This is a genomic window from Hymenobacter citatus, assembly GCF_014333615.1.
GTDB lineage: Bacteria > Bacteroidota > Bacteroidia > Cytophagales > Hymenobacteraceae > Hymenobacter > Hymenobacter citatus.
Genome location: NZ_JACSCY010000003.1, coordinates 346029 through 403699 on the forward strand (window position 1 = coordinate 346029; position 57671 = coordinate 403699).

The following is a 57671-nucleotide window of genomic DNA, read 5'->3' on the forward strand; positions in this document are numbered from 1 at the left end:
AAATCAAGCAGAACCCGTACGGCTATCAGCACATCGGAAAGAATAAAACCGTAGGCCTGATTTTCTTTAATCCCAGCCTGCGCACCCGCCTCAGCAGCGTGAAAGCTGCCTATAACCTGGGCGCACAAGCTTGGGTGCTGAACGCCGGCGCTGATTCGTGGACGCTGGAAATGGCCGATGGGGCCGTAATGAACGGCGGCACGCAGGAGCACATCAAGGAAGCCATTGCCGTGATGAGCCAGTATTGCGACGTACTGGGTGTGCGCACCTTCCCTACCCTGAAGGACCGCGACGAAGACTACAATGAAGTGGTGTTTAAGAAGATCATGCAATACGCCACGGTGCCCGTAGTAAGCCTGGAAAGCGCCACGCTGCACCCGTTGCAGTCGTTTGCTGACCTGATTACGGTGGCCGAGCACAAGCAGAAAGAACGTGTGAAGGTAGTGCTCACCTGGGCGCCGCACGTGCGCGCCCTACCCCAGTGTGTACCCAATTCCTTCGCCGACTGGTTCTCAGAAGTGGATTGGGTAGACTTCGTGATTACTCACCCCGAGGGCTACGAGCTGGACCCCAAATTCACCAAAGGTGCCCGCATCGAATACGACCAGAAAAAAGCCCTGGAAGGTGCCGACTTCGTGCAGGCCAAAAACTGGAGCAGCTACCAGAACTACGGCCAGGTCCTCAGCAACGACCCTGCGTGGATGCTCACGCCCGAACACATGACCGGCACCAACAACGCCAAATTCCTGCACTGCCTACCCGTGCGCCGCAACGTGGAAGTATCCGACGCCATCCTCGACTCGCCCAATTCCCTGGTAATCCAGGAAGCCGGCAACCGCGTCTTCTCCATGCAAACCGTACTGCACGAGTTGTTGAAGTAGTGAAATGGTGAGATGGTGAAATAGTGAGTGGTGAGTTTGTGAAGTGGTGAATTGAAAACGCGTGTCATCCTTTATCTGGCTTCCGCTTGCGAAGGACCTTATCACGCTGGCACGAGTCGTTGTTACGATTATCGTTCTGACGTAATAAGGTCCTTCGCAAGCGGACGCCAGATAAAGGATGATACGCGTTTTCAATTCACCACTTCACCATCTCACCATCTCACCACTTACAGCGGGTCGGCGGTTACTTTGAAGCGGGAGTCGGCGCGGATGGTGATATCGCGGGTAATGGCCTTGGCAATAGTAGCCTTGGTGGTGAGCGTGTAGCTTTCGGCTTTTATGTAGCTGTCGAGCTTGGCCTTGGTGGGCGTGAGCGTGATGCTCTGCACACCGGTGGGGATATTGCTGAGTGAGGCCAGCAGAATCTGGTCGCTGCCGTTGCCGGTGCTGATATAGATTTCGATGCTACGCAGGAAATCGAAGTTTTCGCTGTTGGGGTCGGCAATGGTGAGGGCAAGCTTGTTGAGGCTTACATCTTTTACTAGGTCGGCGCGGGTATTATTGTTTTTGAACGTGGAGGCCGACTGCGTGGGCACTGCCACCGGCGACAACGGCGCTGCTATGCCTACCGGAAAGGAGGAAGCAATTTTAATGTTTTGGCTGTCTTCGATATAAAAGGTCAGGAGCTTGTCAATCTCCTTGCAGCCAACGATAAACAGCCCCAAAAACAGGGTAGCGAGTAGCAGGACTTTTTTCATATGAATTGAATTTTGTCCGGAACCTACGCAACCACTACGCCAAACGGATTGTCGTTTCGCTACTTCGTCAATTTATTTTGGGCACTCTTCCCGAGTCAGTTGCTCGTTGATGACGATGCCGGCCTTAGAGCCATCAGCGGCGGCCATAATAGCCTGCTGCTGACCGGGCGTGAGGTCACCGGCAGCGTAGAGTCCGGCCACAGATGTCTGCTGCTTTTTATCTACCCACACCGCGCCTTTGCTGGTGAAGCGGCAGCCTAGCTGCTCGGCAAACGGCGCGCGCTGGTGCTGGGGCGCGTGCAAAAACAGCGCGTGGCATTCCAGCGGCTCGCCCTTCTCAAACTGCACACAGCGCAGCATGCCATCGGGTTTTCCTACCAGGCGGCGTACGGGTTCTTCGCGCACGGCAATGCCCTGCTGGCGCAGGCGTCGCCGAGCGTTGTCGGTGAGGTGGCCCGGCCCGTCGGTGCACACCGTGAGCTGGCTCGACCACCGGCTGACGAGCAGGGCCAGGCCCGTCACAGTCTTACCGCGGCCATAGATAGCCAGCGGTTGGTTGCGCACTTCCCAGCCGTGGCAGTAGGGACAGTGCAGCACGCCCCTACCCCAAAACTCGCGCATACCGTCTAGGGGCGGCAGTTCATCCTCCACGCCCGTTGCCAGTATCACTTTGCGCGCAGTGGCCACGGTGGTTCGGTCGGCCTCGGTGTCGGCCTCTACCCGAAAGTGGCCGTTTTCCTTCGTAATAGCCGTTACGCGCAGCTCGCGCACTTCTACCGACTCGTAGGGCGTAAGCTGACTGCGACCAATACGCAACAGCTCCTCGGGCGCTGTACAATCGCGGGTGAAATAGCCCTGCACGGCAGGCGAGGTAGCGTTGCGCGGCGCACCGGCATCACACACCAGCACGCGGCGCATGCTACGGCCCAGCACCAGCGCGGCACTTAGGCCAGCGCTGCCAGCTCCCACAATAATAACATCGTAGTCGGTGGAGGCGAGCAGCTGGCGGGCGGGGCGTACGGTAGCAATGGTTGGCTTCATGAAACGAATAGAACAGCGGCGTAGCAATGCCTTATTTCCTGGAAAAACTCACGAAGAGCTACTCCCCGACAGCAAGAGCCTTGTACCGAAGTTCGGGGCAATTGGTTTTTTGAATCCATACGTGAACCCGAATCTTTATTTGCCGTTCCGGCACTTTCTCTCTACCCCAGACCATCGTCTACCACCCATAAACAAAAAGCCTCTCCAATTGGAGAGGCTTTTTGTTTATGGGTGCGAAGCGTTTGCCGCAGGGGCCTATTGCTTCACCAAGCGCAGCACATGGCGTTCGTTGGTGCCTTGCACCAGCACAACGTACGTACCTACTGGCAGTTGCTGCACGTCCAGCGACGACTCCAGGCCACCGCTTACCGAGTAGCTAGCCACCGTACGGCCGGCCATATCTACCACGCTTACCTGGTAGCTGCCAGCTGCCAGACCGCGCAGGTCCAGCGTGGTGCGCGTGGTGGTTGGGTTGGGATACAAGGTAGGAGCTTGCGCCACTGCCTCACCCGCAAACACCACCGTACGTACCGGCGACAGCGACTCCGTGCCGTCCTGATCTACCTGGCGCAGGCGGTAGTATACCGTACCGGTGTGCGGCACTTTGGCATCTACCAAGCCATACACATGTGCCTGGCTGGTGCTGCCCTGTCCGGCTACCCGGCCTACCGCCGTGAAGGCAAAGCCATCGAAGGAGCGCTCTACTACAAAGTAGGCGTTGTTTTTCTCCGAGGCCGTGCTCCAGCTCAGCACTGCATTCTGCTGCACTGCCTGCACCGTGAAGGCTACCAGCTCAACCGGCAGCGGGTTCGTACCAATCTCGATGCTTTCCCGAACAGTGTTTGTACCACCATTCACATCCGTCGTGGTGATCTCTACTGAGTACGAGCCCGACCGCAGCTTGGTACGGTCTGACACGAACAGCTGGCCTGTGGCTGGGTTCAGGCTGATACCTACAGCTGCTAATTGATCAGCAGTCAGTGATGAAGAACCAGCAATAACTGCATTGGTTCCCGTGGTAGCCAGGCCGTTGCTAGCATTTGCCAGCAGTGCGCCTGTCGTAGCGTCGTATACTGCGGTAGTAGTACCGGCTGTCACGTAACGCGCGCCGTTGGTGTCAACGATATACGTCAGCACATCGCCATTCTGGTAGGGGTTGCTAACACCACCTTTCTTTGGCGTGGCCAAGTAGGTTGAGTTGATATCGGACCCTACCTGAATCGTGTACTGCGCTACGTTTGAGGTAGCAGGTACCGTGGCATTGTCGATAGCCGTATAGCTGAAGGTAGCATTCCCCACAAACCCGGTAGGTCCGGTGAAAGGCAGGAAGCGCAACTGGCTAGCCTGAGCGGCGGTCAGTACAGTTGCTGTCGTTACCGGCGTCACGCCATCGGCTAGGTACAACGTACCAGCTGCCGTGGCAGGCAGTTCCGTTATCCGGTAGCTGAGCGTGGTGTTGCCATCTGCATCGGCAGCAACCAGGGGCGAGATAAACAGGGCTGAGGTAGCCGTGTTGCCTTCTGGCGACTGCAAGCTGTTCACTACGTTGTAGGCCACCGGAGCACGGTTGGCAATCGTCGTCACGCTAGCCGAGTTGTTGTTCGGATTTGTGTCAACGTTCGAGGTTACAGCGCCAGCTACCGTTACCGACGTGGCCGTGGCCGGCGTCGTGAACGATACATAGTTAGTTACGGCGGTTACCGTATTGGCCATGTCGGGCGCTAGTGAGGCAATAGCTGGGAAGGTAATGATGATGTTGTTACCCGACGTAGTAATAGTGCTACCGGCTGGGTACGTCAGATCTGTCACCGTGTTGGGTACCGTCACGGTCTGCACCACGTTGGTGGCAGGTGATGTACCCACATTAGAAGTCGTTACGGCATACGTCACCTTCGAGCCTGGAGCTGTCGAAACTGGACCGCTCACACTAGTGGTGGCATTCGCCTGCGACGTCACATTCACCGTAGCCGAAGCCGTGTTGTTTGCAAGCGCCCCGTCAGAAGTTGCGGAAGTAATAGCTGCTACGGCATTCACCTGACCCGAGGCCGGAGCCGTAAAGGTCACATTGTATGTACCAGGTACCGCAGCGCCACTAGCAACCGATGCCACAGTGGGGAAGGTTACAATACCCGTGGTGGTGTTATATGTACCTGCACCAGCGTTTACGTTGCTCAAGCCTGGTATCAGCACAATCTGGGGCACTACGTTGGTAGCCGTACCGGCACCATCATTTCTGAAGGTAGCTGTCAGCGTAGTGGGTGCACCAGCATTCCCCGTTGTAGTAGCTGGCGTGAACGATGCCACACGTAGGTCGGCGGCAGCAGTTGTGGCCGCCGCAGCCGTGGTTGCTACGCTGGCGTAATTGTTATCCAGGTTCGTGTCGTAGCTGGCTGTTGTCACGCGGGCTACTCCGTTCAGCTGGGCTGCATCTGGCATCACCACTACTACCTCGTTGGCAATAGCGCCGCCCTTGGGTAGCGTGCTTACCGTTGGGAAGGTTACCAGACCCGTCGTGTTATCATACGTACCCGTGCCGGAACCAGCCGGGAACGTTACGTTGGCTGCACCCAGCCCAGCCGGAAGTTGCAACGTAGGCGTTACTCCCGTAGCAGCGGCCGTACCGTTGTTGGTAGTACTCACTACGTAGAGTACCTGGTTGCCTACCACTGCCGAGGCCGGCGCTGTAGCGCTAACCACTACATCCGCAGCGGGCGTCACCGTTGTCGTTACCATTGCCGTGTTGTTGGCAATAGCCGTCTCGTTGGTGCTAGTGCTCACCGAGGCCACGGCGCTGAAGCTGCTCATGCTGCTCGGTGCCGAGAACGTAATGGTATTAGTCTGGCTGAAGCCCATCGACACTGCCTCGGTGTAGCTGATCGTCAGGATACCCGTGGTAGAATTGTACACCGTCGAAGTAGCCGGTGCATTGTTCAGCATTACGTCGGTCAGGCCGGCGGGTAGCTGCACCCGTTCTACCACATTGCTGGCCGGAGCCGGGCCGTTATTGGCCGTGGTTACGGTATAAGTCAGCTTCTGGCCAGGCAGTGCCGAGGTAGGGCCAGCCAGGGTAGTAGCCACGTCAGCCAGCGGCGTCACGGTTACTTTGGTCTGGGCCAGGTTGTCGGAAGCCGTCAGCTCGGGGCTGGTAGTGGTTACGGTAGCCGTAGCCAGCACTGTACCTTGCTGCGGCGCAATGAAAGTCACATTGTACGTCTGGCTGGTACCTACTGCCAGGTTACCCGTCAATGCCGGGAACGTCAGCACGCCGGTGTTCGGGTTATAGGTACCACCGCCCTGGTTGGTGAAGGTCAGGCCAGTGGGGAGCGACACCGTTTGCTGTACGCCGGCGGCAGCAGCGGGACCAGCATTGCTGGCTACAATGGTCAAGCCAATGCTACCACCGGGAGCTACGTTCGTGTTGTTTGCCGAAATGGTCGTGTACACGTTGGTAGCAGGGCCGGCACCAGCCGTTACGGCTACTGTTGGGCGAGCAGCTACACCGTTCAGCTGAGCAGTGTTGTTGTTCGTCCCTACCGTTGGTGAGTTTATATCACCAACGTTGCTGTTGCTGTTACCCGAGGTAACGGTAGCTATTGGTGCTGCAAAGCTGCTGCTAGGCGCCACAAAGCTAATCGTATTCACCTGAGACTGACCAGGCGTTAGGACATCAATAGCCGGAAATGTTACCGTCGTGGCGTTAGAAGCTGAACTGAAGCTCACCGTACCACCATTAGAAGCATAGATACCCGTTACGTTACCCGAAAGCGTCACCGTCTGCACCACATTAATTGCCGGCGACACGGAGTTGGGGTTTGTGCTGGTGGCTACGTTGCTCGTTACCACGGTATAAGTCACCTCGTTACCGGCCGTTACGCTGGTCGGACCGCTGATGGCCGTCGTCGCATCAGAGCGGGGCGTTATGTTCGTGGTTACTACTACCGTGTTATCCTCTGTAATCGTTTCCGTGCCGCCGTTGCCACTGATGTTGGCCGTCACGGTCAGTGGGTTGTTGCCGGGAGCCGGAAAAGCCACGGCCGTTGTCACTGAGCCGTTGTTGGCAGCCAGGTTACCGATATTCAGCGTCAGCAGACCCGTCGTCTGGTTATATGAGCCAGTTGGGAAGGTGATGGTGCCATTGTTGAGCGTACCCGCGCTACCCCCTACCGTGAAGCCGGTAGTGGTGAGGCCTGCGGGTAGTTGTACGGTTTCTACCACGTTGGTAGCCGCTACCGAGCCAGGGTTGTTTGATGCGATGCTATAGGACACTGGCTCGCCAGCATTGGCTGAAGCAGGACCCGTAATAGTCGTAGCCAGGTTAAAGGTCGTCCCTTTAACTTCTACCGATATGTATGCCGTGTTCGAGTTGACACCCGAAGTATTGTTCACAGTATACGGTACCGTAGCAATACCTGTGAAACCAGCGGCAGGCGTAAACCGCACCTGACCATTGCTCAGGAACTGGAACGTACCACCCGTCACCGTTACCGACGTCGTGCTGCCAGCGGCAAGACCGTTCAGGGCCACCGTGGTTGGATCGATGCTGTTCTGGTCATTGTTCGTCACCGTCAACGTCACGGCTGCGCCGGGCGTGGTGATGACGAAGTCGTTGACGGCAATTGGAGCGTTGATCAGCGGAGCATTACCCGAGAATTCAGACGTACCCTGGTTACCGTTGACGAGTGCCACTTGGGTGGCTGTAGCCGTCAGTCTAACTCCGTTAGCGGCTAGAGCAGTTTGCTGAGCAGCCGTCAGCGAGGAAAGTGGCACCGAGTAAGAGAAGCGGTTTTGGCCTGTTTCTGTGCCCTGGTAGAACCCGTTGATATTGGTGCTATAGGTGCCGGTAGTGGCATCCAGGTCGTTGGTACCTTCTGTGCGGGTAAATAAGTACGTCTGTCCCTGACCAAAATTGGTGTTACCAGCACCAGCCGATGTACCTACGTTGGCAATAAAGAATTCCAGGGTAGCACCGGGGCGTGAGAAACCTGTTAGGACCAGGTTGCCATTGCGAATAGTAGCCGTAGTGATTACCGGCATGTTGGTGAGGCCGTTGCCGCCCGTATCACCGTCGCCATTGTCGTTCAACGTTACGTTGGTGGTAGCGCCGGTAGCGCCATTGGATGCAGCATCAGTCCCATTCAGCAAATCAATACCCAAACGCGTATTGGCGAAAATTGAGTTTTGAGAAATGGTCACGTTGAGTGCAACCGATTCTACCAGCACCCCCGAGCCGTCGTTGCCGGTGATGATGTTATTGGAGATGACCGTTTGGTTGTTGCTGCTATACACGCGTAGACCCGAACCCTCCCCTGCTGTGGTGTTATTCAGTGCCGTACGGCTGCGGGCAATGCCTTGACCATTGTTGGAGATGGTATTGCCTGTAATGGTATTGCCACCCGTGTTGTCGTTAGCGAAAGAGTCGATACCATGGCCGCTATTGCCCGTAATCAGGTTGCCGGTTACATTGTTACCAGTGCTGGCTCCTTGCAGTTCCAGGCCGTCAAACACATATCCCTGGCCCCCGATAAACGTTTCAAGAGCATTGCCACGAATCTCGTTGTTGCTGATGGTATTGTTATTCGATCCGTTGCTGTTGTTACCCAACAGCCAGATACCCATACCACCGTTGTAGGCTATCAGGTTGTTTTGAATAGTACCATTGTCTGAGCCATTGCTGTTGATGCCCTGGTTGACGTTGCGCACGTTGTCGCCGGGGTCCGTAAAGCTTGTTGCCGATGCACCAATGATGTTCTGTTCAATCAGCATACCAGCAGTCGTAGCCGATGTGTTGATGCCGTTAGTGAAACCGTAGATGCTGAGGCCACGAACTGTTAGGTTGGCTGCATTAAGCTCCAGGCCGTTGAATGCCCGAGTGCCTACCAGTTGTACTTCAGGACCATTCACTTGGTCCAGCGCAGTGGCGGCCGTTCCTACCGTACCCCCTGTGCCCAGCACCGCCGTGTTGGTATTCCCAACGTTTGTGGTCTGTGTAGTGCCATCGATGCTAGTAGCAGCATCCGTAATAGTTGGTAGAACTGCCGTAGGCCGTATAACAGCTACGTTATTGGTTAAGCCCGATACTAGACCTGCCCGCAGACCAGGCGTAGCTGAGCTATTCGGAATCATGAAAATGCTAGTTTCTGTGCCAGCCGTTTGGCCATTTTGCGCCAGATTAGCATTCGTCAGAGCGTTGGAGTTCAGAATGAACTGCCGCAAAGAGCCCTGTCCTGCGTTGTTTGTGTTAGTCACCACGTCGAAGTTGAAGCCAAAATCCACGTTCGAGGTTCCCCCGTTGGGTACCGTGATGCTGGTGATAGACTGAGGCGTGAGCGTGCCGCTGGTTAGGCTAGCCAGTGTTTGGCTGCCGTTGTTAGCAGCTGCATCCTGCTTCTCGGGTGCCTCGCCGCCTACGCGGTCGGTAGCTGCGTTTACAAACGTCTGCACGGGCACTAAGCCAGCAACGCTACCAGGGCGCGATGAAGTTACTGTGGAGTTCACAACGCGCACGGTATACGTAGCCGGCGCTGTATTGAACGTGTACGCACCATTGGCGTCTGTAGTAGTTGTAGCCACTAGAGCACCGCTTGCGTTGTAGAGTTCAACCGTAGCGCCCGGACGACGAATACCACCGCTGGTGAAGCCCGATGCAGTAGCCGATGTATTGGCGGCAGCATATGCGCGGCCTACGCCACCACCATAGTTTACATCTTCGAAGATGGTACCGCTGATTACTGAGAATACCGGAATGGTATAGGTAGCAGCCGTTTGTCCCGTGCGCCCAGCGTTATCCGTAGCAGCATACGTGAAGGTAGCGTTGCCTGTGTAGCCGGCCGTAGGAGTGAAGGTCAGCTGGTTTAGCTGGCTTGGCGCAATGGCTTGACCAGCTACTACGGCCACACCGTTGAGTCGCAGGGTTCCGCTAGCGCTAGCAGGGAGGCTCAGAATATTGTAGTAGGCTATAGGACCATCTGTATCCGTGCCCGACAGGTTAGGCGACAGCACTGCCGCTGTTGAGTTCGGTGCTACCGTTGTGTTGGTAACGTTGTTGGCTACGGGAGGAGCATTAGTAGCAGCTGGCCCTGCGCATAATGCAGAGGCTGGCACTACTTGGCGAGCTAGGCCAGCGGCTGCACTTTCGTATTCTAATTTCAGAACGTTGTCACCGCCTTCTTCTGCATACAAAATCAGTATATCGTGTAAGCCTGCGGTTAAAGTAGTGGTATACGCAACTGTGCTTAGGCTATGTGGGCCACCATTGCTGATGACAGCATTTGCGGCGCTAGGAGCGGTAGCCAATGCGGCATTATCAAGCCACATGTAAGAGGCATCGTCCGAGCCAAGGTAGAAAGTATAGCTACCCGTTACCGGGATGTTGATGCTCCCCCGGTATCGTGCACTGAAGTTATCAGGGTTCGTTGCAGTACCACTAGAAAATACGGTCGTCGGGAACGTATTGGTCGTAAAATCTATCCTTTGATCATTGCGACGCTGTGGAGCCGTACGTTGGAAAAACGTAATAGCATTTGCGTTGAATCCGGCTTCCTGATAGAAAGTCGTGAAATAATACTCGGCCGTCAGGCCGTTGGAAGCGGTGCTATTATCCAGGAAAGAAGGCTGGCAGCTAGGAGTCGTTTGCACCGTCGTCACGTTAGCGTTAGCAGCCGTGCCGTTGTTGTTAGCGGGAGTGTTGTCTAGTGTGTTGGAGGTACTGGCAACCTTGCCCGTTACATTGCCTGAAGCCGGCATTGTAAATACTACCGTATTGGTCACGTTTGCACCTGAGGCCAAAGAAGCTGTGGCGGCAAATGTTACAACCCCACTAGTGGCATCGTAGCTGGCACCAGCTGGCAGCGTAACGTTAGCAGCTGGCAAACCCGGCGCTAGCGTTAGCGTAGGCACTACGTTTGTGGCTGGTTCAGGGCCGTTGTTAGTAGTAGTGGTAGTGTAGATAACACGGTTGCCGGCGCTGGCGAGAGCCGGGCCGGTGAGGGATGTTACAACGTCTGCTGCAGGAGTGAGGGAGGATACACTGATAATCCAGCCATCACCAGGGTGACCAGTGCCACTGCTATTGTAAATAACACCACCGGCAGTATTGGGACGCAGGTACACCCTGAACTGAATAGTAGTAATACCGGCAGCGGGAGTTGTAACTAATACAGATCCGCTTGCAGCTCCAGATCCAGTTGTTCCATCTGGATTAGCTACGTTATTCAGTATTTGATTTGAGGTGACCTGGAGTTCGGACGAACCTGATAGCCTAGAAAGAGAAACACCAGTAGAAAGCAGGTCTAGTTCCGCAGTGAAACCCATTCTAGGATTGCTACCGATGGTAGTAGAACCACCTAAACCAGTGACATGTATAACTGGATTGACAACTGCCCTATTGAAAGTGATAGTTAAGTCTACATACCGATACCGTTGGTTCGCTGGAATAGTAGGAGATGGTAGAGCTCGAGTTGAAAGGAAAACCTCGACGCCGTTGTTCGCATCCACATCAATACCACCATTAACCCCTGATGTTGAAGTGTAATGAGTGGCATTGGATGCGCCAATTAAACCTACGTTGGGAAAAAGTGCTAAGCCACCAGCAGAAGCGTTTGTCGTGTTACCAGTACCAACTCCAAAAGCTGCACCAGTCCCCGTGCTTAGCTGAGTAGTAGGCTGAGTATACTGCTGGTTGCTCAGCGAAAACGTAGCTGTGGTAGTCGGTGTGTACGCTGAGAATGTGTTGTTACTTGGGTTGTCCAGGTTGTTCTGAAACGTAATAACCTGGTTGGCCACTACCGGGCCATTCGTCGTGGGGTTGCCCGCCCCGGCGGCAAACTCTAGGGTAGGCGTCTGAGCCTGTACTACAGCGGGAAGTCCCAAGGGTACTAGTCCCAAGACCCACGCTAAGAATCGTAAGGTTGTTTTCATATAAGTGAATGTGTGGTGTGACTGTATGAAGAGTGGGCAGAAATGAATTTCATGCCGTTAGCGCTGGGCTAAACGCTATAACAAACCTACTTCCGACTTTAAAATTATTTGGAACATTTTCGATAAAAGCGCCTTTTCTCTCGGCAAACATTCGCTTTCATTTAGAGACTCCGTTTCTAATAATTGGAAATACACGATCTATGCCAAAAACCATCTTACAAGCTTATAGAGAGACTTTTGACTATACGAATTAAAAGCGAACCTGTATTTCACCTTTATAAAAAACACAAATTTCAGCCTACCTACCACTTGATCAATTTTATAATTATATCAATATCATATATAAATCACTTCATATAAAATTTACAAATTATACTTCCTGACACCGGTTATTACCCTACCCCATTCGTGGCGATAATTCTACCTATTGTCTTATTCTGCTGCCCAGGTTTAAGCACGTCTATTACCGCTCCACTCAGTTGCTTTTTTGCGTATACACAAAGGGCCCCTCTGTACCAGAGGGGCCCTTTGAATTCCAGAATGAGCTATGTTATTCTTTTATGAAGCGCAACTTGTAATGAGCTGCTTCACTCTGCACATCTACTAGGTAGGAGCCAGCTGGCAACTGGGTTACCGGCAGCGTAGCTACGACTCCCCCCTCTACAGAATAAGAAGCAACCGCACGACCCGTCATATCCAATACCCGCACTTGGTAGTTACCAGTAGTAAGGCCACGTAGATCCAGCTTCGTGCTAGTAGAAGCGGGATTCGGGTAGAGGGTAGGTGCTACTGTAGCCACTGCCGCAAACTGCACTGTACGCACTGGCGACAACGACTCTGTGCCATCCTGATCTACCTGCCGCAGGCGGTAGTGCAGTTGCCGGGCCACTTGAGCAGCGTCTCCATCCTTGAATTGGTAATCGTGCGCAGCAGAGGTAGAGCCATTGCCTTTCACGGAGCCCACAGGTACGAACGCCACGCCATCTACGGAGCGCTCTACTACAAAGTGGTCGTTGCTCTTTTCCGAAGCCGTACGCCAATTCAGTACGGCATTCTGCTGCACCGCCTTGGCCGTGAAGCTCACTAGCTCTACCGGCAGCGGATTCCCGCCAATGTCAAAACCCACCGCTTGCGAAGTGATACCACCGTAAGCATCCGTGGTAGTCACATCGACAGTATATGCACCCGACCGAAGTTTGTTACGGTCGGCCACAAGAAGCTGACCCGTTGTTGGGTCTAGCGTCAGCCCCAGGGCGTTGAGCTGCTCAGCACTCGTCTGGTTTGCTACCGTGGCTTGGCGAATACCATTGTCTGTCACAGCTTGCGGAGTAGCAGCATTATACGCCCCACCATTCACATCAAACGCTGTCGCAAGCACATCGTTATTTTGATAAGGGGTAGCGTTTCCCTTCACTGCGGTTTTCGTGTATCGCGTCGCGTTATCCTGCCCTACCGTTAGTGCATACAGTGCGGGAGCTGATACCGTGTTTTGGTTATCAGTTGCCACGTATGAAAAGAATACGTTGCCAGTATAAGTAGCCAACGGGTCGAAGGTAAGATTCCCAGCATCTGATGCCATTACCAGTTGCTCTGTTGCTACTGGGCTACCATTCAGATAAAGGGTTCCTTGGCTTGCAGTAGGCAATGATTTAATGGTGTAGTATACAATCGAGCCATCAGCATCACGACCTTTCAGAGGGGCAATTGCTAGCTGCCCAGCCGTGTTGCCCTGGGGAGTCTGCATGACATTGATGGTAGTATTAGCAACTGGGGCCTGGTTAGCCAACGCAGTGGTTTGCGTAGACGTATTGTCGCCCGGATTTACGTCGACTGTAGTTGCAGTCAGGTTGCTGGTTACGCTGAAACCGGGTGTGGGCGCGATGAAGGTTAGACTGTTCGTTACCACCCCGGCTACTCCAGCAGCCTGCGCAGCAATGGTTGCAAAGGTTACTTCGTTGCCGCTCTGCGTAGCTCCCACTGGTAGCGTCACTGCGGTTGCGCCAGCAGGCAACAGTACTTTCTGTGTCACATCTGTGGCCGGCGAAGGGCCGTTGTTGAGTGTTACAACATTATAGGTTACCAAAGCGCCAGGTAGCGTGGCCGCCGGACCGCTTACCTTCGTCATTACATCGGCGCGGGCTTCGATGGCTACGCTGGCGGTGTAGTAGTTATTGGCAGGCGTTGGATCGGGATTACCAGTTAATACGCTAGCACGAGCTACCAGCGGACCATTACCTGGTGCATTCACCGTAATGGTGCGAGTACGGGCGGTAGCAGCTGCTTGCGTACTCAGGGTAGCAAATGTCACAACGCCTGTTTGCGGGTCGTATGAGCCGTCTTCTACTAGTACACCTGTTAGGCCAGCAGGAAGGCTCACCAGTTGCACTACGTTGGTAGCAGCCGTGGTAGTGCTGGCATTTGTCGTTCTCACGGTGAATACTACTGCCTGTCCAGCCGCTTGGCTTACTACATTGGCTGCAATAATGGTTTGCTCATCCACTGGCTCTAGGGCTGTTGTAGACACCTGCGTACTGATAACTGCCGTATTGTTGCCCAGGCTAGGGTCGTTGGCACCAGAAGCCGTTGCCGTCGTAGCAAACAGCGTGAGCTGAGCTACATCAGGGGTCAGGAACGTGATGGTATTTGCTAGCGTACCGGCTGCCCCCACTGCCTGGTCCGTTACGATGGGGAAGGTTACGAGGCCCGTAGCAGCGTTGTAAGTGCCGCCGCCAGTAACTGCTACACTGCTTAAATCGGCGGGCAGTTGTACGGTCGTTGTCTGACCTGAGGAAAGCGACGGCCCGTTGTTAGTTGTTGTTACGATGTAGGTAACGGGGTTACCCACAACGGTGCTCGTCATGCCCGCCAAGAACACGGCCACATCAGCATTGCGCTGCGTAGCAGTAGTAGCCTTCGCTGTATTGTTGCTCGTGTTGGCATCTGCCGTAGAGGAGCTAACGTAGGCTGTAGCAACAAAGGAGCTGCTAGAAGGTGCCGTAAACGTGATGGTGCTCGTCATGGTGCTACCTACGGCCTGACTGGCCACAGCAGGGAACGTGATAACCCCAGACGTGGCATCGTACGTGCCTGTGCCTGCATTTACCCCCGTCAAACCAGCCGGAATCTGTACTGTCTGCACTACGTTGGAAGCTGCCGAAGGGCCATTATTCGAGGTAGTTACCGTATAGGTAACCGATTGCCCGGCTACCGTCGACTGCGGCCCTTGCAGAGCAGTAGCAACATCAGCCTGCGGCGCTATAACGACTGCCGTGGCAGCCAGGTTATTCCCAATCATAGGGTCGGAAGTAGCTGAGCTGGTGCTGGCCAGGGCCATTACCGTCCCAGCCTGCGGAGCGGCTAGGGTAATTGTGCGCATTTCGGCAGCTCCACTCACTGGGCTCATTGGCGGGAAGGTTACTGCGCCCGTTGTAGGGTCATAGACACCGTTACCAGTAGTCTGTACACCTGTCATACCGGGAGGGAGCAACACGCGCTGCACCACATTATTGGCAATAGCAGGGCCATTGTTGCCCGTCATCACCGAAAAGACCATCGGAGTCCCAGGTGCCACATTTGCGTCTGGTACCGATATACTGGTATAAACGTTTGCAAGCTCTGTAGTGGCAGGAGTTACACTGGTAGGAGGCGCTGTAGTGCTGTTGTTGTTCGTGAATAGGTCGCCGGCGGTAGGCGCCACATTGGCCGTTACGGTGAAGTTGCTACTAGGCGCCGCAAAGCTGATGCTATGGTTTACCGTTGTACCGTTCGCCAGCGTAGCCAATGGCGGGAATGTTACGATACCCGAGTTCTTATCGTATGTACCGTTGCTAGACACGAACACGCTGCTCAGGCCGGCCGGCAGCTGCACGTATTGTATTACGTTGCTAGCAGGCGAAGGTCCGGCGTTGGTAGTCATCACCATAAAGGTTGTGAGCGAACCCGCTACCGTAGTGGTCGGACCATTGAGGCTGGTGGCCAGGTCGAATGTTGGCGTAATGTTCAGCGTGCTGGTTGCTGCGTTGTTCGCTGTCTGCCCAGCTTCGTAGGTACTAGTACCCATAGTAGCTGTAGCCGTTACTGGCCCAATAGCCGGCGCGGTAAACTTGATAGACGAGCTGGCTGTGAACAAGCTAGCCAGGGCCGCATTGTTGTTCGGGAAGGTGTACGTCACAATACCCGTTGCACTGCTGTAGCTACCTGTTACACCGTTGCTGGCCATTACGATTACCTCCTGCAAACCGCTGGGCAGCTGTACTTGAGCGACGGGCGTCGCTGCCGCATTAGTGCCAATGTTAGCAAGGTTCACGTCAAACGTGCCTGTTTGCCCAGCCGTTACAGGGTTGGTAGGCGTGGTGATGGTGATGGCCACATCGGCTGTCACGTTTAGCGTGGCCGTAAGGCTAGCCTGGTTGGGAGCGACGCTCACGCCCTCGGCCGTTGTCGTGCTCACGTTGCTGAGGAGCGTCAGCGTTCCTGTTTGCCTGGGCGCCGTGAAGCTGAATTGATATGCGTTGCTGGCCCGCCCATTCAGGGTAGTGACATTGCTACCAAAGGTGATAATGCGGGTGTTTGGATCGTAGGTAGCCCCGTTCGGAGTCTGCACGCTGGTTACCCCTACGGGTAGCGTAACGGTCTGCGTCAGCCCCTCCGCCGTTCCCAGGCCCGTGTTTGTGAACGTAGCCGTATAGCTACCCGAGGGCTGCCCAGGATTTAGCAGCGCAGGTCCGGTTAGCGTTGTGGTTACATCTGCGGCGCAGGTAGTACCCACAGTACTGTTGGCAATGCTGCCACTGATTTGCGTGTTGCTCACACCCGACAGGCCAGGGGCAGCGCCAAAAGCACCACCGCCCACTGTAGTACCATTGGCACCAGCGGCCGTCGATACGGCAGCCACTGCTCCGTTGGCCAATACCACACCGCCACCGCCACCGCCACCGGGGCCGTGGTAACCAGCTGTGCCACTACCGGTATTTGCACCGCCGTTACCGCCATCTGCGGTCAGGGTCACTTTGGTCAACCCAGCTGTATTAACGGCAGTCAGCAGGATAGACCCGCCGGCACCGCCACCACCATTACCGTCGTCTTTCACGGCACTGCTGGCTGCTGCTCCATTGGCAACCAATGTGCCTGTGCCACTCACGGCACCCGTGCGCACCATAATAATACCACCACCATTGGCACCACTACTAACTGTACCATCGGTGGCGTTGGTGTTCCCGTTGTTGGTACCGGCTCCGCCGCCGCCGCCCAGCAGTAGCCGGCTGCTGCTCGCCTCTACTACAGCCGCACCCGGTTCACCCCCAATAGCTAGGTTGCTGGAGAAGTTGTTGCCGCCGCGGCCACCGGCCCCACCGTTGGCACCACCGCCACCACCGCTATTGTCCACGTTGTTGTTGCCGCCGCCACCAGCGTTGCCAGGCGCCCCGCGACTGTTACTACCATTAGGGTAGCCGTCTGCGGTGTTGGTTACTAGCGTAGCGCCGTTGAACACATATTGCGGCGTGCCGGCAATGCCTTCACCTTTTTGCGCGTTGTTGTTGGAAGCAGCCGTGGTAACGTACGACAGGTCGTTGCCATTAGCAGTGGTCTGCACACGGCCCGCCCCACCCCGGAAGCCTGCTCCCGTTGCGTTTATCGCGAAGCCATTCAGATTCAACGTACCAGCTACATCGAGGGCCAAGATACCGCCCGTGCTACCATTCCAGGGTAGGGCGCTGATGGTAGTGCCCAACGTTAGGTTGCCATACTGCGGCACCCGCACCACCTGAAAGCGGCGTTGCCCGGCAGTGCTGCTAGCAGGAGCGTTCTGGTATCCGTTCCTGAGCGGAGTGGCTAACTGAACGGTACCACCAGCGGCTGCCGTAACAGCAGTTTTTGCCACAACATACTCATACGTACCGGCCGTGAAGCTGGCATTGCTCAGGTAGCCGCTTGCAGGCCCACCCGCTACGCCGTCGCCGTAAGCATCGGTGTTGGTAGCGTTGATGTCGGCACCCTGCATCTGAATAACCAGCAGCAGGTCGCCGGCTGCAATATCAGTTTTGGTAGTACCTGTAGCAGCTTCTACGACAATAGAAGTCGCCCCTACCGTCAGCGTTTGAGCGGCGCGGCTGGGGTAGTACGTATCGGGGTTTACCAGCAGGCCAGCCACCGAGCCATCTTTGCCCGGAGTAGCGCAGGGTGCTGGTGCACCACTGGCTCCCGTTGGCGTTACAGGGATGGTATAAGTAGCCGGAGTGGCGTCCTGCACATCGGCATCATCAATAGCTGTGTAAGTGAAGCTCACTGGGCCGGTTGCCGTTACAGCCGGATCAAAGGTGAGTTGCGCAGCCTGCGCGGGCGTCAGGTTCTGGCCGGCAGCAGCGGCAGTGCCATTTACATATAGAATACCCTGCGTGGCCGGGGGTACTGTTACCAGCTTGTACGCCTTCAATGTGCCATCTACCGTGGCGCTTAGGGTGCTGATGGGTAGTGTGCTGGCGCCATTTGACATACCAGCCGTCGTCACATCATTTGCAACGGGCTCTATCCGGCACCACGAGATGCTCGGAATACTGATTACTTGCTGCTCACCGCTCGACAGCAAACCGGCGGCCGTCGTCGCGTTCCGATACACAATGGTAAACGATGTAACGGGGCTATTGAATGTCACATCAATGGATGCACCATCTATAGCCGAGTTACCATTACCGCTCGTTTTGCCGGCAGCGGTGTTGTTGGTGATAGTTACGTGCGTATTGCTTCCGCTATTTGCCAGCGCCAGGGTAGGCAGCACGGTAGCGCCGGAAGATGAAACGCCGGAAAACGTTACTTCATCGGTATAGCCCGAGCTTAGCGCAATCCCTACAACACCAGGATTAAATACCGCATCAATGTCCCGCACTCGCATCGACAGGCCCGATACAGCCCGGTTGAAGGTGTAGGTAAGGGTAGAGGAACCGTTGAGATACTGCGCAGACCAAGACAGCCCTTTTTGCCCATTCAGCGAGCTTATGGACAAGGTAGTAGCATTGTCATTTGTTGAGCTGTAGCTGGTGCCTACCCGCGTGAAGGAAGTGGTACTGGGCACCCCTTCAGCGGGGCGGTTTTTCCAGCTTTCACCGTTCGTGCGCGCAGTGTAGTCTAGCGTGACGGGGGCAGTCGTACACGTTTGTCCCAGGGCCGGCAACAGCCCCGAAGAAGCCAAGACTGCAACTAGACCCAGTAAGCGTAAGGTTGCTTTCATGTAGTGAAAAATTCCTGTGAAATGCGAACTAATGGAGGGATGCTTAGCGAATCACTCAATTGGATTTAATTCCAATGAAGTCAAAATGGGAAGGTTTACTGAAAGAACACCAGCAATTATTCAGTCTCGGCGAGGTTTACAGAATGAGTTGCCTAAACGCATTGCGGGTATCTACCAAATACAATTCATTAGATATCAACCAGAATAATTAAATACAACTTTTCTATTTTTGAATCATGCCGAATCATTTTAGGAATAGAGTAATAACCTACTTACTGTATTCTGTATAGCGACTCGTCAAAGCATTCTAAAATTTATTATAAAATGCTTTTTTTCAGCATTTTATAACCCATTATACAGCGCTCAACTTTACGAATATTAAGCCAACTTACTCCCGTAAATCAATCAAAAGCTATCAACTTGGCATAATCGCATTTTGTCACTATTCCGCTTCGTCAATAAGCTGCTAAAAGCTAGTTTTAATTACTACTGCCCGAGATATGCACTTTAAAAAATATAATATACTTTACTCTATATACTTATTTTAATGACACTAGTACGGTTCAGCTTAGTAGCACATTTTATAATTTTACCAATATATTGTATACAAAAAAAGCCCTACTCCACACACGGTGAAGCAGGGCTTTTCGCAGAATGTTACTGCGTTATTTTTGCGGGTAGGAAGGGAGTAGTGGCATTACAGCAGAGCCCGACCGCGCACGGCTATTAATGCCTGCAATTCGTGGTTGAAATCAGTGGCGCGGTTTAGCTCCTCCAGATCCAGATGTAAGCGATATTTCCAGAAGTGCTGCGGGTTGGCTGGCACGTTGATCTGCTCGTCTTGTGGGTTTTCGCGACGCAGCTCAGAGTTGAGAGCTAGCAGATCTTGTAGCGGGAAAATGGCCCACATGGCAGGTGAGTGCAGGTGTTGCGCCACAATCTCGCGGGCTACCCATGGCTCGCAGTAATACGGTGCCTGCTCGCCCCAGTGGCCCAGCGTATTCTCGAAGAAGTGTTGGGTTTTCTGGCGGTCTTCTTCCCACCAGCCGCGCAGCGTACTCATATCGTGCGAGCCGGGGCTGACGACGGAGAGATAGGGCGCCGCATCGGGGTGACCGAACTCTACATTGGGGTCGGAGGGCATGCGCTGGATGTTGAGACCCAGGATACCGAGCTGCTTCATTACGCCGGGCACCGAGGCGGGCACCATGCCCAGGTCTTCGCCGCAAATCAGCATGTTGGTGGCGTAGCGCACGGGCGGCAGCTTAATCAGGCCCTGCTCACGCCAGAACTCCTCGTTGCGGCCGTAGAAGAAATTGATGTAGATGTCATCGTACAAGCGGCGGCGGGCTTCGTCACCGTCCAACTCGCGGAAGGAGTAGGTTTTGTTGAGCGTGATGCGCGGGTGGTAGTAGTCGTTGCCGGCGGGTAGGAACAATACTTCGTTCACTAGCTGGTACAGGCCCGTGCGCAGCCACTTGTAGTGGTCGGCGCTGTGCGGCTCGCGGGTTATCTTCTCGTCGATATACGCCTCAATCTGCCGCTGCGAGGCCACGTGCGGCTTTAGCTGAATGGCGCCGTAGCCGGCATCGTCCATGTACTCGTCGTACACGGCCTGGGCCTGGTCGTGGAAGATGTCTTGCAGCATGTGCCACCGAATGTAGGGCATGCACAGGCGGCCATAATCGAACCAGCCCAGGCGGCGCTCAATCTCGTCGCGGTGCAGGGGTAGGGCCGGCGCAAAGTGCCCCAGCAGGCCCTCCACGGAGTTGCCGGGCATTTCCCAGATGCGGAAGAAACCCAGGATGTGGTCGATGCGCAGGGCGTCGAAGTAACGAGCTAGGTGGCCCATACGCTGCTTCCACCAGGCGTAGTCGTCCTCGGCCATGCGCTCCCAGTTGTAGGTAGGGAAGCGCCAGTTTTGGCCGGTGGTGGAAAAATCATCCGGTGGGGCGCCGGCCTGGCGGTCCATGTGGTAGAGCTCGGGCTGGGTCCAGGCATCCACGGAGTGGCGGTAGATGCCGATGGGTAGGTCGCCCTTGAGCACTACGCCCCGCTCGCGGCCGTAGTTCACGGCGTCGAGCAGCTGCTTGTCGAGGTGGAACTGGGTGAAGAAGTGCACGCCGAACTCGTCGAAGTCGGGCTGGGTCTGGGCCGTGAGGGCCTCCAAGTCGTGCGGGGCGCGGAACTCCTGGGGCCACTGCTGAAAATCGGCCGTGCCAAACCGGTCGCGCAGGGCAGAAAAGGCCGCGTACGGCACCAGCCAGCTATGCTGTTCCTGCAAGAAGGCTTTGAAGGCCGGATCGGCCAGGAATTTCTTTTTCTCCTGCTGGTAGAGCTTCTTGATGAACTTCCACTTGGCGTTCATCACCGGCTCGTAGTCCACAAAATCCTTGGCGTTCAGCTCCTCGCGCAGGCGGTCCAGCTCGGCGCGGTCGGCGGGGTCTTGCAGCTCAGCAATGGCATCGAGGTTGAGATACTGCGGGTGCAGGGCAAACACCGAAATGGCGGCGTAGGGGTAGCTGTCCACCCAGGTGTGGGTGGCGGTGGTATCGTTGATGGGCAGCACCTGCACCAGCTGCAGGTTGGTGCGCACGGCCCAATCCATCAGCAGCTTCAGATCAGGAAACTCCCCTACCCCCAGCCCCTGCTGGCTGCGCAGGGCAAACACCGGCAGCGCCACGCCGGCCCCGCGCCAGTGGCCGCTGGTGTAGCGGAAGTTTTCGTCGGCGCGCACGCGCAGGGTGTGCTCCTGCTCGGAAGGCGGCAGCACGCGGTCTTCGCCGGTTTCCAGCTGCACCATGGTTTGGGTGGCGGGGTCCCAGATGCCATACTTATATAAAGCAATGCGGTCGGGCTGGGCCAGGGTTACGTCGGCGTGCCAGGTAGGGTAGTCAGCATCCGATAGCACCAGCGCCTGTTTGGCGTCCCAGGCGCCTAGGGCCGCATCGGAGCCCAGCACGCACACCTGGCAACCCGAGGGCACGCGCGGCGCGGCCAGTTGGAAGCGTACCACGTTGCTGCTGGTCACGCCCTCCGTGGCAGCCTCGGCCGGCGCGGGGGTAGGGCGGCGCATCAGGGCCTCGGTAAAGGCAGCCGTAAACAGCTCATTCTCGGGCTCGGCGGGTGCTCGCCAAAAGTCGTGCAGCAAAATGCGCTGATACTGCCCCTGCTCGTACTTGAGGGTACGGTTGGGTCCCCACTCCCACTGTTGGCTGCCATCCTGCTGATTCAGCAATACATACTTATAGGTAACCGTGCCGCTAGCGGTATCGGGCACCGTGATTTCCTGACTCCAGGTGCCCACGGCGGGGTCGAAATGCAGGCTTAGGGCTTGGTCGAGGTTCCAATTGCCCAAACCGGGCTCAGAACCGCACACCACCAGGCGTTGCCCCCAGGCAGTGAAGTAGGGAATAGAAAAACGGAGAATCATACGCAGCGCGTGAGGTAGAAAAGAAAGCGAAGGGTTTGATAGGACGCACGGGTAGGGGCGCGTGGCACGCGCCCGCCGATGGGCTACAAAGGGTGTACGGTCAAATCGGCCGCGAAGCTACAGCATTTGTTAGCTGATGCCAACGCTAGGCGGGGCGGCTACGCCCTACCCAGCAAACAACGGTGGGCGCGTGCAACGCGCCTCTACAGGCAACGCCGGGTGGGGCAGCGCAACCTCGCAAAACCAGCAACGACGGGCGCGTGCAACGCGCCCCTACGCGCCCGCCTACGACGCTAGCCAACCTAAGGGGGTAGTTTTGCGTTGGTTATCTCGATTCAATCTCTATTTGCCTATTTCCCTTGCCTACTTTCGCCCGTCGCATCCTTTACGGTATCCTTGGTCTGCTAGCCTTTGTGCTACTCCTTATTATAGGAGTGGTCGTTGCTTTGCAATTCCCGGGAGTGCAGGATTTTGCCGCCAACAAAGCAGCGTCCTACCTGCAAAACAAGATTGGCACGGAGGTGCGCATCGCTAAGTTTCGCACCGATTTCAAGCACGCCATCAGCCTGGATGGGGTGTATCTGGAAGACCAGAAGGGCGATACGCTGGTGTCGGTGGGGCACTTGGGGGTAGACCTGGATTTGTGGGCCCTCACCAATTCGGAAATCAACCTTAGCTCGTTGGAGCTGAACGACGGAACCGTACACATCACCCGCACCGAGCCCGATAGCGCCTATAATTTCGACTACATCACGGCGGCTTTTGCTACCGGCGATACCACTACGACTACCCCTGCCGATACCACGGGCGGCTTCAAATACAACATTGGCGATGTGCGCCTCACCAACATTTTCCTGACCTACCAGGATCAGGTAGATGGCATGAACGTACGTAGCCGGGTAGGCGAGCTGGCGGTGAACATGGACGAGGTGGACGTGGACAAGTCTATTTACCGGGTTGGTGATGCTAAGCTAGCTCGCGCTGCCTTCAACATTCGGCAAACCAAAGTAACGCCGGACACACCCTCTGAACCGCTCACGCTCACATTCGACCTAAACAAGGTGAACCTGGATACCGTGAGCTTGGTGTATCAAGATGACCCTTCGGGGCAGTACATCAACACGAAAATCGGGCAGGCAGAAGTGACTGCCGACAATATCGACCTGATCAACAGCCGGGTAGCGCTGAACTCGCTGGTGCTGAAGAACAGCAGCTTTGCTTACGCCCAGAACAAAGACGTACCTACGGAGCAGCGCAACCTCAACCCGGCTGAGGCGGTGCGTGACCTGGATAGCGCCGTGACGCAGACCACCGGCGACTCGACCAGCTGGGCCGTGACGCTGAAGAAATCTGACATCAGCGGCTTGGACGTGAAGTTCGACAACTTCAACGAGCCCAAGCAGAAAACGCGCGTGCCAGCCATGGACTACAACCACCTGGATTTCACGGACCTGGCTTTGCAAACCAACAACTTGGTATACACCGAGAACAGCACCACCGGCCGCATCAACGAGCTGAAAGGCAAGGAGCAAAGCGGCTTCCAGATCAACCACGCCGAGGCCGACGTGATATTCGACTCGGTGCAGACGCGGTTGGATAACCTCGACCTCGTAACGCCGCACACCCGCATCCGGCGCACGCTGGCCATGGGCTACGAAAGCCTGGGCGGCATTGCCGACGACATTGCCAACCTCAAGATTGAGGGCGACCTGCGCGAAACCCGCATCGGCTTCCGCGACATTCTCTACCTCTACCCCGACATTGCCAGCACCCCACCCTTCACCACCGGCCCCGACCAGTCGGTGCTGATTAGCGGGCAGGTAGACGGCCGCGTAAGCGACATGCGCATTCGCAACCTCAACTTTGTGGGCTTCCGCAATACGCAGGTGGTAGGCAGTGGCCGCATTCAGGGCCTGCCCGAAACGGACCGCCGCCTCTACGCCGATTTTGACGTGCAGAAGTTCACGACTACGGCTGCCGATATCAAGAGCCTGGCCCCTGCCGGCACTATTCCGGCCGGCTACTCCCTGCCCCCTAATATTGCCGTGTCGGGCACCTTCAAGGGTAGGCCCACCGCCATGGTGTTTGATACCAATTTGAAGGTGCAAACCACCTACGGCAACGCTACCGCCGTGGTGAATATGGAAGCTGGCCCGGCTGGCCGGGAACCGATTACGGCCCGCTTTGCCGTGCAGAATTTCAACGTGGGCAAGGTGCTGCGCGACCCCACCATTGGTAGTGTAACAGCCACTGGGCGCTTCAACGGCCACGGCCTCGACCCCAATACCATGGTAGGCCGCCTAGTGGCCGACGTGCAACGGGCTGGTTACCAAGGCTACGTGTACCACGACATCAACGCGGTGGTAGACATCGACCGCAACAAATACGACATCACGGCCCGCAGCGAGAACGACGCCAACCTGGCGTTTACACTGGACGGGGTAGTAAACCTACGCGACGCCAACAACCCGGCGTACAGCTTCAACACTAACATCAAAGGCGCCAACCTCACCAAGCTGGGCTTCTACACCGGCGGTGATTTGCGGGTGCAGGGCAATCTGAATTTCGACCTGAGCGGGGCCAGCGCCAATACCATCAATGGCACGTTCTCGGGCCAGGATGTGGCCATTGTGCTCGACAACCAGCCCATCGTATTCGACCGGTTGCAGGGCAAAATTGTGCAGCAGCCCGGCAATACCTCGCTGAATCTGGATTCGAACGTACTGGCGGTAAACCTGCAAGGCAACACCCCCCTCGGCGACCTGGCCACGGTACTGCAAGAGCACATCGACCGGTATTTTGACTTGCCAGGCGTGCGCTACCGGCCGGGCGGCCCCGTGCGGCAGTTCACCTTCGATGCCAGCCTGCTGGATACGCGCATTGCCACCAACATGGTGGATGGCCTTACTACCCTGTCACCCTTCAAGCTGACGGGCAGCTTCGACAGCCGCGACGCTGACCTGACTATGAACGCCCGCGTGCCGGTGATTGTATACACAGGCTACCGCATGGACTCGCTGCGTCTGAACGTGTCGTCGGATCCACAAAAGCTGGACTACGCCGTGCGCCTGAATGCCATTACCCAAGACACTACACTGCGCCTCCCCTACCCCACCCTCACGGGTAGCATTGCCGATAACAAGGTAGGCACTCACTTACGCATGGCCGAAAAAGACAGCACCACCAAGCTGGACCTGGCCGGCGTGTTGCAAGTGTTAGAACAGGGCGATGCATACTCCTTCAGCTTCGACCCCAAGCTGGTGCTCAACGACCAGCAGTGGACTGTGGCACCCAATAACTCCATTGCCTACAATGTGAACAGCGGCGCCATCCGGGCCGAAAACGTGAACCTGAGCCAGGGTAACCAGTTAATTGCCCTGCAAACCCTACCCGGCGCCGACTATCCGCTGCAAGCCCGCCTCCAGAACCTCGACCTGAACATGCTGGCTACGGCTGGCGGCTTGCAGGACTCGATGGTGGGTGGTACGCTGAACGGCGAGGCCGTGGTGCGGGCCATCGGGCAGCCGCGCATGGCCTTCACAGCCGATGCGAACCTCAACCAATTTGCCTACAACAAATCGGTGGTTGGGGATGTGTCGCTGAAAGCCACCAATCCTACCGCCGACCGCTACGAAGTGGACGCCCGCCTGACCGGTGGCCCCAACAACAACGACGTGCGCGCTACCGGCGCCTACCTTGCCAGCGGCGCCCTGGACATGAACGTGAACGTAACCCGCCTGAACCTGGCTACCGCCGAGCCCTTTGCGGCCGGCGAGATTAAGGACATGAGCGGCTACCTCACGGGTCAGATGAGCATTGCGGGTACTACCAGCGCGCCCCAGATTCGGGGTAGCCTGAACACCAACGACGCGGGCTTCCGCATCACCCAGCTCGGCTCGCCCTTCACTTTGCCCAACGAAAGTCTGGTGTTCGACGACCGGGGCATTCGGTTCGACAACTTCACCATTCTGGACTCCTTGCGCAACAAGGCAGTAGTAAACGGTTACGTGCTCACGCAGAACTACATCGACGACTACCGCTTCCAGCTTCGGGCTACTACCAACGATTTTATTGCCGTGCAGAGCACCGCCAAAGACAACGAGCTATACTACGGTAAGCTGGTGGTGGATTCTGATACGCGCATCACCGGCGACCTGAATCTACCCCGTGTGCGGACTACCGCCACCGTAGTAGACCCCTCGGCCCTGACGGTGGTAGTGCCCAACGACGAAGCCGGCAAGGTAGAGAGTGAAGGCATCGTGCAGTTTATCGACAAGAGCGCGCCGCTGGATACCATGCTGGCCCGGCAGGTGCAGGTAGACTCAGCCCAGACGGCTGCGGGCTTCGACATTGCCGCCACCATCACCATCACCGACGACACGCCGTTTACCATCGTGATTGACCCCGTGACGGGCGACAACCTGCGCGTGCAGGCTGCTGGTACCTTGAATACTGCCATCGACCCAGCCGGCACCATCACGCTCAGCGGGGCGCTGGCCGTGAAGCAGGGCCAGTACCACATGTCGCTCTACGACTTGGTAGAGCGCGACTTTGAAATTGCGGAGGGAAGCACGATTGTATGGAGCGGCGACCCCTACAACGCCCAGCTGAACGTATCGGCCATCTACAACATCAAGGCGGCGCCCTCGGAGCTGCTGTCGTCGCAGGGCACCAACTCCGACACGGACAAAAACCTGGCCCGCAACACTATACCCTTCCGCGTATTCCTGAATGTGAAAGGCGAGATGCTGAAGCCTCTGATTGATTTCGATATTAAGCTACCGGAAAATAATAGTTCTCCGCTGCGCCCACAGATTGAAAACCGCTTGGCGCAACTGCGGCAGCCCAGCGAAACCAGCGAGCTAAACAAGCAGGTTTTCTCCCTGCTGGTGCTAGGCCGCTTCATGACCGACGACCCCTTCCAGTCTACCGGTGGCGGTAGCATTGTGGGCGACCAATTGCGCGGCTCGGCTAGCCAGGTGCTTACGCAGCAACTCAACAACCTGACGGGGAGCTACCTCTCCAACTTGGGGGTAGAGCTGGGCGTAGACTCGCAGAGCCAGTTTGATAAAGCCGGCAACCAAAGCACCCGCACCGATTTGAACGTAGCCGTGCGCCGCCAACTACTTAATAATCGCCTCACCGTTCGCCTGGGCACTGATGTACCGTTGGCCGGTGGCAACCCCGCCTCGCAGGGCAACCAGAGTGTCAGTAACTTTGGGGGCGATGTGAGCATCGAATACAACATCCTGGCCAACGGCCGCCTGCGCCTGCGCGCCTACCGCAACAACGCCTACGGCGACATCGACGGGCAGTACGTGCGCAACGGGGCCTCCTTGATTTTCCAGCGCGACTACCAGAACCTGGCCGACCTGTTTAAGGGCATCGACAAGGACGTGAAGCAGGAAACCAAGCAGCGCCGCCGCCAGGATAAAGAAGAAAAGAAAGCCGCTCAGGACTCTACTGCCACCCGCAATGCCGCGGCACCCGCCCGCCGCGACTCTACCCGCACAAGTGCGCGTCGTGACTCGGCCCGCACCCGTACCGTGGCCCGGCGCGACTCTACCCAGCGGTAGCGCACCGGTGCCCTGGCGCTATCTTCGCGCTTCATCTGCTCCTTGTTTTCGCCTCTTATTTCTGCCTTTTGATTCGTTTTTCTTCCCCGATAATGTCCCGCTTCTCGTTTCCGCTCTCGGTGCTGGCGGCCTCGCTGTGGCTGGCGGTGGCCGGGTGCAGCGGCACCAAATTCATTCCCGAGGGCTCTAAACTCTACACGGGCAGCACCGTGCAGGTGAAGTCGGACGCGCCCATTCCCAACGAAAGCGAACTAACTACCCAGCTAGAAGGCGTGATTGCGCCCAAGCCCAACAGCTCTATTCTGGGCCTGCGGCCCAAGCTGTATTTCTGGCACATGGGGGTAGGAAAAGAGAAAGGCCTGGGCCACTGGCTGGCAGATAAGTACGGCGAAAAGCCCGTGCTGCTAGCCGAAGTAGACACGCAACGCGTGCAGGACCTGATGCGAAACCGCCTCAACAACAACGGCTACTTCAAACCCACGGTCACCAGCAAAATCGTCACGAAGGACCAGACCGCTTCCGTGGACTACACGGCCAACGTGGGCAAGCCCTACCGCATCAAGGAAATCCACTTTCCCGACCGCGACACGCTGCTGGACGCCGCTATTCGGGCCACGCAGCCGGGCACCCTGCTAAAGGTAGGCGAGCCGTATAACCTACAAACGTTCATCAACGAGCGCACCCGCATCGACGCGGCCCTCAAAAACCAGGGCTACTACTACTTTACGCCTGATTACATTCTGTTTCAGGTAGATAGCACCCTTGACAACGAAGCCAACGTGTACGTGAAGGTGAAGGGCACGATACCGCCCAAGGCAGCGCGCCCCTACGTGCTAAACCGCGTGAGCCTGAACACAGACTTCAAGCTCTCCGACACTACCACCAACGTGCAGCCCATTATGTACCGGGGCTATCGGTACTACCCCGATGAGTCGATGTTTCGGGCCAAGGCCATTGCCAACGCCGTGTTTCTCTACCCCGACAGCATTTACCGCCGCCGCCGCTCCGACCAGACCCTGGCGCGCCTGATGAGCCTGGGTACGTTTAAGTACGTCGATATTCAGTACCGTCCGGCCCGCAACGTGCCCGACTCGGCCGAGTACGGCCAGCTGAACTCCCTGGTGCGCATGACGCAGGTGCCCAAGAAGTCGCTGCGGGCCGAGTTGCAAATGAACGTGTCGAACATCTTCACCGGGCCAGCCTTGGTGGTGGAGTACCGCAACCGCTCGGCCCTACGCGGCGCCGAGCAGTTGATTGTCAATGCTACGGCCTCGGTAGAGCAGGGGAAGGGCACCCTATCGGGCATCACCTCCACGCAGTATGGTTTGGATGCGAGGCTGCTGGTGCCGCGCCTGATTACGCCTCCGTTTGATATTCGGCTGCGCAACTCCGACTTTCAGCCGCGCACATTCTTCAACGCGGGCTACAAGCTGGTGTCGCGCACCAAGTATTTCCGGCAGGATGTGTTCAACCTGGGCTATGGCTACTCCTGGAAAACCAAAGCCACCAACGAGCAGCAGCTGCAACCCATTGATTTGCAGTACAACCGCCTGAGTAACACAGAAGCTGTCTTCGACTCCATTCTGCGTGAACGGCCTTTCTTGGCGCGCAGCTTCCGGCAGCAGTTTATCTTGGGTAGCAGCTACACTTACACCTACAACCAGCAGGTGCTGGACAACAAGCGCAACCAGATCTATTTCAGCGGTGGCATTGGCTTGTCGGGCAACCTGGCCTACCTATTCCAGAGTTTGGCCGGCGCCAACAAAACGCCCGTAGGTGAGACAAATCCACGCGATGCCTACACGCTGTTCGGCCAGCCGTACTCGCAATACACGCAGGTAAACCTGGAGTTCCGCGACTATTTCCGTGTGTCGCCCGACCCTACCAGCGGCAACAAGTTTGCTACCCGCCTGCTGATTGGGGTAGGGATGCCCTACAAAAACTCCGACGTGTTGCCCTACCTCAAGCAATACGGTATTGGCGGCCCTAATAGCATCCGGGCCTTCAACGCCCGCGGCCTGGGCCCCGGCACCTACCGCACCACCGATGCCGAGCAGGGCGGCTTCTACGACCAGGTAGGCGACATCAAGCTGGAAGCCAACGTAGAATACCGCCAGGACCTGTTTCCCTACGTGAAGGGCGCGCTGTTTGTAGACGCCGGCAACGTATGGCTGGTAAACGCCGACCCCAGCCGCGTGACCTACGACGAAAACGGCAACCCCGATGGCTTGAACGGTCAGTTCAAGTTCAACACCTTTATGAAGCAGCTGGCCGTGGGCGCTGGTGCTGGTATCCGCATCGACGTGCAATTCTTCGTGATTCGTCTGGATGCGGCTTATCCGTTGGTGTATCCCTACAAAAACGTGGATTTAAGCATACAGAACCCAGCTTATCCAAATGATCCTACCCGCAACTTTATATATTCTAAGCAGAAACCAGGACTCGATGCTGTTAAACTGAACATTGCCATCGGCTACCCCTTCTAGCATAGAGCAGATCTGTGGGAAGCTGATGCGCAGCAGTTCCTGCTTCCAGCCTACTTATCTCAACTAGCTTCGTGTTTTGCGAGCATCCAGCAAAGGCCAACTATTACGGTAGTTGGCCTTTGCCATTTATCAAAATATCATGGCGCAGCTAAGCATCCGTTTGACGGAAAATACGGCACGAGTAGCCTTTCAATTTATACCATGGAGCGCTCGGCCTGCCACCAGAGTGCTTTCCTGCCCCTTCAAGCCTACGTGTTGCCTAAATCGATATAAAATATAATTATTTCTACAATACGTCTTTTTTTTCAATCAAGTATTTATTCAGCATTCATCTTCTTAAAACAAGTTGTGCGGAAGTTGAACTACTACAATTACTCGACGGACTGCACATATTACTGGCTGGTTGATTTTCATCGATTACAAGCGCTTATTTGACTTGTAAGACACTCAATAACACACATCTATAAATTAATTCACAAAGTCCAGCAAGTTACAATGGGATAAAAATATTTATATTTATTATACAAATACTCCCTTTATATTCGCAGACTTCACTGCGCCCCCTTCCTTCCTTTCCAGTTACCATTGCCTGCTTGCCTGGCTTGGCACCGCCTTGCCTTTTTTGAACCTTATACCTACTTCACTCCCCCACCAACCCTCAATCTGCTTGTGTATGGATACACTCTTACTCTTTCGGAAAGGACTTCTACCACGCACAGTCCACAAAGGCTGGCTGGTATTGCTCCTGAGCTTATGCAGCGCCGTAAGTGCGTTTGCCCAAGCCGCTACCGTCTACACCGACAAGGCCGACTACCTACCCGGCGACGTGGTAACCATTGAAGGTAACGGCTGGCAGGCCGGCGAACAGGTGAAGCTGGAAATCGACCACTCTACCATTTCGCACGGCAACACCGTCCTGTCGGCCACGGCAGACGATAACGGGCACATTCTGAACACGGAGTACGTCATTCAGGATATTCACCTGGGCGAATCGTTTACGCTGGCTGCTACGGGGCTCAGTTCGGGGCTAACGGCGCAGACGGCGTTTACTGATGGGAATGTCATCAGCAGTGTTACGATTAGCTCTCAATCGCCTGCTTCTATAGAGCGTGGCAGCTATGCAACATACAATGTGACGGTGATTTCGACTGGAAGTACTCCAAACGGTACATCAGTTAAATTAACTACCCCTATTCTTCCAAAGAATGTTACTGCTAGTTTTTCTAGTCCGACCGTCAAGATCGGTAAGGGCAGCGATGCCACCTCAATACTTACTTTAACTTCAGGCTCATCCACCCCAATTGGAACAAATGACTTCACTGTAACGGCGACATCCGGCACTGATGTGGCAAGTGCTTCTTCAACTTTGGTAATTACATCGGTAAGTAATACGGCACTTACTGTAAGTGCAGCTTCAGGCACGTATGGAGGCACAACCACGCTGGTAGCTACGCTTACCGCGAACAATACAGGCGTAAGCGGAAAACAAATTTCCTTTAAACTCAACAACTCCTCTGTAGGCACGGCTACTACCGATGCGACTGGGGTGGCGACGCTACCAAACATCAGTATTGCTGGTATCAATGCTTCGTCAACTGCTTATACCGGCTATGTTGCAGCTAGCTTTGCCGCCGAATCAGGCTACGCCACCAGTTCGGGTACGGGTAATTTAACCGTTAGCAAGGCCAATCAAACAATTACCGTCGCTACTGCAGCGCCAGCCAGTGCCACGTACGGCAGCAGCTTTACCGTATCGGCTACCGCAAGTTCGGGGCTGCCTATTACTTATGCTAGCACCACGCCACTCAGTAATAGTGGGCCTGCTTATACAATGATCAGCGGCACTGGCACTGGAATCGTAAAGTTCATCCAACCCGGCAATGAAAATTACAACGCCGCTCACGAAGTAACAGCTACTGTAGCCGCTACTAAGGCTAACGCAAACGTAGCCGTTAAAGGATACAGTGGGGATTATGACGGACAGCCGCATGGCGCGACCGGCACCGCAACCGGCCTCAATAGCGTTAATCTGAGTAATCTGCTTTCATTCGGCGCTAGCTTCACTGATTATCCTGGTGGTAATGCTAATTGGTTGTTTGCAGGAGATGATAACTATAACAGCAAGCAAGGAACGGTAGTTATTGCCATCCATCAAGCTGTTCCAACGTTTACCTGGGCACCTCTTACCGCTATTTCCTATGGCACAACGCTAGCCAGTTCCCTCAATGCCGTAGCAGAGGTGAACGGTACTGCGGTAGCCGGCACCTACGTATATAAGCAGGGAACAACGGTTGTAACGGATGCTACCCTGCTCGACGCACAAAGTGCAGCCTACCCACTCTACGTCTACCTCACTCCTACCAGCAGCAACTACACGGCGGTCATTGGCATCAATTCTTTACTGGTGCAGCAGGCCGATCAGCTCATCACCTGGGCTCAGCCCGCCGCTATTCCGTACGGCACTGCCTTGACAGAAATCCAGCTGAATGCAAGCGTGGCGGGCGTAACGGGAGGGTCGGCGCCTGGCGCGCTGACCTACTCGCCCGTCGCTGGAGCAGTACTCGCGGCCGGCCCGCAGACCCTGCGCGTCACGGCGGCCGCAACGACCAACTATAAAGAGGCGACTAAATTGGTGACGCTGCAAGTCAACCAAGCAGCGCAGACGATTTCCTTTGCTTCGCTACCAGATAAGACGTTTAATGACGCTGATTTTGAGCTGAGTGCTACGGCCAGCTCTTCGCTACCTGTCAGCTTTACCGTCTCGGGTAGCGCCACGCTACTCCCCGACGGCCATACCGTGCACCTCACCGGCGCGGGGCCCGTAACGGTGACATCTACGCAGACCGGAGATAATAATTACTTAGCAGCTCCATCTGTAAGCCATGAGTTTACTGTTAAGAAGGCCACTACTACACTGTCGTTTAATAACTTATCGCAAGTCTACACTGGCTCTCCGCTGGCACCGTTAGCGTATACTTCTGACCCAGCCGGACTGGGCGGCATAAGCATTAGCTACAGCCAGAATGGCAGCGATGTACCTGCGGCCATTAACGCCGGCGACTATTCGGTGATGGCCACCCTCAACAACCCGAATTACGAGGCCATGCCAGTCATCACGGGGTTCACCATCCAAAAAGCCGCCGCTACGGTTACGCTGGACGCGCTGAGCCACATCTACACTGGCAAGGCACAACCTGCCACGGCCACTACGTCGGCTGCCGGCTCCAGCAGCTTCGCCATCACCTACAATGGAGCCACAACACCGCCCGTCAACGCTGGGCGATATACAGTGGTGGCTACGCTGCTGAACGACAACTATGAGGGCTCAGCCTCGGGCACGCTGGTGATTGAACCCAAAGAACTGACCGTAACGGCTGATAATCAGCAGAAAGAATACGGCGACCAAAACCCCGCGCTGACGGTACGCTACAATGGCTTTGTCGACACTGAAGACGCCACTGCTCTACCCACCGCACCCGTGGCTACTACCACAGCCACCCAGAACAGCGGCGTGGGCTCCTACCCCATCACCGTAGCCGGCGGCAGCGCCGTCAACTACCGTTTCACCTATGTAGCAGGAACGTTGGCTATTCGTCAGGCTGAGCTGACGGTGACGGCGAAGGCTGCCACTCGCGAATACGGCGACTTAAACCCCACCTTTGAGGCTACCCCAACGGGCGGGAAAAACGGCGAGAAGTTTACAACAGGTGGCACTACTACGGCTGACCCTACCTCGCCGGTGGGCAACGGCTACGTGATTACGCCAACGGTGAGCGGCAGCACGCTGGACAACTACACCGTGAAGCTGGTAACAGCTACCCTCACCATCACGCCGGCCACGCTGACGGTAACGGCGAACAATCAAACCAAAGTGTATGGTGAGGATAACCCTACCCTCACTGGCAGCATTAAGGGGCAAAAGAACAACGAGACGTTCGAGTTTGGCGCTTCCACTACGGCCACGGCTAGCAGCCCCGTTTCCGGGCCCGGCGTTAGCTACGGCATTGTGCCTACCGCCAAGGGCGCTACATTCAGCAACTACAATGTGCACACTGTTGAGGGAGTACTCACCATCACGGCCCGGCCTATCACTCTTACGGTTGACGCAGGCCAGACGAAGGTATACGGCGACAACGACCCTGCTACTTTCACCTACACCGTGGGCGGTAGCGGCCTGGCCCCCTCCGACGTTTTTGCGGGTGCACTGACGCGGGCAGCGGGCAACAACGTGGGTGCCTACGCTATTGGACAGGGCACGCTTTCCATTCAGAACAGCACCACCAAGGCTTCTACCATCGGCAACTACACCGTCACGTACACGTCGAGCGACTTCGCCATCACACCCAAAGCCGTGACGGTGACACCTCTGGCTGGTCAGAGCAAAGTATACGGCACCGCCGATCCAGCGCTGGCCTATGAGAAGGTGACCCTGGTCGGCAACGACGCCTTCGCGGGTAGTCTGGCCCGGGAAGCAGGCTCGAAGGTGGGTAGCTACTCGATTTTGCAAGGCACGCTGGCCCTGAGCAACAACTACACGCTTCGCTTCACGGATGGGGTGAAATTCAACATCACGGCCCGCCCACTGCTCGTGACGGCTACTAGTATCAACAAGGAGTTTGATAACACTACCGCCGCTACCGTCACGCTGGCCGACAACCGCGTGGCCGGCGACCAGCTGACGACGGCTTACGCCAACGCCGCCTTTGCCGACCCCAACGTGGGCATGGGCAAGCTCGTGAGCGTCACGGGTATCAGCATCAGCGGGCCCGCTGCGGACAACTACACCGCCAATGCCAGCACCAACACTACGGCGGCCATTACGGCGGCCACCACCAAGCTCACGGTGGTGAGCAACGGCCCGGTGCAATACTCCGACCAGGTGACGTTTACGGCCACTGCAACGTCGGCTACGGCGCAAACGGTGCTCAATGCTACGGGCGGCACCGTGGAGTTCAAGCTGTCAAACAGCGCAGGCACTGCTACCGTGTCGCTGGGTTCTTCGGCCTACCCTGCCGACTGGAACAATGGCATCGTTACGAAGTCGTTCAAGATTGTGCAGCCCGCGGGCACCTATACGGTAGCAGCTGTGTTTACGCCTGCTTCGAGCAATCTGGCTGGCGTTACGAACACCACTGCCGGCATGCTAGTGGTTGACGCGGAAGATGCAGAGGTAGCGTATGCCGGTCTGGAATACTTCGGTACGGCTAACTCGACCTCCAACCTGGCAAAAGTGGAATACATTGCCACTTTCAAAGACAAAGCCGATAACTTCCCGGGCAACATCACCAAGAGCACCGCAGCTTTCAAGGAAAGCGCCGGAACGCTGCTGTTTGGCCAAACCTTCCCCGTATTAGCCCTCAACGCTGCCGATTTGACGGCGGGGGTAGGCCGCAGCGGCGTACGAGACGTTACGCTGAACAATCAGGAGATGAGCTACGGTGGCAAAACCTTTAATCTCATCACCGAAACGCAGGGCACTGCACAGGGTACCTACTACGCCGGCAGCACCCCCGACTATACCCTCATTACCATTGCCGTGCCCGGTCAGGACTTCGTGAATGGTGGCGGCAATACAGTCGTTGCGCAGTCGGGGGGCACGTATATGGCCACGGCCGGCTCCAAGATGAACTTCGGCTTCACGATGAAGTGGAACAAGAGCGGCAAAAACATTCAGGGGCAGGCCACCGTCATCTTCCGCCGATTGGTAGGGGATGTATGGCGCACGTACCAGATCAAAAGCAGCGCCATCAACACGCTGGGTACTTCTTCTACCACGGCCGGCAACCAAGGCGACTTCAACACGAAGGCCAACCTCACCGACATCACCGACCCGCTGAACATCGTCAACATCGGCGGCAACCTAGACCTGTCGGTGCAGGCCTTTGAGTCGACGGTAACGGGTGGCGCGCACAAAATTGGCGTTACGCTCCGCTCCTCTTCCGGCGAGCTGCTGTTCTCCAACAACTGGACGGGCACCAAAACAGCCATGCAGGATCTGAAGGGCGGCAAAATCAGCGTGCGCAGCAGCACTAGCCTCAGCGCCACTAGCACCACGCAAAGTGTAGTAGTAACCGACGGCAGCGCCGCCGCAGCCACCGCGCAGGCCGGCAAAAACTCGCTGGAAATCTACCCCAACCCGCTGGTTGACAACGGCACTATCCGCTTCCAGGCCCAGAAAGCCGGCCGCGCCCAGGTGGTGGTCTTCGACGGCCTGGGCCGCCAGGTAGCCACGCTGTACGACGGCCAGGTAGCCGCCGGCGAAGAGCAGTCCGTGTCCTTCTCGCGTGCTTCCCTACCCAACGGGGCCTACTTCTTCCGCTTGCTCACAGATGGTAGCGTCGAAAATAAGCGCGTAATCATTGCCAAGTAGCAGCGCGCCTACCCTTTTGCACAACAAAAAAGCCGGGAGTTTCCCGGCTTTTTTGTTTGTATTTGCATTGATAATCAGCTCACTATATTCTAAGTAGCATCTACGCCTCTATTGCTTCTGGCTTGGCCTTCTGCGTCTTCTTCGCCGCTTCCGAGGCCACCACCGTCACCACCACATACTTGGAGGTAGGCGTGTTGCTGACCTTGGCCACACTGGCCACAGGCACTAGCGGGTTGGCCTCGGGGAAGTAAGCCGACACGTTGCCGCGCGGAATATCGTACGGAATGGCCAGGAACTTCTCCACCGTACGGGTGTCGCCCTCGTAGTGGCTGGTGATGTCGATGAGCTGCTTGGCTTCCAGACCGCGGTCGGCCATGTCCTGCTTGTTCATGAACAACACGCGCCGCTCGCCGTGGATGCCGCGGTACCGGTCGTTGTAGTCGTAGATGGTAGTGTTGAACTGGTCGTGGCTGCGCACGGTCATTAGCACCAGCTGGTCGGGCTCCAGGTGGTATTTCTCCAGCTCCGTTTTGGTGAAGTTGGCCTTGCCGTTTTCGGTCGTGAACTTCCGGTCGCGGGGGCCGTTGGGCAGGTAGAACCCGCCGGGGCGACGCAGCTTCTCGTTGAAGTTCTCGAAGCCCGGAATCACGCGGCTGATGTGGTCACGAATGACGTCGTAGTTTTCCGTCATGGCTACCCAGTCGTCGATGTTGGTCTTGTCGCCGAAGGTGGCAATGGCAACACCGCACAAGATGGCTACTTCGCTCATCATCTGGCCCGCCAGCGGCACCAGAATGCCCTTGTTCTGGCTCACCACGCCCATCGAGTTTTCGCAGGAAGTCATCTGGTGTCCCGACTTCTGCATGTCGATATCGACGTGCGCGAAGGTAGGGAGCAGCAGGCTGGTTTCGCCGGTGGTGAGGTGGCCACGGTTGAGCTTGGTAGCCACAAATACCGTGAGGCGCTGCTTACGCATGCCTTCGGCAATAACCTCCGTGTCGGGGCCAGCGGCGAGTAGGTTGCCGCCCAGACTGAAGAACACTTTGGTTTTGCCATGATACATGGCCTTGATGCTGTCTACGGTGTCGAGGCCGTGCTCGTAGGGCGGCTGGAAGTTGAACTCCTTCGCCAGCGAATCCTGAAACTGCTTGGTAGGCTGTTCCCACACGCCCATGGTCCGGTCGCCCTGCACGTTGGAGTGGCCGCGCACCGGGCAGGTGCCCGCGCCGGGCTTGCCCACAGCGCCCTTCATCAAGAGCAGGTTTACCAGCTCCTGAATGGTTTGCACGCCCTGGCGCTGCTGCGTGAGGCCCATGGCCCAGCAAGCAATAATCTTCTTCTTGTTGGCCAGCAGGTTGGCGGCTTCCAGCAACTGCTCGCGTGAGCAGCCGCTCAGCTCCTCAATATCCTCCCAACTGGTATTCTTGATGTTTTCCACCACGGCGTCGTAGCCTTCGGTGTACTTGGCAATGAAGTCGTGGTCGATTACCTGACCGGGATTCAGTTCCTCGGCGGCCAACAAATGCTTCATCAGCCCCCGAATGAGAGCCATGTCGCCATCCACGCGCACTTGCAGAAACACGTCGGTGATGGGCGTGCCGTTGCTGAGCAGGGTGCCTAGTGCCAGCAGCGGATTCATGAAATCCTGCGGGTTTTTGAAGTGGTTGAGGCCGGCTTCCAGCAGCGGGTTCACGCTGATGATCTTGGCTCCGTTGCGCTTAGCCTCCTGCAACGCCGACAGCATACGCGGGTGGTTGGTACCGGGGTTCTGCCCGATAATCATAATCACCTCCGCCTCATGAATGTCATTCAGCGTGACGGAGCCTTTGCCTAGCCCAAGGGTAGTAGACAAAGCCGCGCCACTGCTCTCGTGGCACATGTTGGAGCAGTCGGGCAGGTTGTTGGTGCCCAGCATTTTGGCAAATAGCTGAAACAGGAAGGCCGGCTCGTTCGGAATCTTACCCGAGGTATAGAAAATAGCCTCGTCCGGCGATTCCAGCGCGTTCAGCTCCTGGGCAATAATGTTGAACACCTCGGGCCACTCAATGGGCTCGTAGTGTGTGCCGCCGGGGCGCTTTATCAAGGGGTGCGTGAGGCGGCCGGTGTTGTTCTGGTCGCGGTCGGTCATGCGCGAGAGCTCGGCCAGGCTGTGCTTGGCAAAGAACTCGGGGCCGGCGGCTTTGTCGTCGGCGTCGGAGGCAGTGGCTTTAGCGCCATTTTCGCAGAACTCCGCCACCGAGCGGTGGTGGTCCGGGTCGGGCCAGGCGCAGCTAGAGCAGTCGAAACCGTCTTTCTGGTTGAGACCGAGCAGCGCCTTGGTGCCACGCCCTACCCCGCCTTCGCTCCAGCTAAACTCCATGGATTTGATAACGGCCGTAACGCCCGCCGCTACCTTCGACGGTGCCTCCAGCTTCAGGCCCGTGAGGGCTTCTGGTGGCTGGGCCAGAATAGCATGCTTGAATTTAGCTCCGGCCACATCGGGGGCGGGGATGGGGGTCTGGTCCCGGTCGCCCTGGGGGTCGGGGCGGTAATTATCGGTTACAGGGGCTTCACCCTGATCGGGACGCTCGCCGCTTTTCGGGGCATTTTCGGCCTTTTGCTCCTCGCTTTTCCCTGCTTTGGCGGGGTTGGTTTTCGGTGATTCTTCCATTACAATCTTGGGTGGTTTAGATTCAGGTATGTAGGAGAAGCCGCCCGCGCGCTAATGCCGACAGCCCAAGTCCTTCTCTACTAATATACGCAACTCAGTAGCATCGGCTACGTGCAGGGTAGCAGAAAGACCAATTTCTTCAGACGCAACCCAATTGCGCGCTATTGTTTCGGGCACTAGCACCGTGAGGCGACCCGGCAAATAGGCCACGCGCAGGGTTTCGGCGGCAGCCGTAGAGTTGTCGGGGGCGCGTTGCAGGGCATAGGTAAGCGTGCCGTCGGGGCCGGGCGCTAGTGGCACGTGGGAGGCTATTTGTCCGGTTTCGCCGAAGGTTGCTACCTCCTCTGCCGAGAGACGAAGGCGCAGGGTGTTATCTTCAAAACGGAGCTTCATGGGTGGGAAGTGGTGAAGTGGTGAGGTTGTGAAATTGTGAGGTTGTGAAGTAGCGAAAACGTGTGTCATCCTGAGCGCAGCGAAGAACCTTCTCACGATAGAATGATAAACGCGAGAACAAGTCGTTGCAACGCTCGTCGTGCTGACGTGAGAAGGTCCTTCGCTGCGCTCAAGATGACACACGTTTTTCTATCCCCTAGTTCACCATCTCACCTCTAACCCGCCACGGGTGAGTGTAAATATTATACCGCTGCTGACGCACAAAGCCCAGCAGCGTCATACCGAAATTGTGCGCGGCCTGGACAGCCAGGCTGCTGGGGGCGCCCACGGCGGCCAGCACCGGAATGCCCGCCACGGCCGCTTTCTGCACCAGTTCAAACGAGGCCCGGCCGCTTACCAGCAGCACGGTATCATGCAGGGGCAATTGCTCATTGAGCAGCGCCGCGCCAATGGCTTTGTCTAAGGCGTTGTGGCGGCCTACGTCTTCTCGCAGCAGGCGCAACTCGCCAGTAGGCGAGAAAAGGGCCGCCGCGTGCAGGCCGCCCGTTTGCTCGAATACCTCCTGCGCCGCCCGTTGCCGCTCGGGCAGCTCGTGGATGATGCTGGCCTCTAGGTAGGGGCCGTCGGTGGGTAGCACGGGGCAGCTGCTGGCGTGCACCGCGTCGATGCTGGTTTTGCCGCACACGCCGCAGCTGCTGCTGGTGTAGAAGTGGCGCTCCAGACGCGGCAGATCTACGGGTACGGAAGTAGCCAGCTCGGCGCGCACCACGTTTTCGCGCTCTTCTTCCTTGGTCACATCGGGGCAATAGATTACGCCGTTCAGCTCCTGCCGGCTACGGATGATGCCCTCGGTGAGCAGAAAACCCGCGGCCAGCTCAAAGTCGTGACCGGGTGTGCGCATGGTAATGGCCAACGTGCGGTGCTCGCGGGCGGCCGTCGGCCCGTAGCCTACCCTGATTTCCAGGGGTTCTTCGGCGGCCAGCACGTCGGTGGCAGGGATGGCGCCGTGCCCGGCCGTCACCTTCTGCACAGTTACGTACTCGTAGCTGGTGGGGGGTAGGAAAGATTGCACAGGATGAAGGGTAGGAAATGATGGGTATAGTATCCTAACCTCTTTTGCCGGGTACAAGTTTGCCAGGACCTACTGATGGCTGCCGGTCCGACGCCGTAGGCGCTCAACCGGTCGTCGTTGCAGTCGGCCGTGCCGCCGGGGTAAGCACGGGCAGACGGCCGCGCCGGTTGGGCCGACATCAGCACGAAGCTTGTTCAACGACGACCGGTCGGACGCCTACGGCGTCGGACCGGCAGACGGGCAGGTGCCTTGCGCCGCTAGCTTGTCAGCAGCAGTTGCTCGTAACCGCCCATCACACCTTCCAGCGACAAGTGCTGCTCGGCGTAGCGGCGGGCGTTTTGGCTGTACTGGGTGGTATCCTGCGCTATAGCCGCGGCAATGCCTTCATTCAGGGCCTGTTGGTTTTCGGCTTCTACCAGAATGCCCATCTGGTGTTCCTGCACCAGCGCATACATGCCCGAGCCAGGGTTGGAGGTGATGACGGCCACGCCCCCTACTGCCAGCACGGTGGTCAGCTTAGAAGGCATCACCAGGTCGCCGGCATTGGCTTTCTGGATGATGAGGTGCACATCGGCAGCATTCAAAAACTGGTTGAACGTTTCGATGGGTTGCAGGGGTAGGAAAAACAGGTTGTGCAGTTTCATCTCCTCAGCTAGCGCTTGCAGCTTGGCTTTATAGGGCCCCGAGCCGCAGATAATGAACTTGAGCCGGGGCTGCGCCCGAAACTCGTGGGCTGCTTGCAGAATGGCTTCCAGACCTTGTTTTTCGCCAATAGCACCCGAGTAGAGCAGCAGCTGGTCGTCGGCCGCAAAGCCCAAGGCCTCGCGTAGGGGGGCCTTGTTGGGTAGAGGGTAGAAGCGGGTGGTGTCGGTCCAGTTGAGGAACAGGCGTACAGGTTTATCGGTCTTCTCCTGCACTTTGCGCACCATGCCTTCGCCTACGCTGGTAATCAGGTCGCACTGCCCGAAGATGTAGCGCTCTACCCCAAACAGCAGGTCAATCACCTTGGGCGACTTAATCATTTGCAGGTCACGGGCGGCTTCAATCTGCAAGTCCTGAATGTGGTAGGCCATTTTGCCCCCTCGAATCTTCTTGTAGAGCACGCCCAGTAACCCGAATTGGAAGGAGGGAACCACCGTCACCACGTAGTCAAACTTCTTCCCGAAAAGCAACTGCACCACCTTAGCGCCGGCAGTCAGCAGAAAGGAGAAGTCCAGCAGAATGCGCTTGAGGCCGGTAGGCTTGGCGGGCACATACATGGGGCAGCGGTGCACCGTGAGGCGGTTGCCTTTCTCGGTGGTTTCCTGCTCAGTTTTATACCAGAAGCGGTTTTTCACGTAGGGCTCCTGCACCTGCCAGTAGGGATAGTAGGGGTAGGCCGTTACCACGGAGCAGTCGTAGCCATTGTCCGCAAACCACGTCATCATCTCGCCGCTGTACTTGCCAATGCCAGTGGGTTCGGGTGCGTAGTTGTACCCTATCAGGAGGATTCTTTTCTTCATACAAGCAAGCCGGGTTGAAAAACGAGCTACGTAGCGTAGCCTTCGCTGCACAAATTTGGCTGGATTCTACGTGCTTCCTAATCAAGCGGTATTTTTTGATTGTGAGCAGCAGCCGTTTCCATAGCCTGCTGGGCAGCTTGCTCGTCGGCCACTGAGGGCTCCATGTACAAGGCTTGCAGATGGGGCGAGCTGGTGAGGCGCGCCAGGTAGTTCACGGCATCGGAGTAGTGCGTGCGCAGCTCTTGGTACTTCTGCCAGGCAGCTTCCTTGTCTGTCATCACCGGAATACCCTCGGCGGCCAGTTGCTCCAGGGCCGCCGTGTAGGCTGCCGGATCGGGGTCCATAATAGCATTGTCTTCCCGTCCCCAAAAGGTTATTCGCGTGTGAGAATGGTCGTGAAAGTAGCGCATAATTCGGTTGAGCGACAGGCACCCGGCCCGAAAGCAAAGCTGCGTGTAGCGGTTGTGAGGCTGGTCTACACCACTGAGAATGAGCGCAGCTGCGTCTAGAATAATATCCGCGGCCGTTACCCAGGAGCGCCCCGGCTGCGGCGACCGAAAAAACGTGAGCATGGGCAGCGACGTGTGACTGGCCTCCAGCTCCACAAACCAAACAGCCCACTGGTCCCATTCCTTTTGGTCGTCGTCGAGAGCATGGGAGCGGCCCAGCCAGCATACCAGGTCGATGGCCGAGCGGTTGTTGCCGGCGCGCAGCTCCAGCTGGCTCACCACGGCCTCACGCCGGACAAAGGCCTGATACATGGTCGGAATGTACGAAATCAACAGTGTGATAAGCAGCAGGCCCAGCGCCGCCTCGGAGTAGGAAAAGGCACTGACTACGAGCGAGCGGGACTCGTCGGTGCCCAGCGTGAGCAGGGAACTGCTGCTGAGTTTGTAGCACCGGGCCAGGCTGCCACTGCCCAGGGCCCAGTAGATGGCAGTGTACCCGGCCGCTACCAGCGCCAGGCATATCAGGGGAAGCATTACTAGCCCTACCGGTGCAAACAGCGCCATCACCCGGTCGCGCTGGGCGTAGGTTTTGCCAAGTACTGCCACCGTATCGAATAGGTAGCGCACCAGTGTCAGCGCCCACTTATTGATGCGTACCGCTTCGCTGCGGGGCAACACGAAGGAGCGCACGGCAGCCAATACCGTGGCCAATACTAGAAAGATTCCTCCTATAAAGATGGGCACTCGCCACCATATATCCGACATAGCCTGTTGCGCTGCTCCGTGAGTAAGATTTCTCTATACGGCGGCGCCCACATACTGGCGCTTTCTTCTTTCTATTGCTGCCATCGTCTCAGGTTTAGGCGGTTGGAGTAGTGCACACGCTTTGGTCTGTGTCCGGCGTTGAGAGCCTATACCCCTACCCTATGCTGCTTATCGACGACTTGCAGATGGAGCGCGACATTCTGCCGCTCTTCAATTTTACGCACCAAGAGCAGTCGGAGGATGCTTTGCGACGACTGTTCGACGAACGGCCACCCACGCCGGCCGCTGTAGCCGAGCGCCAAGCCATCCTTCAGGCCTTTCTTAGAAACTGGGCGGTGCTGGCCGATTTCTCCTACTCGGTGCTGTATTTCCGCGGAGCGCAGTCGTTTATGCACGAGGTGCAAAGCGGGCGCCTACAGCTGGCCAACGGGGCAAAGGCACGGCTGCAATTCTTTTTTTCGGAGGAGAAGCGCCACCAGATTCAGTCGCAGGTGGTGCAGCTGGTTATCTTTTTGGAACGGCTGCAAACGCACTACCTCACGCGCCTCAACCCGGCCGATTTTCCGTCAGCTTTCAGAGCTGAGCTCACCGCTGCCACTGCTTTTCTATCGGTGTTTAACTTAGGCGCACAGACCGCGGCAGTGCGGGAAAATGCCTTCACCACCTCCCACATCCTTCAGACGACCAACGCTGTGCAGAAACTAACAGCGGAAGAAACCGCGGCATTCTGGTCGTTTCTGTTTCGGTTTGAGGCGTATTGGTCGGTGGCGAAAGGTGTGGTGCAGCACCAATTGTGCTTTGCCCAATTCGACGCCCAGCAGTTTGTGATAGAAGACCTTTATCACCCGCTTGTGCCCCAGGCAGTGCGCAACTCCTTCCAGCTGCGGCCCGGCGAGAACGTACTCCTACTCACAGGCCCTAATATGGCCGGCAAGTCTACGTTTCTGAAAGCCCTGAGCTTGTGCGTGTATCTGGCGCACCTGGGCCTGGGCGTGCCGGCCACGGCGTGCACCCTACCCTAATTCGATACCATTGCAGTCAGCATCAACCTCAACGACAACCTGCGTAGCGGCTACAGCCACTTCATGACCGAGTTGCTGCACCTCAAAACCGTAGTGGAGCAGTCAGGGCAAGAGAAGCAGCGGTGTTTTGCGGTGTTCGACGAGTTGTTTCGCGGCACTAATCAGGACGATGCGCTGGACATCACCCAGGCAACCATTAGCGGCCTCACGCGCTTTCCAGGTTCTGTTTTCTTTGTCTCTACCCACCTGTTGGGACTCGAAGCGAAATTAGCGCCGCTGGGTGCGGCCGTGGGCGCCTACTGCATCGACTGTTCCATTGCCAACGGCCGACCGGTATTTTCCTATCGGCTCTGCCCGGGCTGGTCGCAGCTGAAGATCGGGCGGTTGCTCTTTGACGAGGTAGGATTGAACACGCTCCTGAAATAGCAAGCGATACTCATGGGCCGGTGTTTCACTTCTAATTTTCCACTCGCTATAAAAATCCTACCGTTCGCTGCAAAAAAGTAGCAACTCAGCAAAAAGGGCCGACTGTCCGGCCGTAGCGGCGTCATCCTTGTACTAGTCCATGCAGCAGAAAAAACAGTTTAACTCTCTGATTTACATAACTGCGCAATCTTCCTTTCAATTTGTTTTCACTCACATTTTAGGTAGTATACCATGGCTTACTCTACGAACACTCCTGCTGGTCAATCGGTACAAAGCATCCTCGACTCGCTACCCGGCCTGATGGCTGTAGCCGTGGTGGATATTCAGTCGGGCATGGCCCTGGCGTCGCACTCCAACACCCCCAACCTGAACCCCGAAACCGCGGCGGCTTACAACACGGAGGTAGTGAAGCAAAAGCAAAAGGCCATGACGGCCCTGAAGCTGTCGGGCGAAAAAATTGATGATATCCTCATCAGCCTCACCAATCAGCTGCACTTGCTCAACATCACGGAGGACGGTAAGAAGTTCATCTACTTGGTAGTAAACTCCCGCGACACCAACCTGGCCATTGCCCGCGACGTGTGCCGTCAGGCAGCCGAGGTGCTGAAGTAAGCACTGGGTTATATCATAACAACAGAGCCACTCCAAATTGGAGTGGCTCTGTTAGTTTTAAGGCTGTTGTAGAAGCTATTCAGGAAGTTACCAGAACGTCATGCTGAGCGCAGCCGAAGCATCTCGCTTGCTTCCGGTAATTACTACCTGGCGTCAGCACGCGAGATGCTTCGGCTGCGCTCAGCATGACATTCTTTTTTCGTACGCCTACCTTATCCCCCAATCGTCGACATCGATTCGAAGCTGAGCTGGTGTAGGGGGCGCTGGCTTTCGGCCTCGAAGCCGTTGGCGGCGCGGTAGCGGAAGGCGTTGGAGAGGGCCGCTACGATATCCCCATCGGAGGAGCCGCCGCGCAGCATGGCCCGGATGTCGAGCACACCCTGGTCGTAAAGGCAGGTTTTGAGGCCGCCCTCGGCCGTGAGGCGGATGCGGTTGCAGGTGCCGCAAAACGTGCGCGAGTAGGCCGCAATAATACCAATGCTACCCTGGTGCCCGGCCACGCTATACTCGCTGGCCGTGGCGCCCACAGGGGTAGGCAGCGGCGTGAATGCGCCGAAATGCTCCTCCAAGTGCTCCCGAATACGGCGGTGATTCCAAGGTAGGGTGGCCGCGTGGCTGCCGCCGTTGAAAGGCATTTCCTCGATGAAGCGCATTTCAACGGGCAGGTCGCGGGTCAGCTCGGCCAGCGGAATCAAGTCCTGAATGTTCTGCCCATCCATCACCACCGCGTTGATTTTCACCTTGATACCGGCCGCCAGCAGGGCGTAAAACGTGTCGAGCACCTGGGGTAGCTCGTCGCGGCGCGTGATTTGGTGGAAGCGGGCCCGGTCCAGTGTATCCAGGCTCAGGTTTACGGCGCGCACACCCAGGCGGGCCAGCTCCGGCACGTGGGGGGCGGTGAGTACGCCGTTGGTGGTCAGGCTGATGTCATTAATGCCGTGGATGTGCGTGAGCTGCTCGATGAAGCCCATCAGGCCTCGCCGCACAAATGGCTCGCCGCCCGTGAGGCGCACTTTACGCACACCCAAACCAGCCAATAGCGTCACCAGGCGCGTCATTTCCTCGTAGGTCAGCAGCTCCTGGCGGGGCACGTACTGGATGCCTTCTTCGGGCATGCAGTAGAAGCAGCGCAGGTTGCAGCGGTCCGTTACGGCCAGGCGCACGTACTCCAGCGGCCGGTTGTGCGAATCGTAGAGAACAGTAGGAGTAACGGACATGAACAAATGCGAAAACGCCTCGCCAATGCCGACGAGGACAACTATTGGAACAAAAAGCGGGTAGGCTTCTTTTGCAGGTACTACTTAAGCAACAAAACAGTTGCTTTGTTCATTCTTTCGCCCAATGAAATTAACCATCGCCCTTTTCGGCATCACCCGCGAGATTGTGGGCCGCCCTACCCTGGAGCTGACCACACCCGACGGCCATTCGGTGCAGAATCTACTGGCGGAGCTGCGCCAACAGTACCCCGCGCTGGGCAAGCTCAGCAGCCTGGCCGTGGCCGTCAACAACGACTACGCCACCGACGACACCGCTCTGCACGAGCGCGACGAAATAGCTCTGATTCCACCCGTAAGCGGTGGGTAAGCAATATCTTAGCTGTCTGTCATCCTGAGCTTGCGAAGGACCTTCTCACGTAAGAACGACAGACGTACCAACGACTCGTTCTACCGACATAAGGTCCTTCGCAAGCTCAGGATGACAATTTTTTCTGGACATACCCACACCCGAATGCACATCGACCTCACCGACCAACCCATTGACATCACTGTCGCCCTGCAACTGGCCGAGGACGACGGCGCCGGGGCGGTCAACTCGTTTATTGGCACGGTACGCAACCAGAGCACCGGCCGCCGCGTGGTGCGCCTCGACTACGAAGCCTACGACAGCATGGCCCTGCACCAGCTGCGCAAAGTAGCCGAGCAGGCTCAGGAAAAGTGGCCCATGCTGCGCCAGGTGGTCGTTATTCACCGCAAAGGCACCCTGCACATCGGCGACGTAGCCGTGATTGTAGCCGTGTCTACCCCCCACCGCGCCGAGTCGTTTGCGGCTTGTCAGTATATCATTGACACCTTGAAGCAGGTGGTACCCATCTGGAAGAAAGAGTTTTACGAAGATGGCACCACGTGGGTAGCGGCACACCCGTAGGTAGGGTGTGAGGGAAGGGGTAGGAGAGCAAGAAGATTGTCATCCTGAGCAGCGCGAAGGATCTTCTCACGTGTGAACGATAATCGTAGCAACGACTCGTTCTACCGTGAGAAGATCCTTCGCGCTGCTCAGGATGACACAAGAGAGGGAACGTTACCCAGCCGTTTCAATCAGCTGCACAGCTTTTTCCAGCACCTCGTCCCTCCCCTCTTTGATGCCTTGAATGGTAGGTTTCACCTCGATATCCGGCACAATGCCGATGCGCTGAGTTTCGCGGCCGTCGGGGTAGTACACGCCCAGGCCGGTAATCCAAGTGGAAACTCCACCGGGTAATACAATGGTAGACACATCGCCATCGGCGCCGGCCGTGGTGCTGCCGATAACGGTGGCATTAGGGGCGGTGCGCAGAGCCATAGTAGTAAATTCAGCCTGGCTCTGCGAGATTTCGTTGACAAGAATGACCACCTTTCCAGGGTAGAATTGGCCTATCCCTGACCGTACATATTCCGGTTGCTTGACAGGAAACTGCCCTGGATACGTAACATCCGGGCGACTGAGAAATGCAAATGATGTGGATTTACGGACCAAGTACTGCGACAAGGGCAACACTACAAACTCAGCTGGGTAATTACGAATATCGATAATGAGACCTTTGGTTTCCTTAGCAGCCCGCATCACTTCCGGCAGCTTACTTTTCTTTATGGTACCCAGCGCGAGGTAACCAATGTTGCCCGGCAGCAGGCGCCAGGGCGAGGCCTCTGCGTCCGGCGTGCCCCAATCCATTTTCAGGTTGAGCTTTGTACCCTCGTAGCGGGTGATAATCAGCGGAAACTCCTTGCCGTCGCGGCGCACAACTACAGGCACCTTTTCTGTATGCCCGCGCAGCAGCAGTTTAGCGATGTCGCGTAGCTGAGCGGGCTCGTTAGAAGCGGGGACAAGGGGCTGCCACTTTTTCACCAATTCCGGCACTGGGACGCCACCGATTTGCACTACCACGTCGCCCGGTTGCAGGCTCGATTCCTTTCCAAGGACAGCATTGTAGTAGTCGGTCACCACGGCCTGGTTTTCTATGAAGCGAAGACGTACGGGCGCATATAATTTACCCTCGTACTTATTTAACACCTCATCTTTGTAGATACCAGCATGGGAATCGTGAATGCGGGCAATGAGTGCCTGTAATGTGAGGCGGTACTGCTCGGCCGTGCTGCTACTGGTCAGCTTGGGAATGAACTCCGGCAGCACTTGTTGCCAATCTTCGCCGATGGCATACCGGTAGGGAAAGAAATAGTCAACCATGTTCCAGAAGCGGTAGAGCGCCAACAGGCGCAGCCCGGCGTCGGGGGTTTCGGCGCGGCCATATGGTGCTTCGTGCTGGAATACAGCGTTTTCTACTCTCGGAGCCGTGCTCACATAATAATGCGCGCCTTGGTTCCGGTTCTGGCGCAGATAAAGGAGTTGAGTGCTGAGTGCGTCGCTAAGCTGTTTTTTATCTGATAGCCAAGCCAGATCAGGTTGCAGGCGCACTTTGTCGGCGGGCAGCTCTTTGCACGTTTTGCACTTGGGCACCTCGCCGAATTTTGCTACCCAGCCGTGCAGCACCTCACTACGAGCGGGCTCGTTGGGCGCCGCCAGCACGGCGGGCAGCACCCGAAACAGCTCGGCGTCCATGTTGAAGTTGCCAGCCGCCACGGCGGGGTGGTAGTACTTCACAAAACCCCACACCCGCCCCAGCACTGCCAGGTTTTCTACCTGCTGCTGATTGAGCTTTTCGGGAAACACAATGCCGGAGCGTTGCTGAAAGGCGGTATCCTGAGCCGCCGGAGCAGTTTTTTGCGCTAGGGAAACGGTAGCGCAGCTCAGCTGGAATCCCAGCGCGAGGTAGAATAGCTTCATAGAAAGAAAAGAATAAACGTATGTGATATGAAGTCAGGAAGATAGCAGAAGCACTAGATATAGTGTGGCACTTACTCCGCCACCCGCATCAATAGGCCTAATCAGTAACCCATATAGTGTACTGACGGGGTGCCTCGTCCCCCGCCGAAAAAGGGAAGCCGAGAGGAACCCAAGAAGTAGGAATGCCATTCAACGAGCATTCAACTTTTAACACGCAACATTTCAATCGTCCGGTTCCCCCGGCTCCGAGTAAGGGTAGGGAAGTCGCGCATCCGCAACGGCCATTCCGAGCGGCGCGAAGAATCTGAGTGAAACCATTTCGGAATAATTACTCAGATTCCTCACGCTGCTCGGAATGACAATTCTACCCGGCTGTTTCAATCAGCTGCACAGCTTTTTCCAGCAGTTCATCCCTACCCTCCTTGACGCCTTGGATGGTAGGCTTCACCTCGATATCCGGCACAATGCCGATGCGCTGGGTTTCGCGGCCGTCGGGGTAGTACACGCCCAGGCCGGTAATCATGGTGGGGATGCCGCCGGGCAGCATGATGCTGGACACGTTGCCGTCGGCACCGGCTGTGGTGCTGCCGATAACGGTGGCGTTGGGGGCGGTGCGCAGGGCCATGGTGGTGTATTCGGCCTGGCTCTGCGAGATTTCATTCACTAAGATGACCACTTTACCAGGGTAGGGCTTCACCACGCCGGGCGACACCGAAACGGGTTCTGGCATCAGGGGGAAAGTGCCTGGAGAGGTTATGTCGGGCCCGCTGAATAGCGCAAACTGCGTGGGTTTGGGCACCAGGTACTGCGACAGGGCAAACACCACGAACTCGGAGGGGTAGTTGCGGATATCAATCACCATTCCCTTCGTACCTTCTGCGGCCTGCATAATTTCCGGCAGCTTATTTTTCTTGATCGTGCCCAGCGAGAGGTAGCCGATATTACCCGGCAGCAACCGCCAGGCTGAGGCTGCTGGGTCCGGCGTGCCCCAATTCATTTGCATATCGAGCTTGGTGCTTGCGTAGCGCGTGAGCGTGAGCGGAAATTCCTTGCCGTTGCGGCGCACCACTACGGGTACTTTCTCTGTGTTGCCGCGCAGCAGCAGGTTGGCAATGTTGCGCAGCTGAGCCGGCTCGTTGGAGGCCGGGGCAAGGGGCTGCCACTTTTTCACCAGATCCGGCACCGGCACGCCGTCGATTTTCACCACCACGTCGCCCACTTGCAGGCCCGATTCTTTTCCGAGCGCCGCATGGTAGTAATCCGTCACTACGGCCTGGTTTTCCACGAAGCGAAGGCGCACCGGCGCGTACAGCTTACCGTTGTAGTGGGTCAGCACCTCATCCTGATAAATATTGGCGTGCGTATCGTGAATGCGGGCAATGAGCGCCAACAGGGTAAGGTGATACTGCTCGGCGGTGTTGCTGCTAGTCAGCTTGGAAATAAACTCCGGTAGTACTTGTTGCCAATCTTCCCCAATGGCATACCGGTAGGGGAAGAAGTACGCAATCATGTTCCAATAGCGGTAGAGCGCCAATAGGCGCAGCCCGGCATCGGGTAGCACGGTGCGGCCATATGATGCTTCGTGCTGAAAGACGGGGTTACCTACGTTCGGAGCCGCACTCACGTAGTAATGCTCCCCCTGGTTGCGGTTTTGGCGCAGGTAGGCGAGTTGATTACGAAGCGCTTCGCCGAGCTGTTTTTTATCCGATAGCCACGCCAGATCGGGTTGCAGGCGCACTTTGTCGGCGGGCAGCTCTACGCACGTTTTGCACGCGGGCACTTCGCCAAACTTCGTCACCCAGGTACTCAGCAGTTGGCTGCGTTTCTTCTCGTTGGGCGCCGCTAGCACGGACGGTAGCACCCGAAACAGCTCGGCGTCCATGTTGAAGTTGCCGGCGGCTACGGCCGGGTGGTAGTATTTCACGAAGCCCCATACCCGGCCCAGCACTGCCAGGTTTTCTACCTGCTGCGTGCTCAACTTTTTTGGAAACATAATCCCCGAGGCCTGCTGAAACGCCGTGTCTCGCGCCGCTGGCTTAACGGATATGGTTCGCGTAGCTACAGCGGACAGCGGTTTATCATCAATGGTTAGCTCCAGGTCGTCGAACCAGGCGGTGCCGGTGCCGGCCAAAATGCCGCCGAACAGAATATATTCTGCCTGCTCCTCCAGGGGCAGCGTAATGCTGAACTGCTTCCAGTCGGTAGTGCCCCGCATGGACTGGTCCTGGGTGTTTTTGAAAGCCACGGAGCCGCTTGAACCATCTTCGCGCAGCCAGATGGCCGCCGAGCCCTGCTCCAATACGCCCTCCGTTTTGATGAAGCCCTTCAGCGTAACCGACTTACCCGCGTATTGCGCCGGAATTCGCAACGTAGCCACGCCAAATTGCCCCTGCTTGGCCTGGCTGTCCTGCATCCGCAGCGCATACTTGCCTTGGTGGCGCACTACTGAGTCGAGGGTGACGCGGTAGCCTTTGCCGTTGTTGGTGTACCAAGTAGCAGGCAATTGACCACTGGGATACTCAAAATCATAGGTAGTCGCCGGAGCCGCAGTTTGCGCCAGGGAGACGGTAGCACCGCCCAGTTGCAATGCCAGCGCGAGGTAAGGTAATTTCATAGGAAAGAGAAGAATAGGTGTATGGCATATGGAGTCAGAAATGTAGTAGAAGGTAGCAGGTAGGCTTTAAAATTTATAGCCCCGAAGCGCGAACTATGTAGTTCACGCTTCGGGGCTATTGTACCAGTTGTTGTTCTGAGGCGCGAACTACATGGTTTGCGCTACTATATGGGTGCTTCAGCTCAACGCCTACGCCCTGGCAGGGTAGGGGCGCCTGCAAGGCGCCCCTACCCTAGCTCCCGCTCGGCGGCTTCGCGCTCCTGAGGCGTATTGATGTTGCGCAGCTCCTGCGGGGCCGGCGGCATCAGGAGCTGAATTTCGCTGTTAATGAGCGCTTTGCGCGGGCAGGAGTAGCCCAGGGCTAGAAATTGTAGCAGCACCGCGTAGCTGCGCGGCTCCCAGATGGTGATGAGCGGCTCGGGCCATTCGTTGTGGGGGCTCTGATAGGCCGTAGCCACGCGGCCGGCGTGACGGTGCGCTACCAGGTGGCGCAGGGTTTCGGCGGAGAGGAAGGGCAGGTCGCAGGCCACCACCAGCCAGGCCGCGTTGGGGTCGTGGCGAAAGGCGGTGAGGATGCCGCCCATCGGGCCGAGGTCCAGGAACTGGTCGGGTAGGGGCGTGAGGCTGGGGGGGAGGGCGTCGGCCTGGTCGGCGCGGCAGGACACGAATACGTCCTGGCACACCTCGGTCAGCAGGCCAGCGGCGTACTGGCGCTGCTCCTGGCCGTGGTAGCGCAGCTGGCCTTTGTCGGTTTGCATGCGCTGGCTGTGGCCGCCGGCCAGCACTAGGCCACGCAGAGGCGGCGCACTGGCCTGCCACCATTGTAGTAGCCAGTCGGCAATGGTCGCGGTATCGTCGAGGGCGAGGACAGTAGGCTGCCGCTCGCCCAGGTGGGCTTGCAGGTAGGCGGGCAGCTCGGTTTCGCCTTCACTCAGCAAAATCAGCTGCACGTCGGTGAGGCGGTCGAGCTTCTTTTCGAGCGGTTTTTTGGTGCTGATGATGGCAATCTGCTGCTGGGCGCGGAAGTGGTTGCCATTCACCAACACCAGGCTTTGGCTGCCCAGCCAGTGCTGCTGGGCAAACTTGTCCATGCCGCGCTGCACATCAAGGCGGCGAAAATGGATTTTGTCGGTCAGCTCGGCGGCGGCGCCTACGGTCAGCAAGGTATCGGTGGGGGCGGCTTCGTCGCCGGTGGCGTGGTCGGCGTCTACGTAGGCCGCGTGCAAGGTAGGCGACAGGTGCGGCAACAGGCGCGCTACCAAATCTTTAATCACGCCGCAGGGCGCGCCCAGAATAGCTAGCTCCTGGCGATTGAACTCGCCGGTGGCGGGCCGGGCCAGGGCGGCGTGCTTGGTGTGCGGGGCGGGTAGGGGCTGGTTAGTCGGCATGATGAAAATCCTGTTTGCCGCCCGTTTTTTCGAGCAGGCGCGTTTCCTGAATAACGATGTTGTGCGACAAGGCTTTGCACATGTCGTAGATGGTGAGGGCGGCTACGGATGCTCCCGTGAGGGCTTCCATCTCTACGCCGGTTTTGCCGGTTACGGAAGCCGTACATTCAATAATTACCGCATCGGGCTGCTGCACTTCTATGCGCACCTGGCAATCGTCGAGGCCCAGCGGGTGGCACAGCGGAATCAGCTCCGAGGTGCGCTTGGCTCCCATGATGCCGGCCAGAATAGCCGTTTGGAATACGGGGCCTTTGCGGGTAGGTAGGTCACCATCCTGCACCAGTTTCAGGATTTCGGAGCCTACTACTACAATGCTGCGGGCGCGGGCCACACGGCGGGTGGCAGTTTTGCCACCTACATCAACCATAGCCGGTTGCCCGCTGGCGTCGAGGTGGGTGAGTTTTTGATTGTCGGATGTCATCAGAATAGGTGGGTTGATTTCGGAGTGAGTTTATTTCTCGCAGAGGTAGGCGCGGAGGTTCGCAGTGTTCTAGCGGTTGCGTTCTGCGAACCTCCGCGCCTCCCTCCGCGAACCTCTGCGAGAAAGTACATACGGTGTACTTCTGCGGAAGCAGTATAACCAAACCAGCCGCAAATCGTCTAGCACTACCGCCGCCTGTCTTACAATTTCGCATTCTTTTGCCCTATGACTACCGTTGAAGAAGCCACCCGCCTGGTGCTGTCCACCGTTCGCGCACTGCCCACAGAAACGCTACCCCTACCCGATACGCTGGGCCGGGTGCTGCGCCAGGCCGTAACTGCCGACCGCGACTTTCCGCCCTTCCACCGGGTAGCCATGGATGGCATTGCGCTCAACTACGCAGCTATTGCGCAGGGTCAGACGCAGTTTGAGGTAGTAGGAACGCAGTTTGCCGGCCAGCCCCCTACCCCCCTCGCCAGCCCTTCCGCTACCCTCGAAATCATGACCGGGGCCATGCTGCCGCCCGGCGCCGATACGGTGGTGCGCTACGAGGACGTGGACATAGCAGAACTGCCCGACGGCCGCCGCGTGGCCACTGTGCGTGTGCTGCCGCCCAAAGCCGGGCACAACGTGCACGCCCAAGCCACCGACCGCCACCAAGGCGACATACTGTTACCGGAGGGCACCTTGCTGGGACCAGCCGAGGTAGCCGTAGCAGCCACGGTAGGCGCCACGCACCTGGTGGTGGCACAACGCCCGCACGTAGCCGTGGTGAGCACCGGAGACGAGCTGGTGGAGCTGGACCAGGCGCCCCTACCCTACCAGATCAGGCGCTCCAACTCTTATATGCTGCAAGCCGCCGTGTGGCAGGCCGGCGGCAAGGCCGAGCGGTTTCATTTCAACGACGACCCTGATGCCCTGCGCCAGGGCCTGCCGCCGCTGCTGCACCAGTACGACGCTGTGCTACTCAGCGGGGGCGTATCCATGGGCAAAGCTGATTTCCTACCCGCGGTATTGGCCGAGGCGGGCGTAGAACAGCTGTTTCATGGGGTACAGCAGCGGCCGGGTAAGCCCTTTTGGTTCGGGCAGCACCCGCAGGGCGCAGTAGTATTTGCGCTGCCGGGCAATCCAGTTTCCACGTTTGTGAACTACTGTCGCTACGCCGCGCCGTGGTTGCGGGCCGTGCAGCAGCCTACCCTACCCCCACCAGAACCCACGTTTGCCGTGCTGGCCGCTGATTTCACGTTTAAGCCGCCCGTTACGCATTTCCTGCTCGTGAGCCTGACCAGCACCCCCGATGGCCGGCTGCTCGCCACGCCCGAGCGCGCTCATGGCTCCGGCGACCTGGCCAGTTTGCTACCCAGCAGCGGCTTTTTGGAGCTTCCCGTTGGGCAAGACGAGTTTCTGGCCGGTACAGTGTGGCCAGTGTGGCGCTTCCGGTAGCTCAACCTATTTACAGAGACCCAACCCGGCTGTCCTTCTGAGCATGTGGCTTGATGCGCTATATGCTCAGGAGGACAGCCGGGTTGTTTTAAAATAGTGTGTTAAGAAAACTTAACAACGGTCTACGCTTACCCAAAGAGGGTTTATTACCTTTTTGATAAAATTTTATACATAACTGATATCAATAGATAATTCAATATTCTATATACTTGCTAAACACTTCAGCAAGTCACATTTTTTCTAACTATAATTCAACCATATGCGCGCTTTCTACTCTCTCCTCCTCTGCCTTTTTATTAGTGTTGGCTCGGCTGTAGCAGCCAAAGCTCCCAACAGACGCCCCGATTCGCACCGGCGCCACACGGTGAGCGACATGTTTAAGCCCCGCATGAGCCATTTTGGCACGGGCAAGCCCCTGGTGCCCATGCACAAGCGCGTGAAGCACGCCAAGGAGAAGTCGTTGAACTTCTAAAAGGCTTTATTCCTACACGCAAACGAGCCCGTCGCACTAAGTGCGACGGGCTCGTTTGCGTGTAGGACCTTGTGCCATTGTCAGGCTGCTTCCAGCACCTCGGCGTCGTTGTGCGCGGGCGAGTTCACGCGGGTGGTTACCACGTATTCCTTCATGCCATCGGTGGGGTAGGACACGAGTAGTTGCTGGTGGTCGGCGGGACTAAGGGTGTCGGCGAGCCAAGCTTGCTCTGCATCGGGGCCGGGTAGCACCACGGGCATGCGGGTATGCAAGCGGGCCATCAGCTCATTGGGCTCGGTGGTGATGATGGTGAAGGTAGGTAGCACCTCGCCGGTCTGGCGGTCAAGCCACTCGTCCCAGAGGCCGGCAAAGGCAAACGGTTGCTCGTCTTGCAGCAGAATGCGGTGCGGCACCTTGCCCTGGGGCGTTTGCTGCCACTCATAGAACGAATCGGCCAGCACTAGGCAGCGCTTGCGCTGGAGCAGCTGCCGAAACGAGGGCTTATCAACCAGCGTTTCGGCGCGGGCGTTGATGGGTTTCACGGCTTTTTTCAAGTCCTGCACCCAGCCCGGTATCAGCCCCCATTGCACCAGCTGAATTTTATCGGGTGCGGCGTTAGTGATGATGGGTAAGTGCTGCGACGGCGCGGCGTTGTAGTTGGGCTCAGCAGGCTCTGCGAGGGTAGCGCCGAAGCGCTTTGCTAGGCCCGCGGCGGGCGTGAGGGCAGTATAACGGCCACACATAGCGGTGAGTCAAAAAAGAGTGGAAGTAATGAAAGAAGCTGCTGCCGTTTGGAAGCAGGAAATTGGCAGCCGCAGAGAACATAGGGCCTTGCCTGTACCTATTTACGTTTAGCGGTTGGTTAGGTGCTGCGCGGCGCGATGCAATTCTACTGTAGTGTCAATAGCAGTTTCTACGTTGTCGTCTGTTTGTGTTACCTGGTGAATGGTGTAGAGACGCATACTTGCGTCTCATCGTTAAACGATTTTGTACACACGGCGCGGCCGATGAGACGCAAGTATGCGTCTCTACACCGTTCTATACAGGCACCGCCTTTTCCGAAACCGGATCGGCGGGTACAGGTTGCGCCAACACTACACAGGGCTTGCGGCGCAACGTGCGCAGGTGTAGCCCCCCAATCAGCAGCGTTAGAATGCCCTCGGCCAATACGGTGTGCTGCACGCCAATGTGCTCCGACACTGCGCCTACCAGTAGACTACCGAGCGGCACCAACCCGGCGTAGGCCAGCACATAGAGACTAAGCACCCGGCCCCGCAGGGCAGGCTCTACCGTGGTCTGAAGCAGAGTATTGCTGATGGTAATCTGCGACATCATCCCGAAAGCGCCTACCACCAAACACAGCAGGGCCAGTGGGTACCACGACGCCTGCGAGAACAGCACCAGCCCTACCCCAAAAATAAAGGTATTCACCGTGAGCACCTTGCTCAGGTTGACGCTGGCCTGCAACGACGCCAGAAAAATTGCCCCAATAAAAGCCCCCAGACCAATGGCCCCATCCAGCATGCCAAAGGTGCTGGCCGTGCCTTGAAAAACATCTTTGGCATACACGGGCAGCAGCGTGGTGAAGGGTAGCGCTAGCAGGCTGGCAAGCGCCAGCATCAACAGAATATGCCGGATAGCCGGCGTGGCAGCCACGT

26 protein-coding genes and 1 pseudogene (2 of these 27 cut by a window edge) are annotated in these 57671 nt (G+C 57.0%); 10 read left to right on the forward strand and 17 right to left on the reverse strand.

The annotated features are described in order from the left end of the window. A protein-coding gene (locus H8B15_RS05740) for an N-acetylornithine carbamoyltransferase (RefSeq protein ID WP_187318822.1) crosses the window boundary here: on the forward strand, window positions 1–881 show its 3' portion. Its footprint begins 64 nt before the window's first position; only the last 881 of its 945 coding nucleotides appear in the window; its start codon lies beyond the left edge, outside the window; its stop codon occupies window positions 879–881. Between the two features lie 227 nt (window positions 882–1108). Here the strand turns inward: H8B15_RS05740 and H8B15_RS05745 are convergent, their stop codons facing one another. The 5 genes from H8B15_RS05745 to H8B15_RS05765 form a co-directional block, all read right to left on the reverse strand. Further along, the gene (locus H8B15_RS05745; RefSeq protein ID WP_187318716.1) at window positions 1109–1639 is read right to left on the reverse strand and encodes a hypothetical protein; all 531 of its coding nucleotides are present in this window, start codon (window positions 1637–1639) and stop codon (window positions 1109–1111) included. Window positions 1640–1711: 72 nt separating this feature from the next. Continuing rightward, window positions 1712–2680 (reverse strand): NAD(P)/FAD-dependent oxidoreductase, encoded by a 969-nt coding sequence (locus H8B15_RS05750; RefSeq protein ID WP_187318717.1) that lies wholly within the window; start codon window positions 2678–2680, stop codon window positions 1712–1714. Between the two features lie 255 nt (window positions 2681–2935). Further along, window positions 2936–10789 carry an Ig-like domain-containing protein gene (locus tag H8B15_RS05755; protein ID WP_187318718.1) on the reverse strand — a complete coding sequence of 2618 codons (7854 nt, stop codon included), beginning with the start codon at window positions 10787–10789 and terminating at the stop codon, window positions 2936–2938. Between the two features lie 1357 nt (window positions 10790–12146). Further along, a complete protein-coding gene (locus H8B15_RS05760) occupies window positions 12147–18821 on the reverse strand; it encodes a T9SS type A sorting domain-containing protein (protein WP_187318719.1) in 6675 nt (2224 codons plus the stop codon). A gap of 697 nt (window positions 18822–19518) precedes the next feature. Then, window positions 19519–22254, reverse strand: coding sequence for a 4-alpha-glucanotransferase (locus H8B15_RS05765; protein ID WP_187318720.1), 2736 nt, complete (start codon window positions 22252–22254; stop codon window positions 19519–19521). Window positions 22255–22613: 359 nt separating this feature from the next. Here H8B15_RS05765 and H8B15_RS05770 point away from each other — a divergent pair, with 359 nt between their 5' ends. The 3 genes from H8B15_RS05770 to H8B15_RS05780 all read left to right on the forward strand — a co-directional run bounded on the left by H8B15_RS05770 (window position 22614) and on the right by H8B15_RS05780 (window position 36686). After that, complete coding sequence (locus H8B15_RS05770) at window positions 22614–27830, forward strand: translocation/assembly module TamB domain-containing protein (protein WP_187318721.1); 5217 nt, start codon at window positions 22614–22616, stop codon at window positions 27828–27830. A gap of 92 nt (window positions 27831–27922) precedes the next feature. Continuing rightward, window positions 27923–30316 carry a translocation and assembly module lipoprotein TamL gene (gene tamL / locus H8B15_RS05775; RefSeq protein ID WP_187318722.1) on the forward strand — a complete coding sequence of 798 codons (2394 nt, stop codon included), beginning with the start codon at window positions 27923–27925 and terminating at the stop codon, window positions 30314–30316. Window positions 30317–30989: 673 nt separating this feature from the next. Further along, complete coding sequence (locus tag H8B15_RS05780) at window positions 30990–36686, forward strand: MBG domain-containing protein (protein WP_187318723.1); 5697 nt, start codon at window positions 30990–30992, stop codon at window positions 36684–36686. A gap of 100 nt (window positions 36687–36786) precedes the next feature. Here the strand turns inward: H8B15_RS05780 and H8B15_RS05785 are convergent, their stop codons facing one another. The 5 genes from H8B15_RS05785 to H8B15_RS05805 all read right to left on the reverse strand — a co-directional run bounded on the left by H8B15_RS05785 (window position 36787) and on the right by H8B15_RS05805 (window position 43463). Next, the gene (locus H8B15_RS05785; protein WP_187318724.1) at window positions 36787–39336 is read right to left on the reverse strand and encodes an FdhF/YdeP family oxidoreductase; all 2550 of its coding nucleotides are present in this window, start codon (window positions 39334–39336) and stop codon (window positions 36787–36789) included. A gap of 51 nt (window positions 39337–39387) precedes the next feature. Then, the gene (locus tag H8B15_RS05790; protein WP_187318725.1) at window positions 39388–39729 is read right to left on the reverse strand and encodes a DUF7009 family protein; all 342 of its coding nucleotides are present in this window, start codon (window positions 39727–39729) and stop codon (window positions 39388–39390) included. Between the two features lie 196 nt (window positions 39730–39925). Further along, window positions 39926–40801 carry a formate dehydrogenase accessory sulfurtransferase FdhD gene (gene fdhD, locus H8B15_RS05795; RefSeq protein WP_187318726.1) on the reverse strand — a complete coding sequence of 292 codons (876 nt, stop codon included), beginning with the start codon at window positions 40799–40801 and terminating at the stop codon, window positions 39926–39928. 257 nt (window positions 40802–41058) lie between these two features. Then, window positions 41059–42303, reverse strand: coding sequence for a WcaI family glycosyltransferase (locus H8B15_RS05800; RefSeq protein WP_187318727.1), 1245 nt, complete (start codon window positions 42301–42303; stop codon window positions 41059–41061). A 77-nt stretch (window positions 42304–42380) separates the two neighbouring features. Further along, window positions 42381–43463 carry a hypothetical protein gene (locus H8B15_RS05805; RefSeq protein WP_187318728.1) on the reverse strand — a complete coding sequence of 361 codons (1083 nt, stop codon included), beginning with the start codon at window positions 43461–43463 and terminating at the stop codon, window positions 42381–42383. A gap of 443 nt (window positions 43464–43906) precedes the next feature. Between H8B15_RS05805 and H8B15_RS21175 the strand changes: the two are divergent. After that, window positions 43907–44965: pseudogene (locus H8B15_RS21175) on the forward strand (MutS-related protein). Between the two features lie 231 nt (window positions 44966–45196). Continuing rightward, window positions 45197–45577, forward strand: coding sequence for a hypothetical protein (locus H8B15_RS05820; RefSeq protein WP_187318730.1), 381 nt, complete (start codon window positions 45197–45199; stop codon window positions 45575–45577). Between the two features lie 212 nt (window positions 45578–45789). Here H8B15_RS05820 and moaA read toward each other — a convergent pair whose 3' ends face one another. Next, entirely contained in the window at window positions 45790–46794 is a 1005-nt protein-coding gene (moaA, locus tag H8B15_RS05825) for a GTP 3',8-cyclase MoaA (RefSeq protein ID WP_187318731.1), read from the reverse strand. Window positions 46795–46918: 124 nt separating this feature from the next. Here moaA and H8B15_RS05830 point away from each other — a divergent pair, with 124 nt between their 5' ends. Together H8B15_RS05830 and H8B15_RS05835 are read left to right on the forward strand one after the other, a co-directional pair. After that, a complete protein-coding gene (locus H8B15_RS05830; RefSeq protein ID WP_187318732.1) occupies window positions 46919–47161 on the forward strand; it encodes a MoaD/ThiS family protein in 243 nt (80 codons plus the stop codon). Window positions 47162–47305: 144 nt separating this feature from the next. Then, window positions 47306–47722, forward strand: coding sequence for a molybdenum cofactor biosynthesis protein MoaE (locus tag H8B15_RS05835; protein ID WP_187318733.1), 417 nt, complete (start codon window positions 47306–47308; stop codon window positions 47720–47722). Between the two features lie 153 nt (window positions 47723–47875). On the opposite strand, the gene H8B15_RS05840 is transcribed toward H8B15_RS05835, so the two are convergent. From H8B15_RS05840 to moaC, 4 genes are all read right to left on the reverse strand, one after another. Next, window positions 47876–49615, reverse strand: coding sequence for a S41 family peptidase (locus tag H8B15_RS05840; protein WP_187318734.1), 1740 nt, complete (start codon window positions 49613–49615; stop codon window positions 47876–47878). A gap of 364 nt (window positions 49616–49979) precedes the next feature. After that, window positions 49980–52229: a S41 family peptidase gene (locus H8B15_RS05845; protein WP_187318735.1), complete on the reverse strand. Its 2250-nt coding sequence runs from the start codon at window positions 52227–52229 to the stop codon at window positions 49980–49982. Window positions 52230–52456: 227 nt separating this feature from the next. Further along, a complete protein-coding gene (locus tag H8B15_RS05850; protein WP_187318736.1) occupies window positions 52457–53617 on the reverse strand; it encodes an NTP transferase domain-containing protein in 1161 nt (386 codons plus the stop codon). Then, window positions 53607–54098: a cyclic pyranopterin monophosphate synthase MoaC gene (gene moaC, locus H8B15_RS05855; RefSeq protein WP_187318737.1), complete on the reverse strand. Its 492-nt coding sequence runs from the start codon at window positions 54096–54098 to the stop codon at window positions 53607–53609. The genes H8B15_RS05850 and moaC overlap by 11 nt, the downstream gene beginning before the upstream one ends. Window positions 54099–54323: 225 nt before the next feature. Here moaC and H8B15_RS05860 point away from each other — a divergent pair, with 225 nt between their 5' ends. Further along, entirely contained in the window at window positions 54324–55541 is a 1218-nt protein-coding gene (locus H8B15_RS05860) for a molybdopterin molybdotransferase MoeA (RefSeq protein ID WP_187318738.1), read from the forward strand. A gap of 259 nt (window positions 55542–55800) precedes the next feature. Further along, entirely contained in the window at window positions 55801–56013 is a 213-nt protein-coding gene (locus tag H8B15_RS05865; RefSeq protein WP_187318739.1) for a hypothetical protein, read from the forward strand. An 80-nt stretch (window positions 56014–56093) separates the two neighbouring features. Here the strand turns inward: H8B15_RS05865 and H8B15_RS05870 are convergent, their stop codons facing one another. Then, the gene (locus tag H8B15_RS05870) at window positions 56094–56756 is read right to left on the reverse strand and encodes an SOS response-associated peptidase (protein WP_187318740.1); all 663 of its coding nucleotides are present in this window, start codon (window positions 56754–56756) and stop codon (window positions 56094–56096) included. A gap of 295 nt (window positions 56757–57051) precedes the next feature. Then, window positions 57052–57671 carry the final stretch of an MFS transporter gene (locus H8B15_RS05875; RefSeq protein WP_187318741.1) on the reverse strand. The gene runs 646 nt beyond the window's last position, so the window shows 620 of its 1266 coding nt (coding positions 647–1266); its start codon lies off the right edge, out of view; the stop codon is at window positions 57052–57054.

Excerpts from the sequence above, each read along its gene's own strand:
- H8B15_RS05835 (WP_187318733.1), top strand. The coding sequence starts at position 47,306 with ATGCACATCGACCTCACCGACCAACCCATTGACATCACTGTCGCCCTG.
- H8B15_RS05865 (WP_187318739.1), top strand. The coding sequence starts at position 55,801 with ATGCGCGCTTTCTACTCTCTCCTCCTCTGCCTTTTTATTAGTGTTGGC.
- H8B15_RS05750 (WP_187318717.1), bottom strand. The coding sequence starts at position 2,680 with ATGAAGCCAACCATTGCTACCGTACGCCCCGCCCGCCAGCTGCTCGCC.
- H8B15_RS05785 (WP_187318724.1), bottom strand. The coding sequence starts at position 39,336 with ATGGAAGAATCACCGAAAACCAACCCCGCCAAAGCAGGGAAAAGCGAG.
- H8B15_RS05765 (WP_187318720.1), bottom strand. The coding sequence starts at position 22,254 with ATGATTCTCCGTTTTTCTATTCCCTACTTCACTGCCTGGGGGCAACGC.
- H8B15_RS05830 (WP_187318732.1), top strand. The coding sequence starts at position 46,919 with ATGAAATTAACCATCGCCCTTTTCGGCATCACCCGCGAGATTGTGGGC.
- H8B15_RS05860 (WP_187318738.1), top strand. The coding sequence starts at position 54,324 with ATGACTACCGTTGAAGAAGCCACCCGCCTGGTGCTGTCCACCGTTCGC.
- H8B15_RS05850 (WP_187318736.1), bottom strand. The coding sequence starts at position 53,617 with ATGCCGACTAACCAGCCCCTACCCGCCCCGCACACCAAGCACGCCGCC.
- tamL (WP_187318722.1), top strand. The coding sequence starts at position 27,923 with ATGTCCCGCTTCTCGTTTCCGCTCTCGGTGCTGGCGGCCTCGCTGTGG.
- H8B15_RS05820 (WP_187318730.1), top strand. The coding sequence starts at position 45,197 with ATGGCTTACTCTACGAACACTCCTGCTGGTCAATCGGTACAAAGCATC.
- H8B15_RS05745 (WP_187318716.1), bottom strand. The coding sequence starts at position 1,639 with ATGAAAAAAGTCCTGCTACTCGCTACCCTGTTTTTGGGGCTGTTTATC.
- H8B15_RS05845 (WP_187318735.1), bottom strand. The coding sequence starts at position 52,229 with ATGAAATTACCTTACCTCGCGCTGGCATTGCAACTGGGCGGTGCTACC.
- H8B15_RS05840 (WP_187318734.1), bottom strand. The coding sequence starts at position 49,615 with ATGAAGCTATTCTACCTCGCGCTGGGATTCCAGCTGAGCTGCGCTACC.
- H8B15_RS05870 (WP_187318740.1), bottom strand. The coding sequence starts at position 56,756 with ATGTGTGGCCGTTATACTGCCCTCACGCCCGCCGCGGGCCTAGCAAAG.
- moaA (WP_187318731.1), bottom strand. The coding sequence starts at position 46,794 with ATGTCCGTTACTCCTACTGTTCTCTACGATTCGCACAACCGGCCGCTG.
- moaC (WP_187318737.1), bottom strand. The coding sequence starts at position 54,098 with ATGACATCCGACAATCAAAAACTCACCCACCTCGACGCCAGCGGGCAA.
- H8B15_RS05790 (WP_187318725.1), bottom strand. The coding sequence starts at position 39,729 with ATGAAGCTCCGTTTTGAAGATAACACCCTGCGCCTTCGTCTCTCGGCA.
- H8B15_RS05760 (WP_187318719.1), bottom strand. The coding sequence starts at position 18,821 with ATGAAAGCAACCTTACGCTTACTGGGTCTAGTTGCAGTCTTGGCTTCT.
- H8B15_RS05780 (WP_187318723.1), top strand. The coding sequence starts at position 30,990 with ATGGATACACTCTTACTCTTTCGGAAAGGACTTCTACCACGCACAGTC.
- H8B15_RS05800 (WP_187318727.1), bottom strand. The coding sequence starts at position 42,303 with ATGAAGAAAAGAATCCTCCTGATAGGGTACAACTACGCACCCGAACCC.